The organism is Streptomyces sp. NPDC042371 (genome assembly GCF_056437465.1).
The window spans coordinates 567,146-622,743 of the sequence record NZ_JBWKAP010000002.1 but is presented as its reverse complement, the minus strand read 5'-3'; the positions used below and the strand labels follow the sequence as shown (position 1 = coordinate 622,743).

Genomic DNA, 55,598 nt, shown 5'->3' with positions numbered 1-55,598 from the left:
TCGCTGCACGGCCTGAGCCCCGCCGAACTGCGCGAGCAGACCGGCTGCACCGCCGCCGTGCGTGATGTGTCCTTCGAGGTCAACAAGGGCGAGGTCTTCGTCGTCATGGGCCTGTCGGGCTCCGGCAAGTCCACCCTCGTACGCTGCCTGACCCGGCTCATCGAGCCCACCTCGGGCACCCTCGCCATCGACGGCGAGGACGTCCTCGCCATGGACAAGGCCCGCCTGCGCGAACTCCGTCGCCACCGCGCCGCCATGGTCTTCCAGCACTTCGGTCTCCTGCCGCACCGCTCGGTCCTCGACAACGTCGCGTACGGCCTGGAGATCCAGGGCGTCGGCAAGGCCGAGCGCCGCGCCAAGGCCCTCGAAGTCGTCAAGAAGGTCGGCCTCGAGGGGCTCGAGCAGCGCAAGCCCGGTCAGCTCTCCGGCGGTCAGCAGCAGCGCGTGGGCCTGGCCCGCGCCCTCGCCGTGGACCCCGAAGTCCTGCTCTTCGACGAGCCGTTCAGCGCCCTCGACCCGCTGATCCGCCGCGACATGCAGGAAGAAGTCGTGCGCCTGCACCACGAAGAGGGCCGCACGATGATCTTCATCACCCACGACCTCAGCGAGGCCCTCAAGCTCGGCGACCGCATCGCCCTGATGCGCGACGGCCGCGTCGTCCAGGTCGGCACCCCCGAGGAGATCGTCGGCTCCCCGGCCGACGACTACGTCCGCGACTTCGTGCGCGACGTGGTGCGCGCCGACGTGCTGAGCGTGCGCAGCGCCATGCGCCCGGCCGACGCCGATGAGGAGAGCCGCGGTGCGGCGCTCGCGCCGGACGCCAAGGTCTCCGAGGCCATCGAGGCCGTCGCCCGCTCCGGCTTCCCGGTGCGCGTGATGGACGGCAAGCGCTGCCTCGGCGTCGTGGACCAGGCGGCGCTGCTCGCCGTGGTCGCGGGCACCGAGCAGACGGCCCCCGGCAAGGGCGAGGTGGTCGCCTGATGGCCACCGCCACCGCCTCCAGTCCCGTACGAGATACGGGAATCGGCGCGCTCCTTCGTCACCGTGCCGTCGGCAAGCTCCTGCTGCTCGCCGTCGCCGCGGCGGTCCTCGTGCCGATTGCGAACGCCAAATGGGCCTCCGGCGCCTGGCCGGGCGCACTCACCGTCGACCTGTCCGAGCCGTTCGGCAACGTCACCACCTGGATCGTCGACCACCGCGACAGCCACCCGCTGTTCGTGTACTTCTTCGGCCACATCTCCAACGGCATCGTGGCGTCCGTGCGCGCCGTCTACCTGGTGCTCCTCGCGGGCGGCTGGGCCGGTGTCCTCGTCGGGGCCGCGCTGGTCGCCTGGCGGGTCGCGGGCGTGCGCATCGCGGTGCTCACGGCCGCCTCGTTCGGCCTGTGCGGGCTGCTCGGCATGTGGGTGCCGACGATGCAGACCCTCGCGCTGATGGTCGTCGCCGTGCTCGCCTCCGTCGTGCTCGGCATGCTGCTCGGGCTCGCCGCCGGGCTGAGCGACCGGACGTTCCGCATCCTGCGGCCGGTCCTCGACACCATGCAGGTGCTCCCGGCCTTCTCGTACCTGCTGCCGGTCGCCATGGTCTTCGGCATCGGCGTGCCCGCCGCGCTCATCGCGACGGTCATCTACGCGGCTCCGCCGATGGCCCGGCTCACCGCCCTCGGACTGCGCGGCGCCGACCCCGTCGTCATGGAGGCCGTGACCTCGCTGGGCACCACGGGGCGCCAGCGGCTCGTCTCCGCGCGCTTCCCGCTGGCCCGCAAGGAACTCCTGCTCGGCCTCAACCAGACGATCATGATGGCCCTCTCGATGGCCGTCATCGCGTCGGTGATCGGCGGCGCCGGTCTCGGTGACCGCGTCTACCAGGCGCTCGGCTCGGTCGACGTCGGCCAGGCACTCTCCGCCGGTCTCCCGATCGTCCTGATCGCCGTCGTCCTCGACCGCGTCACGGGCGAGGCCGGGGAACGCCTCGGTGCGAACGCCGAGGACACCTCGCCGCTGCGCGGCTGGTGCGGCTGGTCCGTGGCCGCCGCCGTGACCGTGGCCGTCGCGCTCGCCGCCCGCTTCGCCGACCGCCTCGACTGGCCGGAGAGCTGGACCGCGAACATCGCCGGTCCCGTCAACACCGGCCAGGAGTGGATCGTCGACCACCTCTACACCGGCATCCCCGTCGTCGGCGGCACCGCCGACTGGGCCGCGCACTTCACCACCTGGGTCCTCAACCCGACCCGCGACGGACTGCAGTGGCTGCCCTGGTGGTCGGTGCTGCTCGTCGTCGCCACCCTCGCCTGGCTGATCGGCACCTGGAAGACCGGGCTCACCGCCGTGCTCGCGATGGCGGGCATCGGGGTCCTCGGCGTGTGGGACAAGTCCCTCGACACGCTGTCGCAGGTGCTCGCCGCGGTCGCCGTCACCGTGGTGATCGGCTTCGCGATCGGCATCGGCGCGGCCCGCAGCAAGCGCCTTGAACGAGTGCTCCGGCCCGTCCTGGACGTCCTCCAGACGATGCCGCAGTTCGTGTACCTGATCCCGGCGGTGGCCCTCTTCGGCGTCGGCCGCGCCCCCGCGGCCTTCGCGGCCATCGCGTACGCGGTGCCCGCCGTCATCCGCATCACCACGCAGGGCCTGCGCCAGGTCAACCCGGCGGCGATGGAGTCCTCGAAGTCCCTGGGCGCCACCACCTGGCAGCAACTGCGCCAGGTCCAGCTCCCGCTGGCCCGCCCGACGCTGCTGCTCGCCGTCAACCAGGCGGTCGTCCTCGTCCTCGCCGTCGTCGTCATCGGCGGCATGGTCGGCGGTGGCGCGCTCGGTTACGACGTCCTCTACGGCATCGCCCAGAACGACCTGGCGGTGGGCATGATCGGCGGCATCGCCGTCGTCTGCCTCGGCCTGATGCTGGACCGGGTGACGCAGCCCACGGAACGTCGGGACCGCAGTTCGAAGAAGGGAGCCTGACATGCGTATGCGTACGCGAGTGATCGCTGCCGCGAGCGCGGGTGCGGCTCTCCTCGCCCTCTCGGGCTGCGGCAAGGCCGACATGACCAAGCAGGCGTCCCCGTTCGCGAACGCGGCGGGCGCCAAGACCGTGACGCTCTCCGTCCAGTCCTGGGTGGGTGCCCAGGCGGACGCGGCCGTCGCCGCGTACCTGCTCGACCACGAGCTGGGCTACCGCGTCGACAAGGTCCAGATCGACGAGGTCCCGGCCTGGGACGCGCTCAGCCAGGGCCGCGTCGACGCGATCATGGAGGACTGGGGCCACCCGGACCAGGAGAAGCTCTACATCGACGACAAGAAGACGGTGGCGCGCGGCGGCGACGTCGGCGTGACCGGCCACATCGGCTGGTACGTCCCCACGTACTTCGCGAAGAAGCACCCGGACATCACCGACTGGAAGAACCTCAACAAGTACGCCGACGAGTTCCGCACCGCGGAGAGCGGCGGCAAGGGCCAGCTGATGGACGGCTCCCCGTCGTTCCTCACCAACGACAAGGCCCTCGTGAAGAACCTCGGCCTGGACTACCAGGTCGTCTTCGCGGGCTCCGAGGCGGCACAGATCACCCAGATCAAGCAGTTCGCCAAGCAGCAGAAGCCGTTCCTGACGTACTGGTACAAGCCGCAGTGGCTCTTCGAGAAGGTGCCGATGACGGAGGTGAAGCTGCCCAAGTACAAGGAGGGCTGCGACGCCGACCCGGCGAAGATCAAGTGCGAGTACCCGCACACGCCCCTTCAGAAGTACTTCAACGCGGACTTCGCCAAGAAGGGCGGCGACGCGGCGGAGTTCCTGAAGAACTTCAAGTGGTCGGAGGCGGACCAGAACGAGGTCTCCCTCATGATCGCCGACAAGAAGATGTCGCCGGACGACGCGGCGAAGGCGTGGATCGACAAGAACGAGTCGAAGTGGAAGGCGTGGCTGCCCAAGTAGCCGCCCGCTGACGCCTGATGGTGCCGGGCTCCCGCTGGACGGGAGCCCGGCATCGTCATGCCCGGCCCAGCTCCTCGGCGATCCCGCGCAGCGCCGCCATGGTGCGGCGCAGCAGACCGGGACCGAACGTGATCCGCGTCGCGCCGAGCTCGCCCAGCTCGCGCAGGGAGGGGCCGTCCGGCAGCGCAAGGACGTTCATCGGCCCCTCGATGCCCGCCCGCAGCGCGGGGATCGCCTCGGTCGGCGCGAGGATGGGGTAGACGCAGTCCGCGCCCGCCGCCACGTACAGGCGGGCCCGCTCGATCGCCCGCTCCGGGTCGGCGACCCCACGGACGAACGTGTCGACGCGCGCGTTGATGACCAGCCGGTCGCCCGCGGCCTCCCGCACCTGCGCCAGCCAGTCCGCCTGCTCCTGGGGGTCCCGGAGGATGCCGGTCGAGCCCTTGCCCTCGTAGGAGTCCTCAAGGTTGCAGCCGACGGCGCCCGCTTCGAGGAGGCGGTCCACCAGCTCCTTGGCCGCGAGGCCGTAGCCGGTCTCGGCGTCCATGGTCACCGGCACGTCGACGGCCCGGGTGATCCGGGTGACCGCCTCGAACATCTCCCTGGGCGGCACCTGCCCGTCCTCGTACCCGAGGGAGAGCGCGACGCCCGCGCTGGGCGTGGCGAGCGCCTCGTACCCCGCCTCCTGGAACACGCGGGCGCTCGCGGCGTCCCACGGTCCCGGCAGGACCAGCGGGTCGCCGGGCGCCCGGCCGTGGTGCAGGGCACGCAGCGTGTCGACGGGGCGGGGGGTCACCATGCGGGGCCTCCGGGCTCGATGCGACGGCTGACCATCAGCCGGTTCCAGCTGTTGATGACGGTGATCACGCCAAGGAGATGGGCGAGTTCACCTTCGGCGAAGTACTTGGCGGCCCGCTCGTACGTCGCGTCGGGCACGGAGCCCTCGGTGAGGACGGTGACGGCCTCGGTCAGGGCGAGGGCCGCGCGTTCGCGCTCGCTGAAGAGGGCGCCCGCCTCCTCCCAGGCGTTCAGGAGCGCGATGCGCTTGGGGGTCTCGCCGTGCTCCAGGGCGACGTCCACGTGCATGTCGAGGCAGAAGGCGCAGGCGTTGATCTGCGAGGCCCGCATCATCACGAGCTCGGCGAGGACCGGATCGCCGAGGCCCTTCTTCGCGGCGGCGCTCAGCGCGCTCATCGCGCCCGCGACGCCGCGGTCCAAGTGCGTGGTGCGAGCGCTCACTTGGCGTCGCCCGTCTTGTAGTGGCCCGGCACCTGGCGCGTGCTGACGCCGAAGCGGTTCCACGCGTTGATGACGGTGATCGCAGCGATGAGCTGGGTCAGCTCCGCCTCCTCGAACTGCGCGGCCGCCCTCGCGTACACATCGTCCGGTACGAACCCGTCGGTGAGTACGGTGATCGCCTCGGTCAGTTCGAGCGCGGCGACCTCCTTCGCCGTGTAGAAGTGCTGCGACTCCTCCCAAGCGCTGAGCTGGATGATCCGCTCGACGCTCTCGCCCGCCGCGATGGCGTCCTTGGAGTGCATGTCGAGGCAGAGCGCGCAGCGGTTGATCTGCGAGGCGCGGATCTTGACGAGCTCGTAGATCACCGGGTCGAGGCCCTTACGGGCGGCCGCGTCGAGCTTGATCATGGCCTTGAAGACCTCGGGGGCGTGCTGGGCCCAGGCGAGCCGCGGGGCGTGCTCGTGGACGTGGGGTTCGGAGGGGGTGTTCGTGGGGGTGGTCGTGTTCGCCGTCATGGTGTCGACGGTACGGTCGGAGTAGCCCACGGGTATGGTCCATTTCCATGGGAGAAACGTGGGCCACTCTGGGCGTCGACCTTCATCTGGAGACCGGCGGCGACGCGTCCCGCAACGGCGTCCGCAGAGGCCTGACGGACGCCCTGCGGGAGGCCGTGCGCGGCGGCCGCCTCGCCCCCGGCACCCGGCTGCCGTCGTCCCGCTCCCTCGCCGTCGACCTCGGCATCGCGCGGAACACGGTCGCCGACGCGTACGCCGATCTGGTCGCCGAGGGCTGGCTCACCGCCCGCCAGGGCTCGGGCACCCGCGTCGCGGAGCGCGTCGTCACGCCGCCCGCGCGGCCCGCGCCGCCCCGCAGGACGGGCGGGGCGCCGACGTACGACCTCACCCCCGGGTCGCCGGACCTCGCGACCTTCCCGCGCGCGGAGTGGCTCAAGGCGGCCCGGCGCGCGCTGGCCGCGGCTCCCCACGCCGCGCTCGGGTACGCGGACCCGCGCGGCCGCGTCGAGCTGCGCACCGCCCTCGCCGGGTACCTCGCACGGGCGCGGGGCGTGCACGCGGACCCCGACCGCATCGTCGTCACCGCCGGGTTCGTGCACGCGCTCGCGATCATCGGCCGGGTGCTGCGGGCGCGCGGCGGGCGGGAGGTGACCGTCGAGTCGTACGGCCTCGACCTCCACTGGAACCTGCTGCACCACGCGGGCCTGCGCACGGTGCCTCTCGCTTTCGACGAACTCGGCACGGACGTCTCCGGGTTGAGCTCCGGGTTGAGCTCCGGCTCCGGCTCTGGCTCTGGCTCAGCGAAGGCAGTCCTTCTCACCCCCGCGCACCAGTTCCCGATGGGCGTGCCGCTCCACCCCGACCGGCGCGCCGCGGCCGTCGACTGGGCGCGGCGCGAGGGTGGGGTGATCATCGAGGACGACTACGACGGGGAGTTCCGCTACGACCGCCAGCCGGTCGGCGCGCTCCAGGGCCTCGACCCCGAGCGCGTGATCTACCTCGGCACGGCGAGCAAGTCCCTCGCCCCCGGCCTGCGCCTGGGCTGGATGGTCCTGCCGTCCGGCCTGCGCGACGAGGTCCTCGCCGAGAAGGAGGCGGCGGGCGCGTCCTGCGGCGCGCTCGACCAGCTGACGCTTGCGGAGTTCCTCACGTCGGGGGCGTACGACCGCCATGTACGGGGCGCACGGCTGCGGTACCGGCGCCGCCGCGACCAGTTGGTGGAGGCGTTGGCGGAGCGGGCCCCCGAAGTGCGTGCCACCGGCATCGCGGCCGGGCTGCACGCGGTCATCGAACTGCCGCCGGGCACCCAGCAGTCCATCGTCCAGGCCGCCAACTGGGAACGCCTCGCGGTCCACGGCCTCAGCGGCTACCGCCACCCGCTCGCGGTGACACCGAGGGAGGACGCGCTGGTGGTGGGGTACGGGACACCGGCGGAGCACGCGTGGGCGGGGGCGTTGGGGGCGTTGTGCCGGGTGTTGCCGTGAAGATCGGGAACTTCAGTGAACTCCGCGGAGGCGTTGCGGCGGGAAAATCCAGCCCCTCCGGCGATTGAGGAGCGGGGTCCGGGGCGGAGCCCCGAGTCGGGGCGAAGGTGGGCGTGCGGTTGCTGTCCGGCGAGTTCGATGCCGGGCGTGGCCGTCCAAGGCCGGGCAGTACTACCCCTGCCGCTCCAGCGACGCGTCCGGCGCCTCCCCGAACCGCGCCAGCGCCAACGCCCCCGCGACCGCCACCGCGAACCCGAGGATCGCCAGCCAGCCCAGACCCTCCCGCGTACGGTCGCCCAGCCAGACCACGCCCACCAGGGCGGGGCCGATCGTCTCGCCGATCACCATGCCCGCCGTGGCCGTCGTCACCGAACCGCGCTGCAGCGCCGAGGTGAGCAGCAGGAACGCCGCGCCGCCGCCCACCAGCAGCGCGTACGTCGCCGGATTGGCCAGCAGCGCGCCCGGCGACACGTCGTCGATCAGGCGCACGGTCACCTCGACCACCCCGAATCCGCACCCCGCGCCGAGGCCGAGCGCCAGCGCCCGCCCCCGGTCGGGCAGCCGCCCCGCCACGGCGCCGAGGAGCAGCACGGCGACGGCGATGCCGAGCATCACGTACCGCAGCGTCGTCGAGCCGGTGCGGTCGCCCTCGTCGCCGGACGCGAGGCCCAGCATCGCGAGCCCCGCACAGACGACGCCCACCGCGCCCCACTCCACGCCGCTCAGCCGCACCCGCAGCAGCCGGGCCGCGACCACCGCCGTGACGGCGAGGCTGGCGGCGAGCGCCGCTCCCACCGCGTAGATCGGGACGGAGCGCAGCGCCACGATCTGCAGCAGGAAGCCGAGTCCGTCGAGGGCGAGCCCGGCGACGTAACGCCACTGGCGCAGCGCGCGCAGCAGCAGCGCCGGGTCGACGCCGGAGCCGGTGCCGGGCGTGGTGGCGCGCGTGGCGACCGCCTGGAGTACCGAGGCCATGCCGAAGCAGACCGCTGAGCCGAGTGCGCAAATCATCCCAAGAGACACGAAGTGACTGTAGAGGAAGGTGAGTCAAAGGAGACTCATGGGGCATCCGGTGGAGGGGGCTGGCACGGCCCGCGTGAGCTTACCTACGCTGATCGCTGAGCATGTACAGAGCAAGCTCGCAAGCTACGGATCAAGCGTATGACGCACGAAGTAAGGCAACGGGGGATCGCGTGACGAAGAAGCAGACGCGACGGCTGCGCTCCAGCACCGTCGTACTCGGCGGCATGGGCGTGCTCGCCGCGGCCCTGACCTCCTGCGGCTCGGACCCGGACCGGCGCTGCGTGGACCGGGACAGCTACGACACGTTCCTCGGGTACAAGATCGTCGGCGACAAGAACTGCAAGTCGGGTTCGGGTAAAAGGCTCGGCACCGGCACCGGCAAGTCATCGGGCCGCACCGACCCCACCTGGTACTACGACTCCGACGTCGACGGCCGCTACGCCGACGACGGCACGTTCAGCCGCAGCGAGGCCGTCGACCGGGACGGCTTCGGCTGCTCGGGCAGCGGCAGCGGCGGCGGCTGAGCGGACGACCCAGGAACCCAGGGCTTCAGGACTTCAGGACCGGACAAGACACGTACGCCATGGAACGCCGCACCATAGACCCCCGCCCCGGCTGGCAGCAGACCGTCGAGGACCAGGGGCTCATCTACCCCCTCACGCGCTACCCCGACGACACCCTGCGCCCCTACTGGGACGAGAGCGCCTACTACGTCTTCTCGCTCCCCGAGGTCGAGGCGCTGGAGGAGGTCGTCGAGGAGCTGCACGCGATGTGCCTGGCCGCCGCCGCGCACATCGTCGAGCACGACCGCCTCGGCGACCTCGGCATCACGGACCCGGGAGTCGCCTCCGTCGTCACCGAGGCCTGGCACCGCCGCGCCGAACTCCCCTCCCTCTACGGCCGCTTCGACCTGCGTTACGACGGCACGGGCCCGGCCAAGATGCTGGAGTACAACGCCGACACCCCCACCTCCCTGGTCGAGGCCGCGAGCCCGCAGTGGTTCTGGATGGAGGAGCGCTTCCCCGGCGCCGACCAGTGGAACTCCCTCCACGAACGTCTCGTCGACGCATGGAAGAAGCAGGCCGCACTGCTGCCGCCCGGCGGCCCGCTGTACTTCGCGCACTCGGCCGCAGACGAGCTCGGCGAGGACCTGATGACGGTCGCCTACCTGCGCGAGACGGCCGAACAGGCGGGCATCGCCGCGGAGTCGATCTCCATGGAGGACATCGGCTGGGACCGCCTCTCGCACCGGTTCGTCGACAAGAAGCTCCGCTTCATGCGCAGTTGCTTCAAGCTCTATCCGTGGGAGTGGCTGACCACGGACCGCTTCGCGCCGCACGTCCTGGAGACCCTGGACAACGGCGGCGGCACGGGCTCGACGCTGTGGATCGAGCCCGCCTGGAAGATGCTCCTCTCCAACAAGGCGCTCCTGGCGATCCTCTGGGAGCTGTACCCGGGCCATCCGAACCTCCTCCCCGCCTACCTCGACGGCCCGCGCGAGCTCGCATCGGAACGCGGATACGTCGCCAAGCCGCTGCTCGGGCGCGAGGGCGCGGGAGTGACGGTGCACGAACCGGGTTCCGCCCCCGCCCCCGCCCCCGCTGCGGAGGGCTTCTGCTACCAGGAGTTGGCGCCGCTGCCGGAATTCGACGGCAATCGGGTCGTGCTCGGCGCGTGGGTGGTGGAGGACGAGGCCGCGGGACTCGGTATCCGGGAGTCCGCGGGGCTGATCACGGACGAGTACGCGAGGTTCGTCCCGCACGTCATTCTGTGAAGGACGTGGTGGTCGTGGCGGTCGTGGCGGTGTCGGCGGCGATGCGGACCAGCATCTTCCCGGTGTTCACCCCGCGCAGCACCCCGAGGAACGCCTCCGGCACCCGCTCGATGCCTCGACGACGGTCTGCTCGGTGCGCAGGGTGCCGTCAACGACGGCACAGGGCCGCATCCACAACGCCTTCCACGTGCGTCATGACCGCCTTGTCGGTCGGCTGCATGGTCACCGCCACGTTGGCGGCGCGGCCGTCGTCCGTGGCCCCGCCCCGCGTCTCGTATCCCGGGTAACTGCCGCCGTGCCCCCAGTAGACGCCGCCGCAGGACAGGGGCCTGCTCACGATCCCCAGGCCGTACCGGGCGCCCTTGCCGAAGTAGTCGGCGGGGACCGTGGTGCGCATCTGGGCGAGCTGGGCCGCCGGGAGGAGTCGGCCGGGCGAGAGCAGGGCGGAGAAGAACCGGTTGAGGTCGGTGTTGGTGGAGATCAACTGGCCTGCCGCCCAGGCCCAGGAGGGGTCCAGCTCCGTGATGTCCTGCGGAGGTCCGCCCGGCGCCTCCTGGTAGTAGCCCTTGGGGTGGGGTCCGCGGATGGTCGCGTCCCTGGGCGCGGGGAAGTAGGTGTGGCGCAGCCCCAGCCGCTTGATGATCCGCCGGTCGATCTCCTCGGCGACGGAGTGCTCGGTGACCTCCTGGACGATCAGACCGGCCAGGACATAGTTCGTGTTGCTGTATGCCCAGTCCTTCCCGGGCTCGAAGTCCCCCTTGTCCTGGAGCGCGATGTCGAGCAGCTCGCGCGGTTCGTAGTAACGGGGCTGCAGGTCGTGCTTGGTGTAGTTGGGCAGCCCGCTCGTCTGCTGCAGGAGCTGGCGGACCTTGATCTTCCGTCCGTCGATCCCGTCCCCGCGCACGACGCCCGGCAGATACGTGTCGACCGAGTCGTCCAGACGGATCTTCCCCTCGGCGACCAGCTGCAGCACGACCACCGCGGTGAACGTCTTGGTGTTGCTGCCGATCCGCACCTGACCGTCCCTGGGCACCGCGGCCCCGGTAGCCAGATCACCGACCCCTGCCGTGTACGTACGAGTGGGCCCCTTCTTCCCCTTGACGCTCGCTAGCGCGGCAGGCAGCCCATCGGCACGCACCAGCTCGTCCAGCCCCTGCTGGACGACCCCCGCCCCGCCGTGCACCGGACTCGCCGGAGCCGCCCGCCCCGCTGAAGACTCCGCGGATGTCGCGGATGTCGCGGATGTCGCGGATGCCGCCGACGCAGCGGACGCCGCAGACGCCAAGGGCGCCGCCAGGACACCCGCCGTCATGACGCCCATGGCCACCGCGGTCGCCGCCGCGGCCGACGCCACCTTGCGCGAGCCACCCCGCTGCCGCCCGGAGGAACGGAACTTCTGCCTTGCCTGCTCACGCACTGGCCAACTCCTATGGATATGTGGGAACCGGCGCCTTCGCGCCGGTCCCAACATTTCCGGATGCGGCCGCCCGGGACGATCCTGCCAACCGCCCACTCCAGGTGGGGCTAACCCCCGCACTCGCCCCGGGCCGCAGCGCCCTCGCGGCTGGCTCGGCTCAGCTCAGCACGGCCCGCAGCTGAGCGAGCCCCCAGTCCAGATCCTCCTTGCTGATCACCAGCGGGGGAGCGATACGGATCGTCGACCCGTGCGTGTCCTTGACCAGCACCCCCTTCTCCATCAACTTCTCCGAGATCTCCCGTCCCGTGCCGTACGACGGAGCGATGTCGACGCCCGCCCACAGCCCGCGCCCCCGCACCTCGGTCACCGTCCCCGCACCGGCCAACAGCCCCAGCTCGGCGTGCAGATGCTCGCCCAGCTCCGTGGCCCGCTGCTGGAACTCGCCCGTCGACAGCATGTCGACGACCTCCAACCCCACCGCGCAGGCCAGCGGGTTGCCGCCGAACGTCGACCCGTGCTCACCCGGCTTGAACACCCCGAGCACATCGGCATCGGCCACCACCGCCGACACCGGCACGACCCCGCCGCCGAGCGCCTTGCCCAGCAGATACACGTCCGGCACCACGCCCTCGTGCTCACACGCGAACGTACGTCCCGTCCTGCCCAGGCCCGACTGGATCTCGTCCGCGATGAAGAGCACCCCGCGCTCACGGGTCAACTCCCGCACCCTGGGCAGATATCCGGCCGGGGGCACGAGCACCCCGGCCTCGCCCTGGATCGGCTCGATCAGCACGGCCACGGTGTCGTCGGTGACCGCTGCCCGCAACGCCTCCAGGTCGCCGTACGGCACGATCTCGAAGCCCGGCGTGTACGGCCCGAAGTCCGCCCGCGCCTCCTCGTCCGTGGAGAAGCTGATGACGGTCGTCGTTCTGCCGTGGAAGTTCCCGGCCGCGACCACGATCTTCGCCCGGCCGTCCGGCACTCCCTTGACCTGGTACCCCCACTTCCGCGCGGTCTTCACGGCCGTCTCGACGGCCTCCGCGCCGGTGTTCATGGGCAGCACCATCTCCTTGCCGCAGAGCTCGGCCAGGCGCGTACAGAACTCGGCGAACCGGTCGTGGTGAAAGGCCCGCGAGGTCAGCGTCACCCGGTCCAGCTGAGCCTTCGCGGCATCGATCAGACGGCGGTTGCCGTGCCCGAAGTTGAGCGCGGAGTACCCGGCGAGCATGTCGAGGTAGCGGCGACCCTCGACGTCGGTCATCCAGGCCCCGTCGGCCGAGGCGACCACGATGGGCAGCGGGTGGTAGTTGTGCGCGCTGTGCGCCTCGGCCGAGGCGATGAGCCGCTCGCCGGTCGAACGGCCACCGGACGCGGCGGCCGACGACGACGGCGAGGAGGAGGTGGAAGAAGATGACGGCGATGACGGCGACGACGGCGTAAAGGGAGCTGGCGTACTCGACACGGGGTCTCCGATCGTCCTGCGGCTGGGGGCGGGTGTGGCGCCCAATTCCTATCGTCGCTCGCATCGCGAACGAAGAAACCTGCCGGATCGGCGTGCCAGCTAGGGTGGCCCTGACAGCACGGTGACTGGCGCACGGGGAACGGACCCCGGTGAAGCCGTGCGAGGCACGACCTTCGAGGTGCCGCCCGCCTGGGCACCCCGGGACCACGACCGGACACTGACCGCTCGCCCCGGAGGACGCCATGACTCTCCCTTCCCCTTCCCCTCGGAACCATCCCGCCCTCGCCGCCGAGGACCCCGAACTCGCCGCCCTCGTCGACGCCGAGGAGCAGCTCCAGGCCGACACCCTGCGGCTGATCCCCAGCGAGAACTACGTCTCCACCGCGGTCCTCGAGGCCTCGGGCACCGTCCTGCAGAACAAGTACAGCGAGGGCTATCCCGGCCGCCGCTACTACGAGGGCCAGCAGAACATCGACCCCGTCGAGCGCCTGGCCATCGCCCGCGCCAAGGCCGTCTTCGGCGTCGAGCACGCCAACGTCCAGCCCTACTCCGGCTCCCCGGCCAACCTCGCCGTCTACCTCGCCTTCGCCGAGCCCGGCGACACCGTGATGGGCATGGCCCTGCCGATGGGCGGCCACCTCACCCACGGCTGGGGCGTCTCCGCCACCGGCAAGTGGTTCCGCGGCGTGCAGTACGGCGTGCGCCGGACCACGGACCCCGAGACGAACGGCCGCATCGACCTCGACGAGGTCCGTGACCTCGCCCTCAAGGAACGCCCCAAGCTGATCTTCTGCGGCGGCACCGCCCTCCCTCGCACCATCGACTTCGCCGCCTTCGCCGAGATCGCCCGCGAGGCCGGAGCCGTCCTGGTGGCCGACATCGCGCACATCGCCGGTCTGATCGCGGGCGGCGCCCACCCCTCACCGGTGCCGCACGCCGACGTGATCTCCACGACCACCCACAAGACCCTGCGCGGCCCGCGCGGCGCGATGCTCATGTCCCGCGAGGAACACGCCAAGGCCATCGACAAGGCGGTCTTCCCCGGCCTGCAGGGCGGCCCGCACAACCAGACCACCGCGGCCATCGCCGTCGCCCTCCACGAGGCGTCCCGCACCTCCTTCCGCGACTACGCCCACGCGATCGTCGACAACGCCAAGGCCCTCGCCGACGCTCTGCTCGCCCGCGGCTTCGACCTGGTCTCCGGCGGCACCGACAACCACCTGATCCTGATGGACCTCACCCCCAAGGACGTCCCCGGAAAGATCGCCGCGAAGGCCCTCGACCGGGCCGGGATCGTCGTCAACCACAACACCGTCCCGTTCGACCCGAGGAAGCCCTTCGACCCCTCGGGCATCCGCATCGGCACCCCCTCCCTGACCTCCCGCGGACTCCGCACCGAGCACATGGCGACCGTCGCCGAATGGATCGACCGCGGTGTCGCCGCCGCCCGCACCGGGAACGAGGACGCCCTGACGAAGATCAGGTCCGAGGTCGCCGACCTGATGGCCGCGCACCCGGCCCCGGGCCTGCCGGTCGCCTGACCCGGCGCAGGACCGGCCGCCCCTCCCGCCCGGCACCGCCCGGGCGGGGCGGTGGCCCGTCGCCCCCGCCGCTCACAGGTCCCGCAGCTCCTGCCGGGGCTCCGGCTCGTCCGGTCGCCGCCGCCACGCCGACACCGCCGCCCAGCGCTCGGCCACCGGGCCGCGCAGCAGCAGCGCGGCCACCGCGCCGACGCCCGCGCCCGGTATCGCCCACCACCAGTCCGTGTCCCCACCTCCCGGCCCGGTGCCCCCCACGGCCGCCAGCGGCGCGTCCCCGTCCCCGCTCGTCCCGGCGCCGGAGGGCTCCGGCGCCACCTGCGACTGCGGCGAGATCCCGGGGCTGCCCCGGTCCGACGCCTTGCCCAGGAGCCCGAGCTCCTTGAACAGCGACAGCACCCGCTGGGGCTCCTTGGCCCGGTGCCAGTCGCCGTTCAACGACTCGATCTCCGTCGACCTGTGCACCCAGACGTCCGCGTCCTTCTTCTTGCCGGACAGCTTCTTGCCGGACAGCGGCGCATAGACCCGGTCGACCCGCCACGGCATTACGTCGTGCGCCATCCACGTGACATTGATCTGACGGCTGCCTCGGTCCACGTCGAGCCCCGGCGGCTCCTCACCCGGCTTCCTGCCGGAGGAGGAGGGCGCGAGCCACCTCTCCAGTTCGGCGTACTCCTTGTCGCTGTAGTACAGCGACGCGCTCTCCGTGCTCTCCGGCGACACCAGCAGCACGCTCGTCGGTCCACCGGCCGCCGCCTGCGGTGCCGTGAGCACCATCAACGCCGCCGCGACGCCCAGCCCCGCCGCTGCCCCGCACAGTCCCCTGGCCATTCGCATGTTCCGCAGGCTCCCAGGTTCCCGGTCCGGCCGACCCGATGCGAAGCGGCCTTTCTCAGCGGACCGGGGGACCGACCGCTGCCGGACCGCCGAACGCACCTGTGTTCCTCGTCTCATCGGCGACGATCGGTTCCCACCCGTCACACACCTGTTTCCGAGCTATGAGAGTCACCTGAGAGAATGGGCCCCATGGCCTCTGAACGACCTCGTGTGCTCTCCGGAATCCAGCCCACCGCCGGCTCGTTCCACCTCGGCAATTACCTCGGCGCGGTCCGCCAGTGGGTGGCGCTGCAGGAGTCCCACGACGCCTTCTACATGGTGGTGGACCTGCACGCGATCACGATCCCGCAGGACCCCGCCGAACTGCGCGCCAACACCAGGCTCGCCGCCGCCCAGCTGCTCGCCGCGGGCCTCGACCCGGAGCGCTGCACGCTCTTCGTCCAGAGCCACGTGCCCGAGCACGCCCAGCTCGCCTGGGTGATGAACTGCCTCACCGGCTTCGGCGAGGCCTCCCGCATGACGCAGTTCAAGGACAAGTCCGCCAAGCAGGGTGCCGACCGCGCGTCCGTCGGCCTCTTCACGTACCCGGTCCTGCAGGTCGCGGACATCCTGCTCTACCAGGCCAACGAGGTCCCGGTCGGCGAGGACCAGCGTCAGCACATCGAGCTCACCCGTGACCTCGCCGAGCGCTTCAACGGCCGCTTCGGCGAGACGTTCACCGTGCCGTCGGCGTACATCCTCAAAGAGACGGCGAAGATCTACGACCTTCAGGACCCGTCGATCAAGATGAGCAAGTCGGCGTCCACCCCGAAGGGCCTGATCAACCTCCTCGACGAGCCCAAGGCCACCGCCAAGAAGGTCAAGAGCGCCGTCACCGACACCGGCACGGAGATCCGCTACGACGTGGCGGAGAAGCCGGGCGTCAGCAACCTCCTCAGCGTCTACTCCACCCTCACCGGCACCGGTATCGCCGAACTGGAGCAGAAGTACGTCGGCAAGGGCTACGGTGCGCTGAAGACCGACCTCGCCGAGGTCATGGTCGAGTTCGTGACCCCCTTCCGGGACCGCACGCAGCAGTACCTGGACGACCCGGAGACGCTCGACTCGATCCTGGCCAAGGGCGCGGAGAAGGCCCGTGCCGTCGCCGCCGAGACCCTCGCGCACGCGTACGACAAGGTGGGCTTCCTGCCCGCCAAGCACTGAGTCACCGCTCCGAGCACAACAACAGCTGCACCGCGCTGCCCACCGGGCTGCGCCCCTGCCCATCGACACGACGACAGGAGTATGACGTGGGGACCGTAACGATCGGCGTTTCGATCGCGGTCCCGGAGCCTCACGGCAGCCTGCTCCAGGAGCGGCGCGCGGGCTTCGGGGACCCCGCGGCGCACGGCATCCCCACGCACGTGACCCTGTTGCCGCCCACTGAGGTGGACGCATCGGCGCTGCCCGCGGTTGAGGCGCATCTCATCTCGGTCGCGGCCGCCGGTCGCCCGTTCCCGATGCGCCTCTCCGGGACGGGTACTTTCCGTCCGCTGTCCCCTGTCGTCTTCGTGCAGGTGATGGCGGGCGGGTCGGCCTGCTCCTGGTTGCAGGAGCGGGTGCGGGACGCGTCCGGGCCGATGGCGCGTGAACTGCAGTTCCCGTACCACCCGCACGTCACGGTGGCGCACGGCATCTCCGAAGAGGCCATGGACCGTGCCTACGAGGAGCTCTCGGAGTACGAGGCCGAGTGGCCCTGCACCGGTTTCGCCCTGTATGAGCAGGGCTCCGACGGCGTCTGGCGCAAGCTGCGCGACTTCGCCTTCGGCGGCACCGTGGTGCCCCCTCAGGCCCCGGCTCCGGCGGCCCGGGGTACGCTGCCCGCTCGCTGACCGGGGTGCCCCGGCCGATCGCGCCGGGGGACCATGCGCAACGCAGTGGCGGCCGTCGCCGTACTCGCTCTTCTGGCGGTCGGCTGCGGGACGCAGAAGTCCGGCGCGGACGCCGACGACAGACCAGGCAAGTCCCGCGCGGCCGGGCTCTCCTGGGCGTTCGAGCGCATCGACGACGTGTCCGGCGAGCTGATCGACGGGGCCGCCATGGGGCCGGACGACATCTGGGCCCTCGGCAGCGACGACGTCAGCGACGGGCGGCTCGCGAAGGCGCACCTGCTGCACTTCGACGGCAAGAAGTGGACGCGTGAGCCGATGCCGGTCGAGGGCGCCCCGCACCTCTTCCGGATCGACTCCCTGGGGTCGGCGGGCATCCGCCTCAGCACCGTGGACAGGCCCGGAGAGGCTCCGGTGACCCTTGCGGTACGCCCTCTGGGACGGCACTCGGTGGAAGCCCCTGGACGGCACCCCGGAAGGTGACGCCCCCGCCGGGCAGCTCACGGACGTCGAGGTCATCACTCCGGACGACGTGTGGGCGGTCGGGTCCCGGACGAGCGGCCCCGGAGCGGGCGGTGACGGCGGCGAGCTCGACCAGCCCGCCGCGATGCACTGGGACGGCGAGTCCTGGACGACCACGCCGACGCCCGCCTACCGGTTCCCCGAGCCCGTCCCGCCCGAGCCGAGTGCCTCTCTGGACGGCGTGGAGGCGGTCTCTCCTAAGGAGGTGTGGGCGTTCGGATCGCACGCCTTCAACCACGGAGAGGTCGAGAAGGGGCCGTCCACCGAGCACGTCCTGTTGCGCTGGGACGGCTCCCGCTGGAACGAGCAGTAGGGCGCCGACCGGGACAAGTGCCTCTCCAGGGGCATCGTCACGCATGAGGTCACGGCCAAGGGCAAGCAGCAGCTCTGGCTCGACCCCATCGTGCCGGTGCCTGGCACGAGGAAGTTCGTCGGCGTGGGCAAGGTCTACGTGATGCAGAGCGGCAACCCGCTGACCATGCCCACGATCGCCACGTTCGAGCCGCCCAAGAGCTCCTGGGGCTCCTGGACGGCCGGGCGGCTCAGAGGGGCAGGCGGCGGAACACCGGCCTCGGCACGTGCCGCAGCGCCGACATGACCAGCCGCAGCAGCCCCGGCACCCACACCGTCTCCGAGCGCCGCCGCAGCCCGTTCTCGATGGCCTCGGCCACCGCCTCCGGGGTGGTCGCCATGGGGGCCTCCTCCAGGCCCGCCGTCATCTTCGAGCGCACGAAGCCGGGGCGGACCACCATCACGTGCACCCCCGTGCCGTGCAGCGCGTCGCCGAGGCCCTGGGCGAACGCGTCGAGTCCGGCCTTGCTGGAGCCGTAGATGAAGTTCGAGCGGCGCGCGCGCTCGCCCGCCACCGAGGAGAGCACCACCAGGGAGCCGTGCCCCTGGGACTGCAGCGCCCGCGCGCAGACCAGCCCGGCCGAGACCGCACCCGTGTAGTTGGTCTGCGCGACGCGCACCGCCGCGAGGGGCTCGTCCTCGTCGCGTGCCTGGTCGCCGAGGACGCCGAAGGCGAGGAGCACCATGTCGATGTCGCCCTCGGTGAAGATCTTGCCGAGGGACTCCTCGTGGGACTCGGAGTCGAGCGCGTCGAACGCGACGGTCTGCACGTCCGCGCCCATGTCGCGCAGGTCGGCGGCGGCCTTCTCCAGGTGGGGCGACGGGCGCCCGGCCAGCCACACGGTGCGGGTGCGGCGGGCGACCAGGCGCCGCGCGGTGGCGAGGCCGATCTCGGAGGTGCCGCCGAGGACGAGCAGGGACTGAGGGGTGCCGAAGGCGTCTTTCATGAGTACCGGTCTCCTAGAGGGCGAGGCGGCGGGAGAGGTCCGAGCGGAAGACGCCGCGCGGGTCGAGCTCGGCCCGCAGGGCGCGGAAGTCGTCGAGCCGCGGATACATCGCGGCGAGCATCTCGGGCCGCAGACGCGAGTCCTTGGCGAGGTAGATGCGGCCGTCGGCGGCGGCCACCTCCTCGTCGAGATCGTCGAGGAAGGCGCCGAGCCCGGGGAGGTTCGCGGGGATGTCGAGCGCGAGGGTCCAGCCGGGCATCGGGAAGGAGAGCCAGCCCGGATCGCCCTCTCCGAAGCGCTTCAGTACGGCGAGGAAGGACGGGCAGCCGCGCTCGGAGATGCGCTGCACGATGTGGCGCAGGGCCTCCTCCTTGCCGTACCCGACGACGAACTGGTACTGCACGAAGCCGCTGCGGCCGTAGATGCGGTTCCAGTGGGGGACGCCGTCCAGCGGGTGGAAGAAGGTGGAGATCTTCTGCAGCTCGCCGGTGCGGCAGCGGGGCGCCTTGCGGTACCAGAGCTCGTTGAACAGGCCCACCGACGCCTTGCCGAGCAGCCCCTCCGGCAGGAAGGAGGGCGCGGCGGGCAGCTGCCCGGGACGGAACGCGAGAGGGGCTCTACGCGCGCGTGCCCGCTCCGGGAGGGCGTCCAGGGGGGCGTGGTCGCCGCGGGTAAGGACCGAGCGGCCCATGGCCGCGCCGCGCGCGAGGAGGTCGATCCACGCGACCGAGTAGCGGTAGCGGTGGTCGGTCGCGGTGAGGCGGGCCATCAAGTCGTCGAGGTCCGTCGCCCGTTCCGTGTCGACTGCCATCAAGGACGTCTCGACGGGCAGGAGTTGCACGGTCGCCGACAGGATCACGCCGGTCAGGCCCATGCCACCGGCTGTCGCGTCGAACAGGGGGCTGCCGGGCTCGACCGTGCGGACCGTGCCGTCGGCGGTCAGCACGTCCATCGCGAGGACGTGGCGCGAGAAGGACCCCGAGACGTGGTGGTTCTTGCCGTGGATGTCGGCGCCGATCGCCCCGCCGACCGTCACATAGCGGGTCCCGGGCGTCACCGGCACGAACCAGCCGAGGGGCAGCAGGACTTCCATCAGGTGGTGCAGCGAGACGCCCGCGTCACAGACGACGGTGGCCGCGGGAGCGCCGGTTTCCGATGTCCGCGTGGTGTCGATGACGCGCACCCGGTCGAGGCCCGTCATGTCGAAGACGGCGCCGCCCGCGTTCTGCGCGGCGTCTCCATAGGCACGCCCCAGGCCGCGGGCGATGCCGCCGCGCTCCCCGCACGCGCGCACCGCGGCCGCGGCCTCCTCCTGCGAACGGGGTCTCACCAGCCGGGCGGTGGTCGGTGCGGTGCGGCCCCAGCCCGAGACGGACACGGCGGACGAGGGGACGGGCACGGCGGACGACGTCGGAGCCGAGGTGCGGGCACGGGAGTCGGCGGGGGAGTCGGCAGGCATGCAAGCGACCGTATCGCCCATACATGGGCGTTTCGCTCAAAACCATCCCGGCTCTCACCGAAATGGGTGATAGAGCGAGTGTCACCCAACATTGACGTAATTATTGGGACGTTGCCTAGAAGAGTCGAGATGCCCAGCTCTCGAACGTCTTCGAAATAGAGGCGACATGCACGACATGGACCACCGGTTGCTGTCGGCCCTGCGCGACTGCGGCACCGACCCGCGCGTGGCGGCCGCCGCCCGCGCCCTGTCCCGCACCGGCGAGCACGGCGCACTCTGGATCCTGGCCGGTCTGGCGGGCGCCGCCGCCGACCGCGAGCGCCGCGGCGCCTGGCTGCGCGGCACGGCCCTCACCGCCGCCGCCCACCTGGCCAGCATGGGCGTCAAGCGGATCGTCCGCCGCCCGCGCCCCGCCGCCCTGGGCGACATCGAACCCCTCGTACGCACCGCGGGCCGCCACTCCTTCCCCAGCTCGCACGCCACCTCCGCCGCCGCGGCCGTCGTCGCCTACGGAGCGCTGCGCCCCGTCGGGGCCCACCTCCTTCCGCCGCTGGCCGCCGCGATGTGCGTGTCCCGGATGGTCGTCGGCGTCCACTACCCCTCGGACGTGGCCGCGGGCGCGGCACTCGGCGCGCTCACCGCACGCGCGGGCGCCACCTGGATGAAAGGAGACCGCATCGATGCCTGAACGTATCTCCACGGTCCTGGAACGGCCCGGCCCGCCCCGGCCTACGGGGCAGGGCCCCGTAGGCCTGCCGCTCGGCCTCCTGAAGACCGCGCGCCCCCGCCAGTGGGTGAAGAACGTCCTCGTCGTCGCGGCCCCCGCGGCCGCGGGCGAACTCTTCTCGCGGCACGCCATCGAACAGGTCGCCGTCGTCTTCGCGCTGTTCACCGCCGCCGCGTCCGCCGTCTACCTGATCAACGACGCACGCGACGCCGACGCCGACCGCGCGCACCCCACCAAGTGCCGCAGACCGGTCGCCAGCGGACAGGTGCCGGTGCCCGTCGCCTACGCCGTGGGAGGCCTCCTGGCCGTCCTGGCGCCCACGGCCGCCACCATCCTGTGCACGCCGCTCACGGCGGCGCTCCTGGCCGCGTACGTCGGCATGCAACTCGCCTACTGCATCAGTCTCAAGCACGTCCTCGTCGTCGATCTCACGATCGTCACGACCGGCTTCCTGATGCGCGCCATGATCGGTGGACTCGCGCTCGACATCCCGCTGTCGCGCTGGTTCCTGATCACCACGGGCTTCTGCGCGCTCTTCATGGTCTCCGCCAAGCGCTACTCCGAAGCCGTCCAGATGTCCGAGAGCTCGGAGAAACTGGGCGCCACGCGCGCGTTGCTCACCGAATACACCACCGGCTACCTGCGCTTCGTATGGCAACTGGCCGCGGGCGTCGCCGTTCTGGCGTACTGCCTGTGGGCCATGGAGGAGGGCGGCACCACCGACGGCGGCTCGCTGCCCTGGCGCCAGCTGTCCATGGCCGCCTTCATCCTCGCCATCCTGCGCTACGCCGTCTTCGCCGACCGGGGCACCGCGGGAGAGCCGGAGGACGTCGTCCTGCGGGACAGGGCGCTCGCCGTGATCGGCCTGGTGTGGCTGGCCATGTACGGGCTCGCGGTCGCGGACTGGTGAGTTTGAGATCCCTACGCGAACGGCTGCGCGCGCTCGGGCCCGAACTGCTCGGCTTCGCCGCCGCCGGAATCTGCGCCTACGCCGCCGACCTCGGCCTCTTCATCTGGCTGCGCGGACCCGTCGGCCTGGACCCGCTGACCGCCAAATCCCTCTCCTTCGTAGCGGGCTGTTCGGTGGCGTACGCGGGCAACGCACTCGGCACCTACCGGCAGAAGGCCGCGGAGATCTCGCGGCTGCGCCAGTACGCGGTGTTCTTCGCCGTCAACATCGCGGGCGCCCTCGTCCAACTGCTGTGCATCGCCGTCTCCCACTACGGGCTCGGCCTCACCTCACAGCGCGCGGACACCGTCTCAGGCGCCGGGATCGGTATGGCACTCGCCACTGTTCTGCGCTTTTGGGGTACCCGGACCTTGGTCTTCCGCACATCGGGCAGGACAACAGGCAGGACAGCAGGCACGGAGGCGTCATGGACTGGCTGAAGAAACTGCCCGGCATCGGGCCACTGGTGGAGAAGGGCATGCGCACGCACGCGTGGCAGTCCTACGAACGGCTCGACGAGGTGCACTGGGCGCGCCTGGCGGCCGCCATGACGTTCATCAGCTTCCTGGCACTCTTCCCGCTGCTCACCGTCGCGGCCGCCATCGCCGCGGCGACGCTTTCGAAGAAGCAGCAGGACACGCTCGAAAGCAAGATCTCCGAGCAGGTCCCCGGCATCTCCGACCAGCTGAACCTGGACGCCCTGGTCGCCAACGCGGGCACCGTGGGCCTCGTCGCGGGCGCCCTGCTGCTCTTCACCGGCATCGGCTGGGTCGGCTCGATGCGGGAGTGCCTGCGCGCCGTCTGGGAGCTGGAGGACGACGAGGAGAACCCGGTCCTGCGCAAGGTCAAGGACGCCGGGGTGCTCTTCGGGCTCGGCGGCGCGGGGCTCGCGTCGTTCGCCGCATCCGCGCTCGCGTCGACCGCGGTCGGGCAGGCCGCCGACCTCTTCGGCATCGACGAGCAGGGCTGGGGCGCGGTGCTGCTCCAGGTCGTCGCGTTCGCCATCGCCGTCCTCGCGGACTTCCTGCTGCTGCTCTACGTCCTGACGCTGCTGCCCAGCGTCCAGCCGGACCGGCGCGACCTCGTCACCGCCGCGCTGATCGGAGCGGCAGGCTTCGAGCTGCTCAAGCTGCTGCTCGGCGGCTATATGAAGGGCGTCGCCTCGAAGAACATGTACGGCGCCTTCGGAGTGCCCGTCGCACTCCTCCTGTGGATCAACTTCACCGCGAAGCTGCTGCTGTTCTGCGCCGCCTGGACGGCGACGCGCAAGGCGTCACGTACAGCGGCGGCGGACGGCGAAGAGGCAGCCTCCGAAGAGACTGCCTCCACAATCACGCCCTCCGTAGAGGCCGCCTCCACAATCACGCCCTCCGGAGAGGCCGGAGAAGGCAGTACCCGTCAGTCCTGAGGCGTACGCCGGCCCGACTGGCCCGGCAGCGGCATCCGGCGCCGGATCACGAAGACACCACCGGCGAGCACCACGAGCACACCGCCCGTGATCGCGAGCGCGGTGCCCATGCCGCCGCCCCCGCCGTCGGAGGAGTGCGCGGCGTTCTCCGCGTCCGTGCCGCCGCCACCGCTGCCCGGGGCGCCCTTGCCCGCGCCGCCCGTACCGGCACCCTTCGGGGCGACGAGCTCACCCACGGGGTCGACCTTGCCCGCCGCCTTGAAGCCCCAGTCGAACAGACGCGTCGTCTCCTTGTAGACCGCGTGGGTCTCACCGGACGAGGGGTTCATGACGGTGACGAGGAGAACCTTGCCGTTGCGCTCGGCAACACCAGTGAAGGTGTTTCCCGCGTTCGTGGTGTAGCCGTTCTTGACGCCCGCGATGCCCTTGTAGGCGCTGATGCCGGGGGCGCCGGTGAGCAGCCGGTTGGTGTTCTGGATCTCGAAGGACTCGCGCTTCGTCTCGCCCTTGTCCTTGCCCTTCTTGATCTTCTTGGTCTCGCCGGGGAACTTGGCCGTGGCCGTCGAGCAGTACTCGCGGAAGTCCTTCTTCTGCAGCCCCGAGCGGGCGAACAGCGACAGGTCGTACGCGGACGAGACCTGCCCCTTCGCGTCGTAGCCGTCGGGGGAGACCACGTGCGTGTCGAGGGCCTGCAGCTCGTCGGCGTGCTTCTGCATGTCCTTGACGGTCTTCGGGACGCCGTCGTTCATCGCGGACAGCACGTGCACCGCGTCGTTGCCCGACTTCAGGAAGACGCCGAGCCACAGGTCGTGGACGCTGTACGTCTCGTTCTCCTTGATGCCGACCATGCTGCTGCCCGCGCCGATGCCCGCCATGTCGGAGAGCGCGACCTTGTGCTTCTGCGACTTCGGGAACTTCGGCAGGACCGTGTCGGCGAAGAGCATCTTGAGGGTGCTCGCGGGAGGCAGCCGCCAGTGCGCGTTGTGCGAGGCGAGGACCTCACCGGACTCGGCGTCCGAGACGATCCAGGAGCGCCCCGTCAGGTCCTTGGGCAGCACCGGCGCGCCCGGCTTGAGCTTCACCTGGGTGCCCGCCTGACCGAGCTGCGCACCGCCCACGGTGGACATCTTGGCGGGCGGCTTCGGTTGGTCGTCGTCGCCTCCCGGCTTTCCGTCCGCGAGCGCGGGCGCTGCGGTCGACATGGTGAGCAATGCGGCGGAAGCGACCAACATGGCGGTCTTTTTTACGGCAGGCACGGACGAGAACGTACAGGGCGGGGCTGTGGAAGTCGCTCCCGAGGTGGGCTGTGTCCCCTCGTCCCCACCCCGGCGGCGGTGCGGCAGGGAAGCTCGCGATACTGAACGCATGAAGCTCAGCCGCCCTGTCTCCTGGTTCCTGCTCGCCTTCGGGGTGTGGAGCTGGTTCATCTGGATCACTTTCGTCAAGAACCTGTGGAAGGACGGCAGCGGGCTCGCCTTCGACGACGCGGACAACCCGACCGGGTACTTCTGGGTGCACCTGACGCTTGCCGCTGTCTCCTTTGTCTTGGGGACGGTGGTGGGGACCATCGGGTTCCGTGGAGTCCGTGCTCTGCGCAGAACGCCATAGCCGTGGTTGCCCTCATGGTCCTCGTGGGCCTCGCCGTTCTCGCGGCCTTCGCCGCCCTCCACTGGTACGCGTGGCGCCGCCTGGTGCGGGACACCACGGCCGGGCCCGGGCTCGCCCGGCGCGCCGGGACGGCGGTCTTCGTCGCGGCGCCGCTGATGATGTTCGGGGCGCTCGTCGCGGAGCGGACCGGGGCGCCGTTCCTGCTCCAGCAGGTCCTGGCCTGGCCAGGCTTCATGTGGATGGCCCTCTCGCTCTACCTCCTGCTCGCGCTGATCGTGGGGGAGCTGCTGCGTCCCCTGGTGCGGCGGTGGGTGGAACGGGAGAGGACCGCTCCGGAAGCGGTACGCGTATCCGTGGCGGAGTGCGTGCCCGCGACCGGGTCCGATCGGGAGCGGCCCGCACCGGATTCGGCTCGTCCCGCACCGGATCAGGCTGCCCCCGAGGCCGAAAAGCCTGCCCCTGCGCCTGCCCCCGAGCCCGCCTCCGAGCCTGCGCCCGCACCAGCGCCCGAGCCCGAGAAGACAGCCCCCTCCCGCCGCCTCTTCGTCTCCCGCATCGTCGGCGGGACCGCGGCCGCCGTCGCCGCGGGGACCGTCGGCTACGGGACGTACGGCGTGCTCCGCGGCCCCAAGGTGAAGCGGGTCACCGTGCCCCTGGCGAAACTGCCGCGCGGAGCCCACGGGTTCAGGATCGCCGTGGTCAGCGACATCCACCTCGGGCCGATCCTCGGACGCGGCTTCACCCAGCGCGTGGTCGACACCGTCAACGCCACGCAGCCCGACCTGATCGCCGTGGTGGGCGACCTGGTGGACGGCAGCGTCGAGCACCTCGCCCCGGCCGCGGCGCCGCTGGCCGGAATGCGGGCGCGGCACGGCGCGTACTTCGTCACCGGCAACCACGAGTACTTCTCCGGCGCCGAGCAGTGGGTCGACCACGTGCGCGAGCTCGGCCTGCACCCGCTGCGGAACGCCCGCACCGAACTCCCCGCCTTCGACCTCGCGGGCGTCGACGACGTGGCGGGCGAGGACGAGGGGAAGGGCCCCGACTTCGCCAAGGCGCTCGGCGACCGGGACCGCTCACGGGCCTCCGTGCTCCTCGCGCACCAGCCGGTCGTCATCCATGACGCGGTCGAGCACGGCGTGGACCTGCAGCTGTCCGGCCATACGCACGGCGGCCAGCTCTGGCCCGGCAACCTCATCGCCGACCTGGCCAACCCCACGCTCGCGGGCCTGGAGCGGTACGGCGACACCCAGCTCTACGTGACCCGTGGCGCGGGTGCGTGGGGGCCGCCGGTGCGTGTCGGGGCGCCCTCGGACATCACGGTCGTCGAACTGGCGTCGCGACAGGCCTGACACCCACACCTCCGCGCCCCCGCCCTCCCCACCCCCCTGTTCCCTGGGGTATTTGGTTCAGAACTGGCCAGATATGGGTGTGCCCGGGGATGCCGCAGTGACACCGCGGGCCCCTCCGCGCAGCATGGTCGGAGGGGGGAGCGGGGAGGCAGGGAAATCAGGGGGCCATGGGGTGGGGGTAAAGGGGACGTGCTGAGACGTGATGCCTTCAGATTGCCGCCGCACCCGGCGTCGGTGCCGTTGGCCCGGTCGCGGGTGTACGACCATCTGAAGGCCTGGGGGCATACGGCGGACCACGGGGCGCTGGACGACACCGTGCTCCTCGTGTCGGAGCTCGCGACCAACGCGATCCTTCACGGGTTCGTCGTCGAGGGGGAGTTCGAGGTCGCGGTGACGGTGCTCGCCGACGGCTCGTGCTTCATAGAGGTGTCCGACGAGAGCTCTGCGGAGCCGGAGGTGCGCACCGTCGGCGCCTCGGAGGACGAGAACGGCCGTGGCATGCGGCTCCTGGACGCGATCGCGGAGACCTGGGGGGTGTGGTGGCGCGGCGGCCGCGGCAAGACGGTGTGGGCGCTGGTGCGGGGGTGAGCCGCCGTCTCCCGAGCCGGGGAGCCCGCCCTGGCCCCGGCGTGTCAGGAAGTCCGCGCCAGCTCCGGCCGCTTGAGGTAGTCCGTGAAGCCGACGACGTTCCCCCACGAGTCGGCGATCTCCACCGTCCAGCCGGTGGCCACGGAGAACGGCTCGGCGAGCAGGGGGATCCCCGCGGCCGCCAGGGCCCGGCCCTTCGCGCGGGCGTCGGGGACCTCCAGCCAGATCCGGGGCGAGGGCCACGCAGGCGTACGCGGCACGATGCCGTCCTCCACGCGCAGCAGCATGCCCGGCGTTTCCTTGCCCACCTTCAGGATGGCGAGGCCGATCTCGTCGAGCCGGAACGCGACCGGGAAGCCCGCCCGTTCGTAGAACCCGACGGCCTCGCCGAGGTCGCCGACGGGAAACAGGACGTTGTCGAAGCCGAGCAGCTCCGTGGAGTGATCGGCGGACCGGTCAACGGACAGGCCGACCGACTGGTTGTCTGACATTCCGTCAGGGTAGGTCGGGGGCCGCCGTACCGGCGCAGGCGCGCATGAAGCCCGCCGGGCGCGCACGATTCTTCGGCCGTACGGCCCCCATGGCCTACCGGTTGATGGACTGGATCTCCTGGACGTTCAGGTCCTGGGTGCCTTCGAAGGTGCCGTCGGGCAGGTCGTGCTCGCCGTCGTTGTCCGACCCCTCCCAGGTGATCTTCCAGGTGATGGACGCCTTCATCTGGTACGGCTTGCCGCCGGTGGCGCGCAGGTACTTGATGCCGCACGGCGGGTCCTCCTTCGAGGAGCCCTTCGTGTACGGCGTTCCGATGCTGCCGTCGTCGTTGACCGCGCACTCGCCGTCGGACGGGAAGGTCTCGGCGTCCGAGGTGCCCGGGTCCAGGTGGAGGCTGACGGGCTTGGCGGTGGTCTCGGCCCACAGGCCCGTGCCGGGCAGCTCGGCGCGGACCTTCACGGGCTCGAACTTGCCCTTGTCCAGCCACACCCAGGTGGGCACCTTCACGGTCGACTTGCCCTCGGGCTTCAGTTCGACCTTGGTGTCGGGGACCTTCACCTTGTTGTAGGCGTAGCCCGCCAGGATCTTCGGGGTGGGCGCGTTCTTGATGTCGGGAATCTCCTGGGCGTCCTGCCAGAAGAGGTTCGTCTCGCACTGCCGGGCTTCGAAGGTGTCCTCGACGTCGGGGTTCATGACTCCGCGCCAGAACTTCCCGTCCTTGCCGATGTTGAAGTTCTTGTAGCCCTCGGCGCCGTCCGACTGCTCCTTGCCCTTCTCATAGTGGTTCACCATGAGCTCTTCGCCCCAGCTGAGCGAGGGCGTCACATGGACCAGGTCGCCGCCCTTCTTCAGCTTCTCCACGCCGTCCTTGAGCTGCTCGGGGGTGGCCACCGGCTCGTACCAGCAGGACGGCGGCTTCCAGTTCGGGTCCACCGCCACGACGGGCTTCGAGCCACCGCTCTTGCCGCCGCTGACCTGCTTGACCGTGACGCTCGTGCCGACGCCCGCGGTGAGTGTGTTGCCGGAGGAATCGCCGGACGGCCGGGCCGGTCCGTTGTCCTCCTTCCCGCCGAGCGCGTGTGCCGTCGCGGGCCAGGCGCCGAGCGCGAGAACGGCCGTGGCCACCAGCGGGAGGGACCTCTTCAACGACTGCCTCACTTGTCGCACCCCCCGCGCTCCGTCTCCAGCGAAACGGTGCTCCAGACGCCGTCGGACGTCTTCCTCAGCGTGGTGCGGTACTGGAGGACGGGGTCCGTGTCCTCCGGGGTGCCCACGCGCTTCTTCGTCTTGCGGTTCTCGGTGTAACCCTTGCTCTCGTCCACGCAGTAGAAGAGCACGCCGCCCGCGTCGGAGAGGCTCACCTGCGGGTTGAACACCCGCACGCTCCCGACCAGGCTGTCGTCGGTGTCCACGTAGCCCTTGACGTACTTCTGGGAGGACTTGAGGGCCTGCATCGAGGTGTAGAAGCTCAGCGGCTTCGCCTGCGGGTCGGCGTCGATGATGGCCAGGTACTCCGCCTTCAGGCGGTCCTTGCCGTCGTCCAGGATCGCCTGCTTCTTCGGGTCGCTGTTGTGCCAGCTCACGAAGTCGGCCTTGAACGTCTTCGGCAGCTCCACGCCGGGGCGCTTCGCGCCACCGGGCTCGGCGCTCGCGGAGGCCTTGGGCTTCCCGCCCTCGTCCGCTCCGGCGATCTTGTCCGAGGAATCGTCATCCCCTCCCCCCGAGCCGCACGCGGTCAACAACAGGGCCGCGGACACGGTCAGCGCGGCCGTCATGAGACGAATGGGTTGGCGGTTCACTCTGAACTCCTGGTGCGGGTGGGGGGAAAGGTGAGGGACGGTGGAGGGGGAGGGGAATGTGGCCTATGAGTACGCGGAAAGGAATTCACGGACTTCGCCGATGGTCGTCCGCCATTCGGAGATCTCGTTTCCGTCCTCGTCGACCGTGCTGTGCGGCTCCACCGAAAGCCACGGCTCCGTCGGCCGGAATTCCTCGGCGAGTTCGCCGAGGAAAATGATCGAATTCTGGACGTACACGTCCGTGCCGCGCCGGTAGACCGGCCAGCAGAAGACGAAGTTCGCGGTCGCCGGGTCGGTGATCGAGGTGACGAGGCACGAGTCGACCTCGCTCTGCCCGTCGATGCGGCGCAGGGCGCGCACCCAGCTGTCCCGGTAGTCGTCGGTGCTCCAGTAGGAGAGATCCATCGGAAAGTTCTCCGAGAAATCCCCCACCGAGATCCTGCCGACGGCCGTGGTGCCGTTCGCGGCCTCCTCCGCCGACGGCTCCGAGACCACCTGGATCGAGAAGGCGTCACTTCTTGATGTAGTTGAGGTTCGCGTCGTAGGTGCCAATCCTCTGCCCCTTCTTGTTGTACACCTTCCAGCCGTCAGAGACGTTGTGGCCGTCGACGTCGGGAGTGATGTAGTTCTTTCCGTTGGAGAACACATCCTGGCCATGGGAATGGAAAGGCGCCCGCTGCGGAGGTGTTCGCGTCTTGTAACCGAGTTCGGCCGCGCGGTCCTTCAGCGTCGCGGCGTAGAGCTCCTTGCTCTGCTCGCTCCGCTTTCCGACCATGTCCGGGTGGTAGGGGTCGTTCTTCAGCGCGGGAGAAGAGGTGTACCCCTTGCGGAGGATCTCGTCTTCGCAGGGGGTCAGCCCGAGCGGGTCGGACCACGTGTGCGGATTGTGTACGTAGGTGGCGTGGTTCGGGTCGGGGGTGAGCCCGAGCGGGTCGGGCGTGAGGTAACGGGCCGTCTCGGGGTCGTAGTGCCGGAAATAGTTGTAGTGGAGGCCGGTCTCGGCGTCGTGGTACTGGCCGGGGAAGCGGAGGGGTGTGTAGGCGGTCGCTCCCCGGTTCCAGGCGGTCGCGCCCCAGAGGCTGGCGCGGGTGCGCCACGCGACGTCGCCCTGTTCGTCGAGGAGTTCGGTGGGGGCGCCGACGACGTCGGTGACGATCGCGTAGAAGCGGCGGTCGACCTCGTGCTGCGTCGCGGTGGCGGTGTCGGACGTCCTCTTGCTCTCGGCCTGGGTCAGCGGGCGCAGGCCGTCGTGCTCCCAGGTGAGAGTGACGGTGTCCGCCGTGCCGGGGGCCTGGCTGGTCTGCTCGCACAGATTGGTCTCGTCCCAGGTGAAGTCCACCTGCTCGACGACGCTCTGCCCGTCCGGTGACAGACGCTGTTTCGCCGTCCGCCGCCCCAGCGGGTCGTACCGGTAGCGCCAGCGGGTCCCATCCGGAGTGACCACTGACGTGAGCCGGTCCTGCACGTCCCACGCGTAACGCCAGGTGTCGGGTTTCCGGGACAGCCGGGTCTTCTGGCGCAGGGTGATGCGCCCGGCCCCGTCGTATTCGTAGCGGACGCCTCCGGCGCTGCGGATGCGCGTGCCGGTGTACGTGCGTGCGCCGACGGCCTCCTGGCCGGGCATGGGGGAGGGCCAGGCGGCGTGGGTCTGGTTGCCGGCCGCGTCATAGGCGTACGACTCGGACCAGCCCGCCGCGTGGACGGCGGTGACCCGGCCGACCGGGTCGAGGTCGAAGCGGCGCGATCCGTTGAGCCGGTCGTCGATGCCGACGAGGTGACCGTCGGCGCGGTAGGTGTAGGCGCGGCTCTGGACCTGCCCCGCCGCTCCGGCGATCTCCTGGCTGGTCAGCCGGCCCAGCTCGTCGAAGCCCTGGGTGAAGGCGACGTCCTCGCCGAGCCGCCGGGACAGCTCCCGGCCCTCCGCGTCGTGGGTGAAGCTCAGGCGTCGGCCGGAGGTGACGAGCTCCGCGCGGTTGCCCGCCGCGTCGTACGTCCATGTGCTCACCGCGCCGGACGGCGTGGTCCTGCCGGTGCGGCGGCCCAGGGCGTCGTAGGTGTACGTCGACGTGCGCCCGGCGACCGTCTCCGACGTGATGTGTCCCGCCGCGTCGCGCTCCAGGGCGAGGACCACGTCGGGTCCGCGAGCGCCGACCAGGTCGCCCACGTCGTCGTACGTGTACGTGGTGACGTCCCCTGCCGCGTCCTTCGACACCGCGCGCCCCAGCACGTCCCGCTCGAAGCGGATCGTCTCGCCGGATGGCAGGGTGCGCGCCGTCAGCTGGTCCGCCGCGTCGTGGACGTAGTGGAAGATCCGGTCGTCGAAGTCGCTCTCCGCCACCAGTCGCCCCGCCGGGTCGTACTCGTAGCTCCAGGCCAGCCCGAGCGGGTTGACGACCTTGCGCAGTTGGAGCTCCGCGTCGTGCTCGAACGTGTACCGGGCGCCGTCGGGGCCGGTGCGGGCCGACAGGAGGTCGAAGTGGGTGTACTCGAAGGTCGACACGCCACCCATGGCGTCGGTGTGGGAGGTGCAGTTGCCCTCTCCGTCGTACGTCCACGACTCGGTGCTGCCGTCCGCGGCCATGTGCCGGGCGATACGGCCCTCGACCGTCCACTCCAGGTGCGTGACGGCGCCGGACGCCGCAGTCACCGCGGTCGGACGGCCGAAGCCGTCCCGCACGTACTCGGTCGTCCCGCCGAGTGGATCGACGGTCCGCAGGGGAAGTCCCGCCGCGTCGCACTCGATCCGGGCGGTGTGGCCGAGCGGGTCGGTCACCGAGGTCAGCCGCCCGCGGTCGTCGTAGGTGAATCGGGTCTGCGCCGCGGCGGGAGAGAGGGTGCTGAGGTGGTTGCCCCGCTCGTCGTAGGTGTAGCGCCAGACCCTGCCGTCGGATTCGAGGAACTCCACAGGCTTGCTGTGCTCGTTGTGGACGATCCTGCTGCTGGTCCTGTCGGGGTGGTGGACCGCGACCAGGTTGCCGAGCGCGTCCCATTCGTAGCGGGTGGTGCGGCCCAGGCCGTCGGTCCGGGAGACGACCTCGTCACGCTCGTCGAACGCGTGCAGGACGGTGTGGCCCAAGGGGTTCGTCTCGGCGACGATCAGACAGCGGTCGTCGATGACGAAGCGTGAGGTGGCACCCGCGGAGGTGGTGACCTTTGTGACGCGGTGGCCGGGTCTGGCGGGGTCCGGCGCGTCGTAGGCGAAGGTGTTGGTGAGGTGACCGGCCTCACCGCCCTGGGCGATGCACCGGTCCCGGTCGTCGTACGTGTAGTCGTAGCGGCTGCCGTTGGAGTCCGTCCACGAGGTGATGCGCAGACGGTCGTCGTACGTGAACCGCGTCGGCGGGCCGGACGAGCCGGTGACGGCGGTGAGGTTGCCGTCCGTGTAGTCGTACCGCTTGAGCACGGCGTCCGCACCGTCCGGCCCCGCACCCGCCAGGGCGAGAGCCGTGACCCGGTCGTCGGTGACGGCGAGGGCGAGGCGGTAGCCGTGGGAGTGCCGGAAGGCCAGCGGCGTGCCGTCGCCGTCGTATTCGATGTCGACGGTGTTGCCGTTGCGGTCCGACACCGTGGTGAGCAGCGCCGTGTCGTCGTCCGGCGGGGCGAAGCGCAGGCTGCGGCCGCCGACCGGGTCGCTGATGAGGTAGCCGCCGTTGTCCAGCCGCTCCAGCGGCCGGCGCGGACCGGCGTCGGGCATGACGGGGGCGTCCGGGCCCGTGGGGTGCGGGTACGTGAGCAGCATGCCGTCCTCGGTGACGAAGACAACCCCGTCCTCGTCGAGTTCGAGGCGCTGGTCGATCGTGGAGGTCCAGCTCGGGCCGAACCAGCCGCCGGACCGGTAGCCGGAGGTCATGCGGCGGGTGAAGGACAGCGGCAGCGTGCCGGGCAGAGTGACGTCGGTGGCCTGGAGGAACATGTGGCCGGTGGCGACGTCGACCGGGTCGCCGCAGCCCTTGATCTTGCTCTTGGCCCGGTTGTACGCGCCCTTCGCCCCGTCCTTGACCGCGGTGCGCGCGGACTTGAAGCCCTTCAGCCCGCCCTTGAGACCCTTCAACCCCTTGCCGAGTTTGGCGGCGGTGGTGATGCCCTTCATGCCGGGCACGCAGTCCAGTGCCGCGAACGCGACGTCCATCAGGCCTGCTTCGCCCTTTGCGTATTTGCTCAAGGTGTCGGCGAGGACGATGGCGCCCGCGACGATCACGATGGCGGCGAGGATGGGGCCGCCGATGATCATCGCGATGACGCCGACGACGGCGACGACGACCTTGCAGACTTCGACGATGGTGTCCCAGTTGTCGGAGACCCAGTCGCCGACCTCCTCCCACCACTTGCGGTTCGGGATGCCCGCGTCGGACGCCTCGTCGATCTTCTTCTTCGCCGTCCCGGCGGCTTCCTCGCGCATCTTGCGGGCGTCGTCGGCCATCTTCTTCGCCGCGTCCAGCGCGCTCTGCGCGGAGTCCACATCACCCTGCGCGGACTTCTGGGCCTTCTCCGCGGAGTGCGCGTTGCGGGTGGCGGCCTTGACCTTGTCCTCGTCCGGCTTGGGCACGTCCTTGCCGCCGCCGGGCTTGTCCTTGTACTTGTCGGCTTCCTTGCCCGCCTTGTCCACCCAGGAGTTGGCCGAGGTGAGACGGGACTTGGCGGAGGTGAGGTCGGCCTGCGCCTCACGGCCCTTGACCAGTGCCTTGTCGGCCAGGGTCTGGGCGCGCTCCAGGTCGGGCCAGTACGCGGAGAGCGCGTCACCGGCCATCTCGTAGCTCTTCTTGAGCTTCTTCAGCTTGTCCGGCGCGTCCTCGAACTTCTCCGTGAACGCGTCCGCGGTCTTGCCCACCCACTTCAGGATGGCCTCGTCGCCCGCCATCCCCTTGATGTCCCGCAACACCCGGCCGACGTCGTCGGCGAAGTCGTGGAGGTTCTTCGCCAGCGACCGCACCCGGTGCGGATCACCCGGCGTCGGATCCTTCTCCAAGTCAAGGACATGCCAATCCCGCGGCCGATGACCCCCCATGCGATTCCCCCGTTGAGTGTTGCTCACTTCCCCTGTGCGAACTCACGATATCCACGGGGCGGCCGGAAACGCCAAGGCGTACCCCGCCACGGATCACGCGGGGTGGCGGACGCGCCGTGGGCCCCGCTCCGGACTGGAGCGGGGCCCACGGGGACGTACAGGCGGAAGTCTGGTCAGAAGCGACGCGTGATCAGCGCGCGCTTCACTTCCTGGATCGCCTTCGTGACCTCGATGCCACGCGGGCACGCGTCCGTGCAGTTGAACGTCGTGCGGCAACGCCACACGCCGTCCTTGTCGTTGAGGATCTCCAGGCGCTGCTCGCCCGCCTCGTCACGGCTGTCGAAGATGAAGCGGTGCGCGTTCACGATCGCGGCCGGGCCGAAGTACTGGCCGTCGTTCCAGAACACCGGGCACGAGGACGTGCACGCGGCGCACAGGATGCACTTGGTCGTGTCGTCGAAGCGCTCGCGGTCCTCGGCGCTCTGCAGACGCTCGCGCGTCGGCTCGTTGCCCTTCGTCACCAGGAACGGCATGACGTCGCGGTACGCCTGGAAGAACGGGTCCATGTCGACGACCAGGTCCTTCAGGACCGTCAGACCCTTGATGGGCTCAACCGTGATCGGCTTGGCCGGGTTGATGTCCTTGATCAGGGTCTTGCAGGCAAGACGGTTCTTGCCGTTGATCCGCATGGCGTCCGAACCGCAGATGCCGTGCGCGCAGGAGCGGCGGAACGTGAGCGTCCCGTCCAGCTCCCACTTGATCTTGTGGAGGCCGTCGAGGACGCGCTCCTTGGGGTCGATCTCCAGCTGGAAGTCTTCCCAGGTGGCGTCCGCCGAGACCTCCGGGTTGAAGCGGCGGATGCGGAACGTCACCGTGATCAGGTGCGAGCCGTTGTCCGCTTCGAGGGCCTCGAGCTTGTCCATCGTCGGGGTAGCCATCAGTACTTACGCTCCATCGGCTGGTAGCGGGTCTGGACGACCGGCTTGTAGTCGAGGCGGATCGACTCGGCGCCGTCGTCGCCGACCTCGCGGTACGCCATGGTGTGGCGCATGAAGTTGACGTCGTCGCGGGTGGGGAAGTCCTCGCGGTAGTGACCGCCGCGGGATTCCTTGCGGGCGAGCGCGGACTGCGCCATGACCTCGGCGAGGTCGAGCAGGTTGCCCAGCTCGATGGCCTCCAGGAGGTCGGTGTTGAAGCGCTTGCCCTTGTCCTGGATCGAGACGTTGAGGTAGCGCTTGCGCAGCTCCGCGATCTTCTCCACGGCCGTCTTGATCGTCTGTTCCGTGCGGAACACCATGACGTTGGCGTCCATGGTCTCCTGGAGCTCCGTGCGGATCTCGTGGACCCGCTCGTTGCCCGAGGCGTCGCGCAGCCGCTCGACCTGGGAGACGACGAGCTCCTCCGGGTTCTCCGGGAGCTCGACGAAGTCGTTCTTCGCGGCGTACTCCGCGGCGGCGATGCCCGCGCGGCGGCCGAAGACGTTGATGTCCAGGAGCGAGTTGGTGCCGAGGCGGTTGGCGCCGTGCACCGAGACGCAGGCCACCTCGCCCGCCGCGTACAGGCCAGGGACGACGGTCGAGTTGTCCGCGAGGACCTCGCCCTCGACGTTCGTCGGGATGCCGCCCATGGCGTAGTGCGCGGTCGGCTGGATCGGGATCGGGTCCGTGTAGGGCTCGATGCCGAGGTACGTGCGCGCGAACTCGGTGATGTCGGGCAGCTTGGCGTCCAGCTGCTCCGGCGGGAGGTGCGTGAGGTCGAGGTAGACGTGGTCGCCCTCGGGACCGCAGCCGCGGCCCTCACGGATCTCCGTGTAGATGGAGCGGGACACGACGTCACGGGACGCGAGGTCCTTCATGACCGGCGCGTACTTCTCCATGAAGCGCTCGCCGTCCTTGTTGCGGAGGATGCCGCCCTCACCGCGGGCGCCCTCCGTAAGAAGGATGCCCATGCGCCAGATGCCGGTCGGGTGGAACTGGAAGAACTCCATGTCCTCCAGCGGCAGCCCGCGCCGGTAGCAGGCCGCCTGGCCGTCACCGGTGAGCGTGTGCGCGTTCGAGGTCACCTTGAAGAACTTGCCGGTGCCGCCGGACGCGTAGATCACGGACTTCGCCTGGAAGACGTGGATCTCGCCGGTCGCCAGCTCGTACGCGACGACGCCCGCGCTCTTCTTGACCCCGTCCACCTCGACGATGAGCTGGTCGAGGACGTAGAACTCGTTGAAGAACTCCACACCCTCCTTGACGCAGTTCTGGTAGAGGGTCTGGAGGATCATGTGGCCGGTGCGGTCCGCGGCGTAGCAGGACCGGCGCACGGCGGCCTCGCCGTGGTTACGGGTGTGACCGCCGAAGCGACGCTGGTCGATGGTGCCGTCCGGCGTGCGGTTGAACGGCAGGCCCATCTTCTCCAGGTCGAGGACCGCGTCGATGGCCTCCTTCGCGAGGATCTCGGCGGCGTCCTGGTCGACCAGGTAGTCGCCGCCCTTGATCGTGTCGAAGGTGTGCCACTCCCAGTTGTCCTCCTCCACGTTGGCGAGCGCGGCGGCCATGCCGCCCTGCGCCGCGCCCGTGTGGGAGCGGGTGGGGTAGAGCTTCGTCAGGACCGCGGTGCGGCTGCGCTTCGTCGACTCGATCGCCGCGCGCATGCCCGCGCCACCGGCGCCGACGATGACGGTGTCGTACTTGTGAATCTTCACGGAAGTCGCCTCGGCTTTAGCGGATGTTCGGGTCGAAGGTGAAGATCACCAGCGTGCCCAGAAGGATGGTGAACACCGTGGCGGTGTACAGCAGGCCCTTGAGCCACAGACGCGTGTTCGGGCGCTCCGCGTAGTCGTTGATGACCGTGCGCAGGCCGTTGGCGCCGTGCAGCATCGCGAGCCACAGCATCAGCAGGTCCCAGACCTGCCAGAACGGCGAGGCCCAGCGACCGGCGACGAACGCGAAGCCGATCTTGGAGACACCGCCGTCGAGCACCAGCTGGATCAGCAGGTGGCCGAGGACGAGGACGACCAGAACGACGCCGGACAGGCGCATGAAGAGCCATGCGGCCATCTCGAAGTTGCCGCGGGTCGAGCGCGGGGTCTTGGAGGTGCGCTTACGAGGCGCCTCGATGACCGGGGCCGGGTTGTCGGCGTCGTAGAGCGATGCGCCCTCGACGGGTCCGATACCGGACGTTCCGGACTTCTCAAGCGTGGTGTCAGCAGACATGTCCGGCATCAGCTCCCGAAGACTTCGCGGACGGCGTGGCCGAGGACGGGGTAGAGCGCCCCGACCATCAGGACGAGCCAGATGCCGACGACGGTCCAGAGCATCTGCTTCTGGAGGCGGGGACCCTTCGACCAGAAGTCGACGGCGATGACACGCAGGCCGTTGAGCGCATGGAAGAGGATGGCGGCGACCAGGCCGTACTCGAGGAGTGCGACGATCGGCGTCTTGTAGGTGCTGACGACATCGTCGTACGCCTCCGGGGAGACGCGGACGAGAGCGGTGTCCAGCACATGCACGAACAGGAAGAAGAAGATGAGGACGCCGGTGACTCGGTGAGCCACCCAGGACCACATTCCTTCCCGGCCGCGGTACAGCGTTCCAGCCGGCACGGCAGAACCCTCCGGGAGCGGGGATTGGGGCCAGCCGGCTTGGGTGGTCGGACGGGCCCGGCCGGGTACGGTCCACCGGCCGCTCGTCATCGTATCGACGAGTTGTCGGTAGCCCTGCCCCGGGTCCGCAGGTGTGATCAAACAGGCAATCAAACAGGCACGTACGGGCTATCGGGACGCGTTTGCGATCGGCTCTCCCGTGCGGCGTGTCCCCCGGGCGCGTCCGGCGGTGTGACCCGTGGTGTGGCCAGGCGTGTTGCCGAAGGTGAACCGGACGAGGCGGCCGCGGGCGAGGCGGCGCAGCTCCTCGGCGGCGATGGCGCGCTCGTCCTCCGGATCGTTGCCGAGGCGTGACCGGATTCCGGCGAGCAGCTGGTCCAGCGCCTCGTCAGCGGGGACGTCGTCGAGGCAGATGACGAACGTGTGTCCGAAGCGGCTCTCGTATGCGGCGTGGGCGGCGTGCAGGGCGGTGTGGGCCGCGGTGTGGCCGGTCCTGGGCGCGCCCTGGTGCGGGACCTGAAGGGCCTGGGGGAGCACGACGTTGAGAGGTTCGCAGGCCAGGGCCTCGGTGAGGTCGGCGTCCGACAGGTCGTACGCCGCCTCGTCGGAGGCCGCGAGGAGTGCTTCCAGGTCGGGATAGGGCCGGTGGGCGGCGACGCGGCGGGCCCAGCGTCGGCTGCCGCAGCAGGTGAGGAGGACTGCTTCGGCCGCGTCCGGAGTGGCGGAGTTCAACTGGTGCGGGTGCAGCGTGCGCTCCTGGGCAGGGGGCGGCAAGGGTGGGGCGGTGCGGGTGTGGGGGTGTCGTAACGGTATCGAGGCGTGCTGTCGGCTGTCCGACGAGTGAGCGAATTTCACCCGAATGGGAGAGTTTGGCTTCGTGATGTGGACGAGCCGCTCGTGGAGGGGCGTCGTAGCGTGGCGGTATGGCTCTGGCTCTGGATTCGGCTCTGACTTCAGATTCGGCTCGCTCGTCGGTGCGAGGTGACCGGTGAGGCGCGGCCCCGTCGTCGCGGCGGGCGGAGTCGCCGTCGCGGGGGCGGTGGTGCTTGCCGTGGGGCTCTGGCCCGGCGGCGACGGCGGCGCCCGGGTGTCGCCGTCGGACGGCAAGTCCGCCGCGTCGCCCTCGGCGAGTCCCTCCAAGAGCTATGCGCTCTCCAAGGCCCCCGCCACCATCCCCGCCGTGCGCGAGCACACCGCGGCCCGCGGCCCCGGCTGGCGCCCCGCCGAGGGCAAGGGGCGTGTCGTCGTCGGTGACGGCGGCCTCGCCGACGAGGGGCGGCTGCTCGCGGACGAGCTGAAGCTGAAGTACGGCGGAGAGTCCGACCCCCGCAAGGGCGACGTGGAGCTGGCGCTCACGAACAGTAAGGGCGACAAGGGCAAGGGCGGCGCCGAGTCGTACACCCTCACCGTGAAGGGCGAGCAGGTGCGGATCGCCGCGCCCGCCCAGGCCGGTGTCTTCTACGGGACCCGCACCCTCAAACAGGAGGTGAGCGGCGGCCGGACCGCTCCCGAGGGCGTCGTACGCGACCGTCCGGCCAAACCGCGGCGCGGCTTCATGATCGACATCGCCAGGAAGCACTTCGACCTGAAGTGGATCGAGGACCGCATCCGTGAGCTCGGCGATCTGAAGTACAACCAGCTGGGCCTGCACTTCTCCGACGACCAGGCGTTCCGCATCGAATCGGACTCGCACCCCGAGATCGTCTCCTCCGACCACCTCACCAAGGACCAGGTCCGCCGCATCCTGAAGCTCGCCGAGAGCCGCCACATCACCGTCGTCCCCGAGATCGACTCGCCGGGACACCTCGGCGCGGTCATCCGCCAGCACCCCTCCCTCCAGCTCCGCGACTCCCGGGGCGTCGCCACGCGCGGCGCCGTCGACATCTCGAAGCCCGCGGCGGCGGAGATCGTCGACGACCTGCTCAAGGAGTACGCCGAGCTGTTCCCCGGCGCGTACTGGCACCTCGGCGCCGACGAATACCGCGCCCTCACGGTCAAGAACCCCGAGGCGTCCTACCCGCAGCTGGCCGCCGCGGCCCGCGAGCGCTACGGCGCCGACGGCCGCGTCCAGGACCTGGCGGCGGGCTGGCTCAACGACCGGGCCGACACCGTGCGCCCGTTCGACAAGAAGCTGAAGGCCTGGAACGACGGGTTCTTCCGGGGCGGCACCGAGCAGGCCGCCGACGACCTCGAAGTCGCGTACTGGACCGGCAAGGAGATCGGCGCGCGCGAGCCCGACGAGTATCTGAAGGCGGGCCGCAAGGTCGTCAACTACAACGACGAGTACCTCTACTACGTCCTCGGGCAGCCCAACACCTTCCGCTATCCGACCGGGCAGCGGATCTACGAGAGCTGGACCCCGCTGGTGCTCCGCGGCACGCGGCCGGTGAGCGAGCGGTACGACGACCAGATCCTCGGCGGCACGTTCGCGGTCTGGTGCGACCTCGCGGGCTCCCAGAGCCAGGAGCAGGTGGCGGAGGGCATCCGCATGCCGCTGCGGGCCACCGTCCAGAAGCTCTGGGACCCGAGGAAACCCACTCTGGCCTGGAATGACTTCGTGAAGCTCGCCGACGCGGTCCGATAGCGCCATTTCTGCTTTCCGGTAGCGGACTTGCCTGTGTCTGTGGTGTATTCGGCCACGAAAGACAAGTTTGCGGCACGGAGTGTGCGCAACACGGCGGGGGGACGCGGCATGGGTTACTGGGGGTATTACGTCGTCGGCAGGAGCGAGCGGCCGCTGGTGGAGCTCAAGGCGGTGGCGGGCCTGCGCGACGAACTGACCCTCCTGGACCGGCGGCCCGACGGGTGGCAGGTGTGGGAGGTGCCGGGCGACGGCGAGCGCGACGTCGGCAACATGAACACGCTGGCCCTGGAGTCCGGCGCGCCCGCGCTCTTCGGGTACGTCATGGACAGCGCCTGCGTGATCGTCGAGGCGGCGGCGCCCGAGAGCGGGGCGTGGACGACGTGCCTGGCGCGGCGGGCGATGGCGGGCTACCTCGGCGGCTCCGAACTGACCGTCGAGGACTACTTCCTTGAGCCCCGCGACGCCGCCCAGCGCGCGGTGGCCTGGGCCGCGGAGTCGGGCAAGACGGTGCCCGCGGGCCCCCTGCTCGACGTACTGAACGCGGATGCGCAGCCCTCGGCGGAGGAGCTCTTCTTCCGCCTCCTCGACCGGCTGGGCGTCGTGCCCCAATGACGCCGCAGTGACGTTCCCGGGCCGGTGCACGCAGTAAGGGTCAGTGCAGGGTCCGTGACGGGGGATCCGTGACGGGGGAGACGTACGCATGAGCCTGGTGGAGCTGATCGCGCAGGCCGACGAGCGGGGCCTGGCGGCGAGCGGTCTCGCCTGCCTCGACCGGTGCGTGCCGGTGCTGGGCGGCGATGACGACGACGTGCTGCGCCCGCTGTGGGCGAGCCTCGCCGAGGGCGGCGACTGGGCGGGGCCGCTGGCCGAGGCGCGCTCGGCGCTCGGGTCCGGCGCCGAACCGGCCGACCGGGCTGCCGGGGGCGGGGCGTCCCGCGAGGCGGTCACGCTGACCCGGCGCATGCTCGACGCGGCCCCCACCGGGCACTCGGGCGCCGAGGTCAGGGAGTGGGCCGACGGCTGCTCCGTCGCCGCGCTCCAGGTCCACCGCCTCCTCGACACCGCGCCTTCCGGCTCCACGCGCTCGGTGGCTGCGCGCCGCGCGGACGGCACGTCCTCTCTGTCGCCCTCTCCGCAGTCCTCCCTTTCGTCCCCGCTGGTCGCCGCCGAACTCCGCCGCCAGGTACGGATCCTGGAACTCCTCGCCAACCGGGGCGCGGGCCCGGCGGGCGGACTGCGCCAGGCCCTGGACGTCTCCATGGAGGGGCGCCGGGTGCTGCGCGCCGTGGTGTCGCGGCGGGCGCGGGGGCGCGGCTGACGGAGCCGGGCGGTCAGTCCCGCTCCGCCGGTAGCTCCGCGGTGCAGGTCGCGCGTCCGTAGGCGCCGAACGCGGTGGCGCGCCGCTGGTGTTCACCGCGGATCGCGAGGGCGCAGCTCGCCTCGCCGCCCTGCTTGCCGAGCTGGATGCTGACGGCCGGGTCCTTGCCGAGCGGCACGCGCACCGTCTTGCGCCACGGGAGTTCGACACCGGTCTCGACGGTGGCGCTCCCTCCTGCGCTCTTCGAGAGGTACGAGACGCTGGCGGTGCCCGTGCCGGTGATGCGGTACGTCACCGATGCCGTGGGCACGGAACGCCGCTCCGGCTCGTCGTCACCGAGGAAGCCGTAGACCACGAACCCGGCACAGATGCCCAACAGCACCCCGCCCACGGCGACCACGCGCCGGTTCGATATCTCACCGACCACCGTCGGATCGGCCGGATCTTCCGGAATGACGACTTCCCCCAAGCCGTCGAGTTCTCTGCTCCCGATCACTCTTTCGTGCTGCATCTTCCCCCACCCTTGTTCCCCCACCCCTGGCTGAATCGGGCTGGTTATACAGCATTGCGAAGCCGATTCACCAGGCCACGGATGAAGCGGACCTTTCGCCCCGCGGGGTGGCTTCCAGAGATGAATGGCCGGACACCTCAATGGGGTCAAGGGTTGTACGGAGAGGGCGGTTATCTGTGTGAGAAAGGGCACGGCTCCGAGCCGTCATGGCAGAGAAGTGACTTCCGCTTAGCAGGGGGAGGGGGCGCTGTGTGCTCTCGGCTGCTGAGGCGAAGGGGTGGAGTCATGGACGGTGGGGGTAGACAGGCGGTCGGTGCGGGGGAGATGCGGGGGCAGGCGCGGGGGTTCGTCGCTCATGTGACCGCTCGGAACCGGCTGCCGCTCGATTTCTCGGTTGGCAGCCTTCGCGTCGTGGACTACCTCATCGACGGCCTCCGCAAGGGCGGCCGTCCGCGCGGCGAGATCGCGGGGACGCTCTTCGGGCTCGGCGCCTATGTGGGGGAAGTCCTCGTGCGCCGGGCCGGTGCCGTCTGGGTCGATTTCGACGGCGAGCAGCGCACATTCTTCGGGCAGTCCGTCGGCGTCCGGATGCCGGACGGCCGGGTGTGGAATCCCCTGGGGAAGGTCGTCAATTGCCTTGAGCGGGGCGGAATCGATGGCTCCGAGGCCTCGCTGCAGACCTTTTACCTCACTCTGCCGGGCCGGGTGCGTCATGTGGCGTGAAGTCGGCGCCGATGGGGTGCCGATGACTTATTGAGTCTTCTTTTGTTATGGGGAAATGCGGCACAGTGAGCCGCGGTGCGGGAAAGCGCGGGCGCGGGCAGGGCACGGGCACGGTGGGCAGTGTCAGCGGGGTTAAGAGGAGAGCGTGGCGCAGGGTGGGGTACATCGCCGTTCGGCGGCTTGTGACGAGGAGCTGACTCGGGCTCTGGCGGAAGCGCGGGAGGGGGACGAGGAGGCTTTTTCCTTTGTCTATCGGTGCGTTCATCCCGGACTTCTCGGCTATGTGCGCGGGCTCGTCCGTGACGACGCGGAGGACGTGGTCTCCGAGGCGTGGCTGCAGATCGTGCGCGACCTGGAGAGGTTCCGGGGGAGCGGCGCCGACTTCCGCCGCTGGGCCGCGACCGTCGCGCGCCATCGCGCCATCGACCATCTGCGCCGGGTGCGGAGCAGGCCGCGCGGCACGGTGATCGAGGAGGACGTGCTCGACCTCCCGGCCGGGGACGACACCGCGGTCCGGGCCCTGGAGACGCTGTCGACGGAGCGCGTCCTCACCATGGTCGCTGATCTGCCGCCCGATCAGGGCGAGGCGGTCCTGCTGCGGGTCGTCATGGGCCTGGACGGCCCGTCCGCCGCGCAGGTCCTGGGCAAGCGGCCCGGGGCGGTGCGGGCGGCCGCCCGGCGCGGAATCCTGCGGCTGGCAAGGCAGTTGGCGCGACCGCCGGACAGTGTGGGGCCTGTCCGGCTTCTGGTGAGCGCCGCGTGCGGGTGAAGAGCTTCGGGTCCTACTCGTTGAACCACTCGGAGGTGACCGTCGCGCCGCCGCCGTTCCACTTCAGCGTCATCTGGTACCAGCCGTCGTTGCCGACGTTGTACGGGTGCTTGTCGCATCCGGAGTCGCCGCCGTCCCCGTCCGTCCACAGCGTGGAGATGTTTCCGGCCACGTACTGCTTCTTCAGCGAGCCGGTGACGCCGTTGCCGTCCGCCTTGGTGTCACAGATCTCGAAGACGTCCCCGTCGTCGTGGAACTTCATGTAGCCACGACCGTTGGGAAGGGTGATGGTCTTGTCGCTGACCCGGACACCGGCGGCCAGGGCCGGGCCCGACGAGACGGCGAACAGGGTGGCGGCGGCAGCTCCGACCACGGCGATGCGGGTGAACGTCGATCTGGCCATGGGGTTCCCCAGCTTCTCTGCAGGGCCGCGGCACGGCCCGGATGTGGCGGACGTTTTCCGCCATGGCGGAAGATTCGCGCCATGGCCGAGATTGTTGTGGCGGGGCGTCCATGTTTCCTTGACTCCCGCTGGAGACCGCGAGGCGCAAGGACGTGAGGCGCCGCCCCCCGGGCGCGAACCCGGAGAGCGGCGCACGAGTTGCTACGGCGTCAGCGTCTGGCCGAGACGGGCGCCCGCCGGGGTGCCCAGGAGCGTACGGCCGTAGTACACGCCGCTCGATCCCGGGACGCCCGAACTGCCGCTGTCCAGCTGGAGGATCGTGCCGTCGCCCGCGTCCTCGCCCTCGACGCCGATGGCCAGGTCCGCGCGGCCGTTGCCGGACAGGTCGGCCAGCGTCACCGAGGAGCCGAGGCGGTCGCCCGACTCGGTGGAGCCGGGGACGTCGGGCTCGTCCTGCGAGAAGGCCTTCGCGCCCGTGCCGGTGAGGCCGGACGAGGAGCCCTTCAGGAGCAGGGAGGTGCCCGCGTCCTTGCGGTTCTTGTCGGCGCGGGTGATGTCCTCGTTCGGGGCACCCGTCAGGACGTCCGCGTAACCGTCGAGGTTGTAGTCGCCCGCCGCGACCGACCAGCCCATCGCGTCGCCCGCCTCTGCGGCGCCTGGAACCCCGGCCGTCGCCTGGTGGACCGTCTTCATGCCCGTCGTCGTGAAGCCCGTCGATGTACCCGGGACCACCGTGACCTGGCCGCCCGCGTGGGCGCCGGACTCGGCGGTGTAGGGCTGGCCGATGACCAGGTCGTCGTAGCCGTTGCCGTTGACGTCGCCCACGGCGACCGAGCGGCCGCCGGGGACGGAGAGCACGCCGACCCGGCTGAGCCCCGAGCGGCCGCCCCTGAACCAGGCGACCTTGCCCTTGCCCGCCTGGTCGCGGTAGGTCAGCGCCACGTCCGCGTAACCGTCGCGGTTGAAGTCGCCCGACGCGGCGTCGGGGTACGCGATGGCCGTGTCGCCCGAGGTGAGGCTGCCGCCCGACTCGTGCTCCGGGTCGAGCCGCGCGGCCCACGAGCCGCCGGTGCCGGTCGCCGCGGCGAAGACGTCCGCCTTGCCGTCGGCGTTGAAGTCGCCGGCCGCGACCGCGGAGCCGAACCTGGCGCCGGGGTAGTGGAAGTCGTCCGAGAGCTGCATGTCCGTGCCGGACGTGAACTTCGGCCCGTACAGCATCGTGACCGCGCCGCGGTCGGCGTGGCCGGACGTGTCGTCCTCACCGGGCGCGCCGATGACGAGGTCCGCGTGGCCGTCGGCGTTCAGATCGCCCCACGCCGTGGCCGCGCCCCAGTTGTCGCCCGCCTCCGAGGTGCCGGGGACACCCGTGCTGGTCTGGGTCAGGGAGATCCTCGAAGCGCCGACCGGCCCGTCGAGGCCGCCGGGGACGACCGTCACGCGGCCGCGGCTCGACGACGCCTGCGGGGTGCCCGCGATCAGGTCGCCGATGCCGTCGCGGTTGTAGTCGCCGGTCGGGATCGCGGAGTTGCGGCCCGCGCCGGTCGCGTAGCGGCGTATCTCGTTGAGCTTCGCGTACAGGTTCTTGCCGGGGCAGGCGGTCGCGAAGCCGTCCCGGTGACCGGAGACCGTGTCCAGCGACGCCTGGTCGCCCTTCTTCCACACGCCGGTGTCCTCGGCGGCGGTCAGCGTCACCTTTCCGGCCGGGTCGCCGCCGTACTGGCCGAGTTTCCAGGCCGCCACGCGCGCCACCGACTCCAGGGCGGCGCGGGTCGGCCTGCCCGCGGGCTTGCCCGTCGCCGGGTCGCCCTCGAAGTCGCCGAGGACGGCGATGCCCGTCGAGTCGCCGTCGAAGCCGGAGGTGTGCGCGCCGCGGACGGGCAGGTCGGTGCCGCCCGCGCGGCCCTCGAAGACCTGGCCGCACTTGTCCACGAGGAAGTTGTAGCCGAGGTCGTTCCGGCCCTCGGTCTCCACGTGGTACTTCATGATGCCGCGGACCAGCGACGCGGACTGGGCGCAGCTGTAGTCGTTCGTGCCGCCCGTGTGGTGGACGAAGACGGCCTTGACCTTCTCGATGTACTCCGGCGGGTCCTTGACGGTGGACTCGTCGGCGCCCCAGGCCGCGCGGCCGACCATGGGCGGCCGGTTGACCGTGGACGGCGGGGCCGTCGGCTTGGTCGGGTCCGGTGAGGGGGAGGATGAGGATGAGGATGCCGGATCGTCGGCGGTGAAGGCGGCGGGGGTCATCGCGGTGCCGCGGGCCGCGGTGGTGCCACCCGTGCCACCCGTGCCACCCGCGCCGCCGTCGAGCGCGGGATTCCGCGCTTCCTGGGCCGTCACGCCCGGGTCCACGAGGTTGACCTCAAGGCCCGTGGGCAACTCGGAGCTGGACGTGCCGTCTTCGGCGACGACGCGGACCTCCACACCGTCCGACGGGCCGACCCAGAGCGGGTCGGAGGCGGCGCGCTTGCCCGCCTCCCCCTTATCGGCCTCATCCGTGGGGTGCGTCTCCAGGTCGAGGGCCCGCCAGCCGCTCCACGCGGCGGAGCCGATGGCGCGCGTGCGGACCTGCGCCGTGCCCGCCAGCTCCTCGGTGGCCCCGCTCCACGAGACGCCGAGGAGGGAGAACTGCTCGGTGGACGTGCGCGCGAGCCCCCGCTTCGTCGCGCCGTCGGCCTCGAGCGGGAGATCGTGGACGCTCGCGGGCCGCTTGGCGCGCGGGTCGGCGCCGGGGCTCTCCCCGTCGCTCGGGTCGGCCATCGCGTACGTCACCGCACCCGCGCCCCCCAGCACGACGGCCCCGATCGTCAGCCACGCCCTGCGCTTGAGACTCAGCGGCCTGTACGCATGCGTGGTACGCGCCTTTTCGCGCGGTTTGCGCGGGCTCAAATGCCCCACCCCTCAGCAAATTTCAGGTGAACACAGCGAGTCCGTACGACTGGCCGGGAGGGCAAAGGGTTGTAGCGTCCCGGGCGTTTTGTCGCGTGATCTATCCCGCACGTCCCGGCAGTGACACGTGGGCGGGGCGATGCGCTGGGTCATGTGACAGTTGTGACGCACTGAATCGGGCGGAATCGGGTGGGGCTTCGAGTGGGAGAACGGGTGGGGGCACGGATGCCGGGCCTGGCGCGGGCGGACGGCCGGTGGCGGCGCAGGGCCGCGGTCTGGGTCGCGGTGGGCGCGGCGGTGGGCGGGCTCGCGTCCTGCGGCACGGACCGCGAGGTGACGTACTCCGGAGGCACCCTCGAAGAGCTCGTCCCGGACGACGAGGCGCGCGGCAGGAAGCTCTCCACCGAGGCCATGACGCTGCTGCGGAACGCGAAGTCGGTACGCATCGGCGTCGACATGGCCACCCCGAAGGGCCGCCAGAAGGTCTCGCTCCACATGGACCGCGACAGCAACTGCACGGGCACCTTCGACTCGGGCCCGGCACAGCGCGGCGACCTCATCATGATCGCGGGCGGCTCGACCTACGTGCGGTTCAGCGACGAGGCGCTCGCGGAGATCCGGCAGCTTGCGGCGGGCCGGGGCCCCGAGACCGCGGCGCGGATCAGGGAGCGGACGGCGCTGGCGCGCGGCAAGTACCTGAAGATCCCGACGGGCACCGGCGGCGGCCCCTCGATGCCGGTGAACAGCTGCGACCTCGACAAGTTCACCCACTCGATGCCCGGCAGCCCCGGCCCCGACGACGTCATCAAGGCCCTGCCCGACACCCGGCGTTACGGCCAGGACGTGATCCCGCTCGTCGAGGACAAAGATGATGAGGGAGACGAGACAGGGGACAGGACGTCGGTGTACGTGGCGGCGGAAGGTAAGCCGTACGTCCTCGGCGTCGTGGCCGAGGGGAACGGCGAGACCATGAGGATGCGCCTGTCCGCGTACGACCGGCCGGTGTCCGCGGCGGCCCCGCCCGCCTCGCGGACGATCGACATCTCGGAGGTCGGCCCGGGTGGCGGAGGACTCTTCGAGGTGTGAGCCCCGGCTGTGACATTTCCGCTCCCGGCGACGCTGTCGACCGTGAAGGCCCAGGCACGGTGACCTGGGCCCGCGCGGGCCGGATGGGAGCGGGTTGGGCCAGGGTGGGGGACCCCGTCGAGCACAGGCGCACGACGAGGAGCTGGGCAGGGCCGTCGCGGCGGCCCAGGCGGGCGACGAGGCCGCCTTCGCGGTCGCGTACCGCATCGTCCAGCCGGGGCTCGTCGGCTACCTGCGCGGCCTCGTCGGCACGGACGGCGAGACGGCCGAGGACGTCGCCGCCGAGGCGTGGCTGGAGATCGCCAGGGACCTCGGGCGGTTCCACGGGGACGGGGCGGGCTTCCGCGGCTGGACCGCGACGATCGCCCGCCACCGCGCCTTCGACCACCTGCGCCGCCTGAAGGCACGCCCGCGCCCCGCCCCGCTCGAACAGGACATGCTCGAACTGCCGGGCCCGCACAGCACGTCGGCGGCCGCGCTTGAGGCGATCTCCACGGAACGGGTGCTCGCCCTGGTCGCGGCGCTGCCCCGCGACCAGGCGGAGGCGGTGCTGCTGCGGGTGGTCGTCGGCCTGGACGCCCCGACGGCGGCTCGCGTCCTCGGCAAACGCCCCGGAGCGGTCCGGACGGCCGCGCACCGGGGCCTGCGGAAGCTGGGCGAGCGGTTGCGCCACAACGGGCCGGGGCAGGTCCGCCGCGGCGCGGGGTGAGTTCGCGTCGGCGTTCGCCCGTACGGCGTTCCCGGCGACTTCCCCCGCTGCGGTCTCAGCTGTCTCCGGCCGTGGCCGCGGGGCGTGCCGATTCCGCGGTGCGCTCCGCGGCGCGGCGGTATTCGGCGTTGCTGCGCCGGGCGTCTTCGAGCTGGTCTTCCAGGATGACGATGCGGCAGGCGGCCTCTATGGGGGTCCCGCCGTCGACGAGTTCCCGGGCGCGCGCGGCGATGCGCAGCTGGTGGCGGGAGTAGCGGCGGTGGCCGCCTTCCGAGCGGAGCGGGTCGATCAGGCGGGCCGCGCCGATCGCGCGGAGGAAGCCCTGGGTGGTGCCGAGCATCTCGGCGGCCCGGCCCATGGTGTAGGCGGGGTAGTCGTCGTCATCGAGACGGTCGAACGAGTCGTCTGCTGTCACTTGCACCTCTCTGCACACCAAGCGGACCGCGCGGACATGCTTGAGGGGCCCTGGTGCCGTACGCACCAGGGCCCCGAAGGAACTGCTACACCATCTGCCGGTCCTGATACTTCGCCGGCGTTCTGTTTCCGCGTGCCCGGACGTCCTGCTGCCGGGGTTGCGGGGATCGCGGTTGCCTGACCGGAGACCACCTCACTATCGATGTCCTGCGGTACCCGGACTCACCATCTCCGCCCGGGCGATCCTGATGGCGTTTGATTCCTCCGTTCGTCCCTCTGGCGATTGCCTCTCTGGCTACGAGAGAAACCATAGCCATGCCGTCTCCGAATGTCTACTCCGCTCAGCATAGATTTCTGCCGGTTCAGTGATGAGGTAATCGGTCTCGAACGCCGAAGGGCGGGGGTGTGGCAGGTGACGGCGGTGCGGTGCTGGGGGCCTCCGCTCGGGAGGTGCGCGCCCTGTCGGCGCGACCGGGCAGGCCTGCCCGTGGATGCGGTGGCCGGATGTTCCTTTTCAGGGCGCCGAAGCCACGGCCCGCCCCGGGCCGGAGCGCGGGGACCGAGGAACCGGCCGGGGCCGCCACCCCTAGTCTGACTCGGCCACAATAGGCCCCTGAACAGGCATTTTGTCGCCCGAGTGGGTGTTCTTATTTCCCGCCTAGATCGGTCTCTATGTGGGTGCTTCTGACTGTTCTTGGCTGCTGTTGGTCACGCGTTGGCCACGCGTCCAACCGTCGGCTCGCCCCTACGAGCTGTCGCGGCGGCCTCAAGGCGGTGGTGCTGGCCAGCCAATCTCAGAGCTGATCCAGTACGACGCTTTTCGTCGAAGTACACTTAGACAAAATCCGTCGCAGTCGAGTTGATGTATAGGAGGGCGAATGAAGAAGGACGTGCTGGCCAAGCCGGACGACGTGGTCGACCGGGACCGGGAGTGGGATCTACTCGCGGAGTTCCTTACCGATCCGGCTCCGGCGATGCGGCTCGGCATCGTGTCGGGGCGGCGGCGGCACGGAAAGTCATACCTTCTGCAGGCCCTGTCCGAGCAGGTCGGCGGCCTGTATGTCACAGCGGTCCGGGAGGAGGGGCGGCTGCCCGCGATCCAGCGCTTCAGTGACGCGATCGCGTCCCACGCCGGCCTGCGGTCGGGGAGTCTGCGGCTGACCGACTGGCGTGACGTCCTGTCCAACGCCCTGGATGTGACCGCCCGTTCGCCGCACCCGCTCCTGGTGATCGACGAGTTGCCGTACTTGCTCCAGCACTCGCCCGAGATCCCGGGGCTGCTGCAACAGCTCTACGACGAACGCCAGCGGGGTGCCCGCCCCGGTGACGGGCCGGGTCCGCGTCTGATCCTGTGCGGCTCCGCGATGAGCGTCATGCACGAGCTGCTCTCGGGGACCAAGCCACTGCGAGGACGTGCCGTGGTCGATCTACGGCTGGGTGCCTTCGACTACCGGGACAGCCGGACCTTTTGGCAGATCGCCGACCCACTGACTGCGCTGAAAGTGCACGCGGTCCTGGGCGGGGCCCCCGGCTACCGGCCGGTGGCTGCCCGGCCGCATCCGGACGACGGCTTCGACACCTGGCTCATCCGGACGCTGCTCGACCCGGGGCGGGCGGTGTACTCGCGTACCGAGACCGAGTACCTGCTGCGCGAGGACCCGCGCATCACCCAGCACACGCTGTACTACGACATCCTCACCGCGATCGCGCAGGGCGCCACCACCCCCAGCAAGATCGGTGCCGCCCTGGAGCGCCCGCGCAACGCCGTCGCTCACCCCCTCGGAGTGCTGGAATCCACTGGCTACATCCGGCGGGAACAGGACATCCTCCGCTCCAGGCACCCCGTCATCACGCTCGCCGACCCCGTTATCCGCTTCAACCAGCTCATCACCCTCCCGCAGGCCGCCGCCGTGGAGCAGGGTTTCGCTGAGCAGGTGTGGCAGCAGGCCGCTCCGACTTTCAACTCCAAAATCCTCGGGCCGCACTTCGAGGACCTGGCCCGCGACTACACCCGTCGTTACGCCCACACCCTGTTGCCTGGCGGGCTGCCCGGCCCGGTCGGTACCACCGAGGTCGCCGACCAGGCTGCCCGGACGAAGCACGAGGTCGATGTCATCGCCCTAGCTGCCGGTGAGCGCCCCCAGGCTCCTCGCGCGAGGATCGCGCTGCTGGGCGAGGCCAAGGCGACGGCCGCTCGCCGTGGTACCGGTGACCTGGAGCGCCTGGAACGTATCCGTGCCCTGCTCGAAGGCCAGGGCTATGACACCGGTGCCGCCACCCTGGCCCTCTACTCCCTGCACGGCTTCTATCCCGACCTGGTCGACCTGGCAAACGGTCGTGACGACCTCCTCTTGGTCGATCTGCCTACCCTTTACAGCAGCTGACACCAAGAGCGGCCAGTTCGTAGAGCCTGCCGTTGCTGCTACGGATGGACGACGCCAGAGGCGAACCAGCTCCGGGCGGTGGCCTCTGCCTCTTCAGGTAGATCGTCGAGGAAGACCACAGCCAGGCCATGGCGGGCTCGTGAGCAACTGACGTAGAAAGAGGTTGCGCGAGCGCTGGGAACGGTCCGCGGAGTCGGTGCCTGCGAGCATCTTGTTGATGCTGTACATGTTCCAGAGGCGGTCGTCGACGACGACTACCACGTTCTCGAACTCGTCGCCCGTAACACCGTGTTGGGTCGAGAACGGCGTCTGCTCGTCGATGAAGCGTGTGACGCTGATGACCTCTTGATAGGACACTTTGCGAAGGCCGTTGGAGAAGTCGGCTCGCCGCTGGCCCCGCTCATCCAGGTCTGTCGCGTCCTTTCGGCGTTCGAGTTCCTTGAGCTTCCTGGGCATGGCAAGGAGATGGCCGTCGGTCATGAGGTCTGGATGCGTAGCAACCCCGTCGAGGTCTCCGCTGGCATTCGGCACCAGTCGCCGAGCTGCACGCCCCTGAATGCGTTGGTCACGGGTTGGCCACGGAGGCGCCCCACGTCCTGGATAACCCCTGGTCAGAGCAGGGAATTCGCGTGACGACCGGGGCCGCCACCCCCCACAGGAGAGGCCCCGGCCGGCACACGGTACGAACCGCGTGCGGTCCGTACTCCCTTCAGCGCCGCGGGTGCGTTTTCTGTCACACCGCTTTCTGTCACCCGCTAGTTGCACGTTGTACAAACATGGACGTAGGCCTGTCCGAGCCCGTAGCGTGCTGCTTCGCGCCGGGGCCGGGCGCAGATCTCCGAGTGGCAGGATTGAGAGAGTGCTGGGGGAGGACGCGGAGCTGACCGCCGCGGTGCTTGCGGCGCAGGACGGGGACGAGACCGCGTTCCGTACTGTGTACCGCGCCGTGCACCCGCGGTTGTTGGGATACGTACGCACGCTGGTGGCCGACCCGGACGCCGAGGACGTCGCTTCCGAGGCCTGGCTGCAGATAGCGCGCGATCTTGACCGGTTCAGCGGCGACGCGGACCGGTTCCGGGGCTGGGCGGCGCGCATCGCGCGCAACCGCGCCCTCGATCACATACGCATGCGGGGCCGCCGGCCCGCGGTGGGCGGCGACGAGTCGGAGCTGACCGGGAAGCCGGGCGACGCGGACACCGCCGACGAGGCGATGGAGTCCCTCGCCACCAGTGAGGCACTGGCCCTGATAGCCCGGCTCCCGCAGGACCAGGCGGAGGCCGTCGTGCTCCGCGTCGTCGTCGGGCTCGACGCGAAGAGCGCGGCGCGGACCCTCGGCAAGCGCCCCGGAGCCGTCCGTACGGCGGCGCACCGCGGCCTGAAGAGGCTCGCGGAACTTCTCGGTCCCGAGGGGACCGACCCCAAGGAGGCGCTCGACGCCGTGCCGCCGCAGAGAGAGCCGCGCGGGTGCGCGGTGACGTCCGCCGGTGTGACGCATTCGCGTACGCGGACGCAGAAGGACATGTGATGGCCGACGAGCAGCACAAGTGGCTGGACCGCGACGCGGCGGAGCGTTTGCTGCGCGGGGAGCCCCTCGAAGGCATCGATTCAGCTGCGCGCGCGCAGGCCGAGCGGCTCGCGCGGGCACTCTCCGCGCTGGACCGCGTGGGCGAGCCGGGCGAGATGGGTGCGGCTGGTGAGCCGGGTGTGGCGGGGCATTCGCCGCAGGCCGCTCATGAGGCGGCCCATGACGCCACCCAGGCCGTTCCCGGCGCCGTTGTCTCCGGGGCCGGTTCCGGCTCCGGTTCCGGTGAACTCCCGGGCGAGGCAGCCGCGTTGGCCGCGTTCCGTGCCGCGAGGGCAGGGGGCGCGGGGGCCGCGCGAGGCGGCAGCTCCAGGACCGCGCCGTACGCGACACCGGCCCACGAGGCCGCCGCGGGCGAGACCGTACGTCTGGGGCGCGCGGGCAACCGTCCGCCAAGCCGCTGGGGAAGACCCGTGCGCTTCGGCGTCGCCGCGGCCCTCGCGGGCTGCATGATCGGCGGCGTCGCGGTGGCCGCGGGGACGGGCGTGCTGCCCTCGCCGTTCGGCAAGCACAGCAGCCCGGGCCCCGCGGTCTCCGCGTCGTCCGGCGCCACCCCGGAGGAGCCGACGGCCTCTCCGACGGAGGGCACGCACGAGCCGTCCGAGGACCTCTCGCCGGACGAGACCACGACGCCCGACGAAGAGCCGTCGGCCCGGGAACCGGCGAGCAGCCCGCCGCCGGAGGCCGAGGCGGGCGACGAGCGCACCCGCGTACCCCAGCAGCCGACCGGCGACAAGACGCCGCCCCGCGGCGACGAGGCGAAGCAGTGGTACCGCAAGGCCGTCGTCGCCTGCCGCGCCTACCGCAGCGGCGAGCTCCAGGGCGAGAAGCGCCGCCGCCTGGAGGAGGCCGCCAAGGGACCGGCCCGGGTGGAGGAGTTCTGCAGCCGGATCCTCGGCGGCGGCTCCGGCAACGGTGGCCAGCACGGTGGCGGCCAGGGCGGCGGCGACGGCCATGGCGATGACGGCGGTGACGGCGGTGACGGCGACAACGGATCGGGCGGCGAGGAGGACGGCAGCTCGGGCGGTGATGCCGGGGGCGACCCCGTGCCGCCGATATCCCCGCCGACCGGCGGCCCGCACCCGAATCCCTCGGCTTCCCGCAGCGCCCTGCCCGTCTTCCCGTGACGGCGGAGGCCTCCGTACCCGGCCCCTCCGGCAAAGGTGTGACGTTTTCAGAGGGCGCGGCGCAGTAAGTAGTGAGCCGACTGGTCATCGGCCCACGCACGAGCCGGGGGTTCCCCCCGTACCTTCGGCTCCGTGCCCTCGGCGTGGGCGGGATACGTTCCCCCGATCCCGCCCACGCCGCTTTTCCCGGCCCGGCCGCCCAGGCCCCCCGTACACGGGGCAGGCATCACTTGTAGATGACGACGCGGTCGCCCTTCCGCACCTGCGCGAACAGGCTCGCGATCTTCTTCTCGTCCCTGACGTTCACACAGCCGTGTGACCCGCCCGCGTACCCCCTGGCCGCGAAGTCCGCCGAGTAGTGCACGGCCTGGCCGCCGCTGAAGAACATCGCGTAGGGCATGGCCGTGTCGTAGAGCGTCGAGACGTGGTGGCGGGACTTCCAGTAGACGCTGAAGGTGCCCTCGCGGGTCGGCGTGTACTGCGACCCGAACCGCACGTCCATCGTCGACACCGCCTTGCCGTCGACCATCCACGTCAGGGTGCGGCTGCTCTTGGCGATGCACAGGACCCGCCCGGTCATGCAGCGCTTGTCCGGCTCGGCGGCGGGCATGCCGCCGCCCGCGTACAGCTCGGTCCGCGTCGGCTCGCGCGTCATGCCGCGCAGCTTCTGCCAGGTGACGGTGTCCGTGGCCCCCGTGCGGGGCAGGCCGCGCTTGGCCTGGAACTCCCCGACCGAGCTCGTGGTGGCGGGGCCGTAGGTCCCGGTGGGGTTCTCGTAGAACCAGCCGATCTGCCGCAGCCTGGCCTGCAGCTCGCGCACCTGCCCGCCGTGGTCGCCCCGCTCCATGAGGATCTTCGCCGGGGCGGTGGGAGTCGGAGGCGACGAAGGCCGCGTCGGCGTCGGGTCCGGTCTGTCCGGCGTACGCGGAGCGCTCGGCGTATCAGGCGCGTCCGGTGTGTCCGTCGGCGAGCGCGTCGCCGTCGCCCGGGGCTTCCCGTCCCCGCTGCCGCCCTCACTCGGCCGCCCGCCGTCCGTGTCGACCGCGACCGCCTTGCAGCCCGTCACCAGGACCAGCACCGCCACGGCCCCTGCGGATATCGCGCCCTTGCCCATCACGCCCCCGTGTTCGTGGACATCGTGTTCATGGACATCATCGACAACACTTCTGGAAGTGTTTCCCGGTTTGCCGCGAGTGACGCGTCCCGTACGCGGGCGCAAGCT

Annotated in this window: 54 protein-coding genes and 1 riboswitch (1 of these 55 cut by a window edge); of the genes, 28 read left to right on the top strand and 26 right to left on the bottom strand. The window is 70.7% G+C overall.

The window, feature by feature from the left end:
* The 3 genes in view from AC068B_RS08585 to AC068B_RS08575 are tightly spaced (at most 7 nt apart) and all read left to right on the top strand, a layout consistent with a single transcriptional unit that may run on beyond the window.
* On the top strand, window positions 1-981 hold the 3' portion of the coding sequence (locus AC068B_RS08585) for a quaternary amine ABC transporter ATP-binding protein (RefSeq protein ID WP_478669941.1). Its footprint begins 123 nt before the window's first position; the window shows 981 of its 1,104 coding nt (coding positions 124-1,104); its start codon lies off the left edge, out of view; the stop codon is at window positions 979-981.
* The gene (locus AC068B_RS08580; RefSeq protein ID WP_478669939.1) at window positions 981-2,957 is read left to right on the top strand and encodes an ABC transporter permease; all 1,977 of its coding nucleotides are present in this window, start codon (window positions 981-983) and stop codon (window positions 2,955-2,957) included. The genes AC068B_RS08585 and AC068B_RS08580 overlap by 1 nt, the downstream gene beginning before the upstream one ends.
* Before the next feature lie 7 nt (window positions 2,958-2,964).
* Entirely contained in the window at window positions 2,965-3,924 is a 960-nt protein-coding gene (locus AC068B_RS08575; RefSeq protein WP_478670310.1) for an ABC transporter substrate-binding protein, read from the top strand.
* Window positions 3,925-3,979: 55 nt separating this feature from the next.
* Here AC068B_RS08575 and AC068B_RS08570 read toward each other — a convergent pair whose 3' ends face one another.
* From AC068B_RS08570 to AC068B_RS08560, 3 genes are read right to left on the bottom strand one after another with little or no spacing between them, the layout of a single operon-like run.
* A complete protein-coding gene (locus AC068B_RS08570) occupies window positions 3,980-4,723 on the bottom strand; it encodes an isocitrate lyase/PEP mutase family protein (protein ID WP_478669938.1) in 744 nt (247 codons plus the stop codon).
* Window positions 4,717-5,163 carry a carboxymuconolactone decarboxylase family protein gene (locus tag AC068B_RS08565; RefSeq protein WP_478669936.1) on the bottom strand — a complete coding sequence of 149 codons (447 nt, stop codon included), beginning with the start codon at window positions 5,161-5,163 and terminating at the stop codon, window positions 4,717-4,719. The genes AC068B_RS08570 and AC068B_RS08565 overlap by 7 nt, the downstream gene beginning before the upstream one ends.
* Complete coding sequence (locus AC068B_RS08560) at window positions 5,160-5,678, bottom strand: carboxymuconolactone decarboxylase family protein (RefSeq protein ID WP_478669934.1); 519 nt, start codon at window positions 5,676-5,678, stop codon at window positions 5,160-5,162. Before AC068B_RS08560 ends, AC068B_RS08565 begins: the two co-directional genes overlap by 4 nt.
* 47 nt (window positions 5,679-5,725) lie before the next feature.
* Here AC068B_RS08560 and pdxR point away from each other — a divergent pair, with 47 nt between their 5' ends.
* On the top strand, window positions 5,726-7,162 hold the full coding sequence (pdxR, locus tag AC068B_RS08555; protein ID WP_478669933.1) for a MocR-like pyridoxine biosynthesis transcription factor PdxR: 1,437 nt from the start codon (window positions 5,726-5,728) through the stop codon (window positions 7,160-7,162).
* Between the two features lie 171 nt (window positions 7,163-7,333).
* Here pdxR and AC068B_RS08550 read toward each other — a convergent pair whose 3' ends face one another.
* Window positions 7,334-8,173: a DMT family protein gene (locus AC068B_RS08550; RefSeq protein WP_478670308.1), complete on the bottom strand. Its 840-nt coding sequence runs from the start codon at window positions 8,171-8,173 to the stop codon at window positions 7,334-7,336.
* Between the two features lie 236 nt (window positions 8,174-8,409).
* On the opposite strand from AC068B_RS08550, the gene AC068B_RS08545 reads away from it, so the two are divergent.
* Both AC068B_RS08545 and AC068B_RS08540 read left to right on the top strand, forming a co-directional pair.
* Window positions 8,410-8,709, top strand: coding sequence for a hypothetical protein (locus AC068B_RS08545; RefSeq protein ID WP_356252358.1), 300 nt, complete (start codon window positions 8,410-8,412; stop codon window positions 8,707-8,709).
* A gap of 59 nt (window positions 8,710-8,768) precedes the next feature.
* Window positions 8,769-9,959 (top strand): glutathionylspermidine synthase family protein, encoded by a 1,191-nt coding sequence (locus AC068B_RS08540; RefSeq protein ID WP_478669931.1) that lies wholly within the window; start codon window positions 8,769-8,771, stop codon window positions 9,957-9,959.
* A 148-nt stretch (window positions 9,960-10,107) separates the two neighbouring features.
* Here the strand turns inward: AC068B_RS08540 and AC068B_RS08535 are convergent, their stop codons facing one another.
* Both AC068B_RS08535 and rocD read right to left on the bottom strand, forming a co-directional pair.
* Window positions 10,108-11,376: a serine hydrolase domain-containing protein gene (locus AC068B_RS08535; protein WP_478669929.1), complete on the bottom strand. Its 1,269-nt coding sequence runs from the start codon at window positions 11,374-11,376 to the stop codon at window positions 10,108-10,110.
* Window positions 11,377-11,533: 157 nt separating this feature from the next.
* Window positions 11,534-12,715 carry an ornithine--oxo-acid transaminase gene (gene rocD, locus AC068B_RS08530; protein ID WP_478670305.1) on the bottom strand — a complete coding sequence of 394 codons (1,182 nt, stop codon included), beginning with the start codon at window positions 12,713-12,715 and terminating at the stop codon, window positions 11,534-11,536.
* Window positions 12,716-12,949: 234 nt separating this feature from the next.
* A riboswitch (ZMP/ZTP riboswitch) is annotated at window positions 12,950-13,040 on the top strand.
* Between the two features lie 40 nt (window positions 13,041-13,080).
* Here rocD and AC068B_RS08525 point away from each other — a divergent pair.
* Complete coding sequence (locus AC068B_RS08525) at window positions 13,081-14,379, top strand: serine hydroxymethyltransferase (protein ID WP_478669928.1); 1,299 nt, start codon at window positions 13,081-13,083, stop codon at window positions 14,377-14,379.
* Window positions 14,380-14,451: 72 nt separating this feature from the next.
* Here the strand turns inward: AC068B_RS08525 and AC068B_RS08520 are convergent, their stop codons facing one another.
* Window positions 14,452-15,213: a hypothetical protein gene (locus tag AC068B_RS08520; protein ID WP_478669925.1), complete on the bottom strand. Its 762-nt coding sequence runs from the start codon at window positions 15,211-15,213 to the stop codon at window positions 14,452-14,454.
* 189 nt (window positions 15,214-15,402) lie between these two features.
* On the opposite strand from AC068B_RS08520, the gene trpS reads away from it, so the two are divergent.
* The 4 genes from trpS (at window position 15,403) to AC068B_RS08500 (ending at window position 17,916) form a co-directional block, all read left to right on the top strand.
* Window positions 15,403-16,416 carry a tryptophan--tRNA ligase gene (gene trpS, locus AC068B_RS08515; RefSeq protein WP_478669924.1) on the top strand — a complete coding sequence of 338 codons (1,014 nt, stop codon included), beginning with the start codon at window positions 15,403-15,405 and terminating at the stop codon, window positions 16,414-16,416.
* 86 nt (window positions 16,417-16,502) lie between these two features.
* On the top strand, window positions 16,503-17,084 hold the full coding sequence (locus AC068B_RS08510) for a 2'-5' RNA ligase family protein (RefSeq protein ID WP_306335543.1): 582 nt from the start codon (window positions 16,503-16,505) through the stop codon (window positions 17,082-17,084).
* Window positions 17,085-17,117: 33 nt separating this feature from the next.
* Window positions 17,118-17,564 (top strand): hypothetical protein, encoded by a 447-nt coding sequence (locus AC068B_RS08505; protein ID WP_478669922.1) that lies wholly within the window; start codon window positions 17,118-17,120, stop codon window positions 17,562-17,564.
* The gene (locus AC068B_RS08500; protein ID WP_478669920.1) at window positions 17,503-17,916 is read left to right on the top strand and encodes a hypothetical protein; all 414 of its coding nucleotides are present in this window, start codon (window positions 17,503-17,505) and stop codon (window positions 17,914-17,916) included. The genes AC068B_RS08505 and AC068B_RS08500 overlap by 62 nt, the downstream gene beginning before the upstream one ends.
* 229 nt (window positions 17,917-18,145) lie before the next feature.
* Here AC068B_RS08500 and AC068B_RS08495 read toward each other — a convergent pair whose 3' ends face one another.
* Both AC068B_RS08495 and AC068B_RS08490 read right to left on the bottom strand, forming a co-directional pair.
* The gene (locus AC068B_RS08495) at window positions 18,146-18,901 is read right to left on the bottom strand and encodes a decaprenylphospho-beta-D-erythro-pentofuranosid-2-ulose 2-reductase (protein WP_478669919.1); all 756 of its coding nucleotides are present in this window, start codon (window positions 18,899-18,901) and stop codon (window positions 18,146-18,148) included.
* A gap of 13 nt (window positions 18,902-18,914) precedes the next feature.
* Window positions 18,915-20,360 (bottom strand): FAD-binding oxidoreductase, encoded by a 1,446-nt coding sequence (locus tag AC068B_RS08490; RefSeq protein ID WP_478669916.1) that lies wholly within the window; start codon window positions 20,358-20,360, stop codon window positions 18,915-18,917.
* Window positions 20,361-20,526: 166 nt separating this feature from the next.
* Between AC068B_RS08490 and AC068B_RS08485 the strand changes: the two genes are divergently transcribed.
* From AC068B_RS08485 to AC068B_RS08470, 4 genes are read left to right on the top strand one after another with little or no spacing between them, the layout of a single operon-like run.
* The gene (locus AC068B_RS08485) at window positions 20,527-21,048 is read left to right on the top strand and encodes a phosphatase PAP2 family protein (RefSeq protein WP_468556179.1); all 522 of its coding nucleotides are present in this window, start codon (window positions 20,527-20,529) and stop codon (window positions 21,046-21,048) included.
* Window positions 21,041-21,997 carry a decaprenyl-phosphate phosphoribosyltransferase gene (locus tag AC068B_RS08480; RefSeq protein WP_356251336.1) on the top strand — a complete coding sequence of 319 codons (957 nt, stop codon included), beginning with the start codon at window positions 21,041-21,043 and terminating at the stop codon, window positions 21,995-21,997. The genes AC068B_RS08485 and AC068B_RS08480 overlap by 8 nt, the downstream gene beginning before the upstream one ends.
* A 2-nt stretch (window positions 21,998-21,999) precedes the next feature.
* Entirely contained in the window at window positions 22,000-22,476 is a 477-nt protein-coding gene (locus AC068B_RS08475; protein ID WP_478669915.1) for a GtrA family protein, read from the top strand.
* Complete coding sequence (locus AC068B_RS08470; RefSeq protein ID WP_478669913.1) at window positions 22,464-23,444, top strand: YihY/virulence factor BrkB family protein; 981 nt, start codon at window positions 22,464-22,466, stop codon at window positions 23,442-23,444. The genes AC068B_RS08475 and AC068B_RS08470 overlap by 13 nt, the downstream gene beginning before the upstream one ends.
* Here AC068B_RS08470 and AC068B_RS08465 read toward each other — a convergent pair.
* Window positions 23,435-24,676, bottom strand: a complete 1,242-nt coding sequence (locus AC068B_RS08465; RefSeq protein ID WP_356251328.1) for a D-alanyl-D-alanine carboxypeptidase family protein — start codon at window positions 24,674-24,676, stop codon at window positions 23,435-23,437. The genes AC068B_RS08470 and AC068B_RS08465 overlap by 10 nt on opposite strands.
* A gap of 133 nt (window positions 24,677-24,809) precedes the next feature.
* On the opposite strand from AC068B_RS08465, the gene AC068B_RS08460 reads away from it, so the two are divergent.
* The 3 genes from AC068B_RS08460 (at window position 24,810) to AC068B_RS08450 (ending at window position 26,992) form a co-directional block, all read left to right on the top strand.
* Window positions 24,810-25,052, top strand: a complete 243-nt coding sequence (locus AC068B_RS08460; RefSeq protein WP_478669911.1) for an SCO4848 family membrane protein — start codon at window positions 24,810-24,812, stop codon at window positions 25,050-25,052.
* A 14-nt stretch (window positions 25,053-25,066) separates the two neighbouring features.
* A complete protein-coding gene (locus AC068B_RS08455) occupies window positions 25,067-26,404 on the top strand; it encodes a metallophosphoesterase (RefSeq protein ID WP_478669910.1) in 1,338 nt (445 codons plus the stop codon).
* A gap of 189 nt (window positions 26,405-26,593) precedes the next feature.
* Window positions 26,594-26,992, top strand: coding sequence for an ATP-binding protein (locus AC068B_RS08450; RefSeq protein WP_478669907.1), 399 nt, complete (start codon window positions 26,594-26,596; stop codon window positions 26,990-26,992).
* Between the two features lie 44 nt (window positions 26,993-27,036).
* Here the strand turns inward: AC068B_RS08450 and AC068B_RS08445 are convergent, their stop codons facing one another.
* The 10 genes from AC068B_RS08445 to AC068B_RS08400 all read right to left on the bottom strand — a co-directional run bounded on the left by AC068B_RS08445 (window position 27,037) and on the right by AC068B_RS08400 (window position 38,654).
* Window positions 27,037-27,483 (bottom strand): VOC family protein, encoded by a 447-nt coding sequence (locus tag AC068B_RS08445; protein WP_478669906.1) that lies wholly within the window; start codon window positions 27,481-27,483, stop codon window positions 27,037-27,039.
* Window positions 27,484-27,577: 94 nt separating this feature from the next.
* Window positions 27,578-28,630, bottom strand: coding sequence for a hypothetical protein (locus tag AC068B_RS08440; protein ID WP_478669905.1), 1,053 nt, complete (start codon window positions 28,628-28,630; stop codon window positions 27,578-27,580).
* A gap of 8 nt (window positions 28,631-28,638) precedes the next feature.
* The gene (locus AC068B_RS08435) at window positions 28,639-29,283 is read right to left on the bottom strand and encodes a hypothetical protein (protein WP_478669903.1); all 645 of its coding nucleotides are present in this window, start codon (window positions 29,281-29,283) and stop codon (window positions 28,639-28,641) included.
* A 63-nt stretch (window positions 29,284-29,346) separates the two neighbouring features.
* Entirely contained in the window at window positions 29,347-29,778 is a 432-nt protein-coding gene (locus AC068B_RS08430) for a hypothetical protein (RefSeq protein WP_478669901.1), read from the bottom strand.
* Window positions 29,779-29,794: 16 nt separating this feature from the next.
* Entirely contained in the window at window positions 29,795-34,288 is a 4,494-nt protein-coding gene (locus AC068B_RS08425; protein WP_478669900.1) for a DUF6531 domain-containing protein, read from the bottom strand.
* Window positions 34,289-34,461: 173 nt separating this feature from the next.
* Entirely contained in the window at window positions 34,462-35,226 is a 765-nt protein-coding gene (locus AC068B_RS08420) for a succinate dehydrogenase iron-sulfur subunit (RefSeq protein WP_361177838.1), read from the bottom strand.
* Window positions 35,226-36,980: a succinate dehydrogenase flavoprotein subunit gene (sdhA, locus tag AC068B_RS08415; RefSeq protein WP_468556209.1), complete on the bottom strand. Its 1,755-nt coding sequence runs from the start codon at window positions 36,978-36,980 to the stop codon at window positions 35,226-35,228. The genes AC068B_RS08420 and sdhA overlap by 1 nt, the downstream gene beginning before the upstream one ends.
* A gap of 16 nt (window positions 36,981-36,996) precedes the next feature.
* On the bottom strand, window positions 36,997-37,491 hold the full coding sequence (locus AC068B_RS08410) for a succinate dehydrogenase hydrophobic membrane anchor subunit (RefSeq protein WP_055569746.1): 495 nt from the start codon (window positions 37,489-37,491) through the stop codon (window positions 36,997-36,999).
* Window positions 37,492-37,499: 8 nt separating this feature from the next.
* On the bottom strand, window positions 37,500-37,880 hold the full coding sequence (gene sdhC / locus AC068B_RS08405; RefSeq protein ID WP_356251296.1) for a succinate dehydrogenase, cytochrome b556 subunit: 381 nt from the start codon (window positions 37,878-37,880) through the stop codon (window positions 37,500-37,502).
* A 168-nt stretch (window positions 37,881-38,048) separates the two neighbouring features.
* Window positions 38,049-38,654, bottom strand: coding sequence for a 2-oxo-4-hydroxy-4-carboxy-5-ureidoimidazoline decarboxylase (locus AC068B_RS08400; RefSeq protein WP_478669897.1), 606 nt, complete (start codon window positions 38,652-38,654; stop codon window positions 38,049-38,051).
* A gap of 214 nt (window positions 38,655-38,868) precedes the next feature.
* Between AC068B_RS08400 and AC068B_RS08395 the strand changes: the two genes are divergently transcribed.
* The 3 genes from AC068B_RS08395 to AC068B_RS08385 all read left to right on the top strand — a co-directional run bounded on the left by AC068B_RS08395 (window position 38,869) and on the right by AC068B_RS08385 (window position 41,782).
* Window positions 38,869-40,464, top strand: coding sequence for a beta-N-acetylhexosaminidase (locus AC068B_RS08395; protein ID WP_478669894.1), 1,596 nt, complete (start codon window positions 38,869-38,871; stop codon window positions 40,462-40,464).
* Between the two features lie 108 nt (window positions 40,465-40,572).
* Complete coding sequence (locus AC068B_RS08390) at window positions 40,573-41,076, top strand: hypothetical protein (RefSeq protein ID WP_478669893.1); 504 nt, start codon at window positions 40,573-40,575, stop codon at window positions 41,074-41,076.
* A gap of 88 nt (window positions 41,077-41,164) precedes the next feature.
* Window positions 41,165-41,782, top strand: coding sequence for a hypothetical protein (locus AC068B_RS08385; RefSeq protein WP_478669891.1), 618 nt, complete (start codon window positions 41,165-41,167; stop codon window positions 41,780-41,782).
* Window positions 41,783-41,795: 13 nt separating this feature from the next.
* On the opposite strand, the gene AC068B_RS08380 is transcribed toward AC068B_RS08385, so the two are convergent.
* Window positions 41,796-42,293 (bottom strand): hypothetical protein, encoded by a 498-nt coding sequence (locus AC068B_RS08380; protein WP_478669889.1) that lies wholly within the window; start codon window positions 42,291-42,293, stop codon window positions 41,796-41,798.
* A 411-nt stretch (window positions 42,294-42,704) separates the two neighbouring features.
* Between AC068B_RS08380 and AC068B_RS08375 the strand changes: the two genes are divergently transcribed.
* Window positions 42,705-43,016 (top strand): hypothetical protein, encoded by a 312-nt coding sequence (locus AC068B_RS08375; protein WP_478669887.1) that lies wholly within the window; start codon window positions 42,705-42,707, stop codon window positions 43,014-43,016.
* Window positions 43,017-43,161: 145 nt separating this feature from the next.
* On the top strand, window positions 43,162-43,785 hold the full coding sequence (locus AC068B_RS08370) for an RNA polymerase sigma factor (protein WP_478669886.1): 624 nt from the start codon (window positions 43,162-43,164) through the stop codon (window positions 43,783-43,785).
* Window positions 43,786-43,798: 13 nt separating this feature from the next.
* Here the strand turns inward: AC068B_RS08370 and AC068B_RS08365 are convergent, their stop codons facing one another.
* Both AC068B_RS08365 and AC068B_RS08360 read right to left on the bottom strand, forming a co-directional pair.
* Window positions 43,799-44,188, bottom strand: coding sequence for a hypothetical protein (locus AC068B_RS08365; protein WP_356251273.1), 390 nt, complete (start codon window positions 44,186-44,188; stop codon window positions 43,799-43,801).
* A gap of 201 nt (window positions 44,189-44,389) precedes the next feature.
* Complete coding sequence (locus tag AC068B_RS08360; RefSeq protein ID WP_478669884.1) at window positions 44,390-47,083, bottom strand: FG-GAP-like repeat-containing protein; 2,694 nt, start codon at window positions 47,081-47,083, stop codon at window positions 44,390-44,392.
* A gap of 204 nt (window positions 47,084-47,287) precedes the next feature.
* Between AC068B_RS08360 and AC068B_RS08355 the strand changes: the two genes are divergently transcribed.
* Window positions 47,288-48,160 carry a hypothetical protein gene (locus AC068B_RS08355; protein ID WP_478669883.1) on the top strand — a complete coding sequence of 291 codons (873 nt, stop codon included), beginning with the start codon at window positions 47,288-47,290 and terminating at the stop codon, window positions 48,158-48,160.
* 94 nt (window positions 48,161-48,254) lie between these two features.
* Window positions 48,255-48,869, top strand: coding sequence for an RNA polymerase sigma factor (locus AC068B_RS08350; RefSeq protein ID WP_478669881.1), 615 nt, complete (start codon window positions 48,255-48,257; stop codon window positions 48,867-48,869).
* 55 nt (window positions 48,870-48,924) lie between these two features.
* Here the strand turns inward: AC068B_RS08350 and AC068B_RS08345 are convergent, their stop codons facing one another.
* Window positions 48,925-49,284, bottom strand: coding sequence for a MerR family transcriptional regulator (locus AC068B_RS08345; RefSeq protein ID WP_478669879.1), 360 nt, complete (start codon window positions 49,282-49,284; stop codon window positions 48,925-48,927).
* Between the two features lie 877 nt (window positions 49,285-50,161).
* Here AC068B_RS08345 and AC068B_RS08340 point away from each other — a divergent pair.
* Window positions 50,162-51,667 (top strand): AAA family ATPase, encoded by a 1,506-nt coding sequence (locus AC068B_RS08340; protein WP_478669878.1) that lies wholly within the window; start codon window positions 50,162-50,164, stop codon window positions 51,665-51,667.
* 93 nt (window positions 51,668-51,760) lie between these two features.
* Here AC068B_RS08340 and AC068B_RS08335 read toward each other — a convergent pair whose 3' ends face one another.
* Window positions 51,761-52,147: a hypothetical protein gene (locus AC068B_RS08335; protein ID WP_478669876.1), complete on the bottom strand. Its 387-nt coding sequence runs from the start codon at window positions 52,145-52,147 to the stop codon at window positions 51,761-51,763.
* Window positions 52,148-52,526: 379 nt separating this feature from the next.
* On the opposite strand from AC068B_RS08335, the gene AC068B_RS08330 reads away from it, so the two are divergent.
* On the top strand, window positions 52,527-53,192 hold the full coding sequence (locus AC068B_RS08330; RefSeq protein ID WP_478669875.1) for an RNA polymerase sigma factor: 666 nt from the start codon (window positions 52,527-52,529) through the stop codon (window positions 53,190-53,192).
* The gene (locus AC068B_RS08325) at window positions 53,192-54,376 is read left to right on the top strand and encodes a hypothetical protein (protein WP_478669872.1); all 1,185 of its coding nucleotides are present in this window, start codon (window positions 53,192-53,194) and stop codon (window positions 54,374-54,376) included. The genes AC068B_RS08330 and AC068B_RS08325 overlap by 1 nt, the downstream gene beginning before the upstream one ends.
* Before the next feature lie 226 nt (window positions 54,377-54,602).
* Here the strand turns inward: AC068B_RS08325 and AC068B_RS08320 are convergent, their stop codons facing one another.
* Window positions 54,603-55,490, bottom strand: coding sequence for a L,D-transpeptidase family protein (locus AC068B_RS08320; protein WP_478670304.1), 888 nt, complete (start codon window positions 55,488-55,490; stop codon window positions 54,603-54,605).
* Window positions 55,491-55,598: the final 108 nt, after the last annotated feature.

What these genes read in the sequence shown, in the direction of transcription:
- AC068B_RS08580 (WP_478669939.1), top strand. Translation starts at nt 981, where the DNA reads ATGGCCACCGCCACCGCCTCCAGTCCCGTACGAGATACGGGAATCGGC.
- AC068B_RS08575 (WP_478670310.1), top strand. Translation starts at nt 2,965, where the DNA reads ATGCGTACGCGAGTGATCGCTGCCGCGAGCGCGGGTGCGGCTCTCCTC.
- AC068B_RS08570 (WP_478669938.1), bottom strand. Translation starts at nt 4,723, where the DNA reads ATGGTGACCCCCCGCCCCGTCGACACGCTGCGTGCCCTGCACCACGGC.
- AC068B_RS08560 (WP_478669934.1), bottom strand. Translation starts at nt 5,678, where the DNA reads ATGACGGCGAACACGACCACCCCCACGAACACCCCCTCCGAACCCCAC.
- pdxR (WP_478669933.1), top strand. Translation starts at nt 5,726, where the DNA reads ATGGGAGAAACGTGGGCCACTCTGGGCGTCGACCTTCATCTGGAGACC.
- AC068B_RS08550 (WP_478670308.1), bottom strand. Translation starts at nt 8,173, where the DNA reads ATGATTTGCGCACTCGGCTCAGCGGTCTGCTTCGGCATGGCCTCGGTA.
- AC068B_RS08545 (WP_356252358.1), top strand. Translation starts at nt 8,410, where the DNA reads ATGGGCGTGCTCGCCGCGGCCCTGACCTCCTGCGGCTCGGACCCGGAC.
- AC068B_RS08540 (WP_478669931.1), top strand. Translation starts at nt 8,769, where the DNA reads ATGGAACGCCGCACCATAGACCCCCGCCCCGGCTGGCAGCAGACCGTC.
- AC068B_RS08525 (WP_478669928.1), top strand. Translation starts at nt 13,081, where the DNA reads ATGACTCTCCCTTCCCCTTCCCCTCGGAACCATCCCGCCCTCGCCGCC.
- AC068B_RS08520 (WP_478669925.1), bottom strand. Translation starts at nt 15,213, where the DNA reads ATGCGAATGGCCAGGGGACTGTGCGGGGCAGCGGCGGGGCTGGGCGTC.
- trpS (WP_478669924.1), top strand. Translation starts at nt 15,403, where the DNA reads ATGGCCTCTGAACGACCTCGTGTGCTCTCCGGAATCCAGCCCACCGCC.
- AC068B_RS08505 (WP_478669922.1), top strand. Translation starts at nt 17,118, where the DNA reads ATGCGCAACGCAGTGGCGGCCGTCGCCGTACTCGCTCTTCTGGCGGTC.
- AC068B_RS08495 (WP_478669919.1), bottom strand. Translation starts at nt 18,901, where the DNA reads ATGAAAGACGCCTTCGGCACCCCTCAGTCCCTGCTCGTCCTCGGCGGC.
- AC068B_RS08490 (WP_478669916.1), bottom strand. Translation starts at nt 20,360, where the DNA reads ATGCCTGCCGACTCCCCCGCCGACTCCCGTGCCCGCACCTCGGCTCCG.
- AC068B_RS08485 (WP_468556179.1), top strand. Translation starts at nt 20,527, where the DNA reads ATGCACGACATGGACCACCGGTTGCTGTCGGCCCTGCGCGACTGCGGC.
- AC068B_RS08480 (WP_356251336.1), top strand. Translation starts at nt 21,041, where the DNA reads ATGCCTGAACGTATCTCCACGGTCCTGGAACGGCCCGGCCCGCCCCGG.
- AC068B_RS08470 (WP_478669913.1), top strand. Translation starts at nt 22,464, where the DNA reads ATGGACTGGCTGAAGAAACTGCCCGGCATCGGGCCACTGGTGGAGAAG.
- AC068B_RS08465 (WP_356251328.1), bottom strand. Translation starts at nt 24,676, where the DNA reads ATGTTGGTCGCTTCCGCCGCATTGCTCACCATGTCGACCGCAGCGCCC.
- AC068B_RS08460 (WP_478669911.1), top strand. Translation starts at nt 24,810, where the DNA reads ATGAAGCTCAGCCGCCCTGTCTCCTGGTTCCTGCTCGCCTTCGGGGTG.
- AC068B_RS08455 (WP_478669910.1), top strand. Translation starts at nt 25,067, where the DNA reads ATGGTCCTCGTGGGCCTCGCCGTTCTCGCGGCCTTCGCCGCCCTCCAC.
- AC068B_RS08445 (WP_478669906.1), bottom strand. Translation starts at nt 27,483, where the DNA reads ATGTCAGACAACCAGTCGGTCGGCCTGTCCGTTGACCGGTCCGCCGAT.
- AC068B_RS08425 (WP_478669900.1), bottom strand. Translation starts at nt 34,288, where the DNA reads ATGGGGGGTCATCGGCCGCGGGATTGGCATGTCCTTGACTTGGAGAAG.
- AC068B_RS08420 (WP_361177838.1), bottom strand. Translation starts at nt 35,226, where the DNA reads ATGGCTACCCCGACGATGGACAAGCTCGAGGCCCTCGAAGCGGACAAC.
- AC068B_RS08410 (WP_055569746.1), bottom strand. Translation starts at nt 37,491, where the DNA reads ATGTCTGCTGACACCACGCTTGAGAAGTCCGGAACGTCCGGTATCGGA.
- AC068B_RS08390 (WP_478669893.1), top strand. Translation starts at nt 40,573, where the DNA reads ATGGGTTACTGGGGGTATTACGTCGTCGGCAGGAGCGAGCGGCCGCTG.
- AC068B_RS08385 (WP_478669891.1), top strand. Translation starts at nt 41,165, where the DNA reads ATGAGCCTGGTGGAGCTGATCGCGCAGGCCGACGAGCGGGGCCTGGCG.
- AC068B_RS08380 (WP_478669889.1), bottom strand. Translation starts at nt 42,293, where the DNA reads ATGCAGCACGAAAGAGTGATCGGGAGCAGAGAACTCGACGGCTTGGGG.
- AC068B_RS08365 (WP_356251273.1), bottom strand. Translation starts at nt 44,188, where the DNA reads ATGGCCAGATCGACGTTCACCCGCATCGCCGTGGTCGGAGCTGCCGCC.
- AC068B_RS08340 (WP_478669878.1), top strand. Translation starts at nt 50,162, where the DNA reads ATGAAGAAGGACGTGCTGGCCAAGCCGGACGACGTGGTCGACCGGGAC.
- AC068B_RS08335 (WP_478669876.1), bottom strand. Translation starts at nt 52,147, where the DNA reads ATGACCGACGGCCATCTCCTTGCCATGCCCAGGAAGCTCAAGGAACTC.
- AC068B_RS08325 (WP_478669872.1), top strand. Translation starts at nt 53,192, where the DNA reads ATGGCCGACGAGCAGCACAAGTGGCTGGACCGCGACGCGGCGGAGCGT.
- AC068B_RS08320 (WP_478670304.1), bottom strand. Translation starts at nt 55,490, where the DNA reads ATGGGCAAGGGCGCGATATCCGCAGGGGCCGTGGCGGTGCTGGTCCTG.